Source organism: Microthrixaceae bacterium, assembly GCA_023957975.1.
Lineage (GTDB): Bacteria > Actinomycetota > Acidimicrobiia > Acidimicrobiales > Microtrichaceae > JAMLGM01.
On sequence record JAMLGM010000013.1, the window covers coordinates 1 to 50,425 of the forward strand.

At 64.8% G+C, this 50,425-nt stretch carries 43 protein-coding genes and 1 tRNA gene; 25 read left to right on the top strand and 19 right to left on the bottom strand.

Annotation, left to right across the window (positions count from 1 at the left end; all coding sequences use genetic code 11):
• Positions 1-291 precede the first annotated feature (291 nt).
• A complete protein-coding gene (locus tag M9952_15150; GenBank protein MCO5314259.1) occupies positions 292-1,131 on the bottom strand; it encodes an SDR family oxidoreductase in 840 nt (279 codons plus the stop codon).
• Positions 1,132-1,190: 59 nt separating this feature from the next.
• Here M9952_15150 and M9952_15155 point away from each other — a divergent pair, with 59 nt between their 5' ends.
• Complete coding sequence (locus tag M9952_15155; GenBank protein MCO5314260.1) at positions 1,191-2,378, top strand: hypothetical protein; 1,188 nt, start codon at positions 1,191-1,193, stop codon at positions 2,376-2,378.
• A gap of 36 nt (positions 2,379-2,414) precedes the next feature.
• Here the strand turns inward: M9952_15155 and gdhA are convergent, their stop codons facing one another.
• The 6 genes from gdhA to M9952_15185 form a co-directional block, all read right to left on the bottom strand.
• Complete coding sequence (gene gdhA, locus M9952_15160) at positions 2,415-3,755, bottom strand: NADP-specific glutamate dehydrogenase (protein ID MCO5314261.1); 1,341 nt, start codon at positions 3,753-3,755, stop codon at positions 2,415-2,417.
• 319 nt (positions 3,756-4,074) lie between these two features.
• The gene (locus M9952_15165; GenBank protein MCO5314262.1) at positions 4,075-4,854 is read right to left on the bottom strand and encodes an SDR family NAD(P)-dependent oxidoreductase; all 780 of its coding nucleotides are present in this window, start codon (positions 4,852-4,854) and stop codon (positions 4,075-4,077) included.
• Positions 4,855-5,014: 160 nt separating this feature from the next.
• Entirely contained in the window at positions 5,015-5,425 is a 411-nt protein-coding gene (locus M9952_15170; protein ID MCO5314263.1) for a MerR family transcriptional regulator, read from the bottom strand.
• A gap of 64 nt (positions 5,426-5,489) precedes the next feature.
• Positions 5,490-5,563 (bottom strand) — tRNA-Arg (locus tag M9952_15175).
• A 54-nt stretch (positions 5,564-5,617) separates the two neighbouring features.
• On the bottom strand, positions 5,618-6,118 hold the full coding sequence (locus tag M9952_15180) for a hypothetical protein (protein MCO5314264.1): 501 nt from the start codon (positions 6,116-6,118) through the stop codon (positions 5,618-5,620).
• Between the two features lie 149 nt (positions 6,119-6,267).
• Complete coding sequence (locus M9952_15185) at positions 6,268-7,206, bottom strand: sigma-70 family RNA polymerase sigma factor (protein ID MCO5314265.1); 939 nt, start codon at positions 7,204-7,206, stop codon at positions 6,268-6,270.
• 199 nt (positions 7,207-7,405) lie between these two features.
• Between M9952_15185 and M9952_15190 the strand changes: the two genes are divergently transcribed.
• On the top strand, positions 7,406-8,371 hold the full coding sequence (locus M9952_15190; GenBank protein ID MCO5314266.1) for a DNA integrity scanning protein DisA nucleotide-binding domain protein: 966 nt from the start codon (positions 7,406-7,408) through the stop codon (positions 8,369-8,371).
• Positions 8,372-8,380: 9 nt separating this feature from the next.
• A complete protein-coding gene (locus tag M9952_15195) occupies positions 8,381-10,141 on the top strand; it encodes a CehA/McbA family metallohydrolase (GenBank protein ID MCO5314267.1) in 1,761 nt (586 codons plus the stop codon).
• Here M9952_15195 and M9952_15200 read toward each other — a convergent pair.
• Positions 10,134-12,320 (bottom strand): DUF6351 family protein, encoded by a 2,187-nt coding sequence (locus M9952_15200; protein ID MCO5314268.1) that lies wholly within the window; start codon positions 12,318-12,320, stop codon positions 10,134-10,136. The genes M9952_15195 and M9952_15200 overlap by 8 nt on opposite strands.
• Positions 12,321-12,417: 97 nt before the next feature.
• On the opposite strand from M9952_15200, the gene M9952_15205 reads away from it, so the two are divergent.
• Genes M9952_15205 through M9952_15215 form a run of 3 tightly spaced genes read left to right on the top strand, consistent with a single transcriptional unit; the run spans position 12,418 to position 14,656 of the window.
• Positions 12,418-13,605, top strand: coding sequence for a hypothetical protein (locus tag M9952_15205; protein ID MCO5314269.1), 1,188 nt, complete (start codon positions 12,418-12,420; stop codon positions 13,603-13,605).
• Between the two features lie 48 nt (positions 13,606-13,653).
• Positions 13,654-14,106, top strand: coding sequence for a universal stress protein (locus M9952_15210; GenBank protein MCO5314270.1), 453 nt, complete (start codon positions 13,654-13,656; stop codon positions 14,104-14,106).
• A gap of 19 nt (positions 14,107-14,125) precedes the next feature.
• Positions 14,126-14,656: a methylated-DNA--[protein]-cysteine S-methyltransferase gene (locus tag M9952_15215; GenBank protein ID MCO5314271.1), complete on the top strand. Its 531-nt coding sequence runs from the start codon at positions 14,126-14,128 to the stop codon at positions 14,654-14,656.
• 28 nt (positions 14,657-14,684) lie between these two features.
• Here the strand turns inward: M9952_15215 and M9952_15220 are convergent, their stop codons facing one another.
• The 4 genes from M9952_15220 to M9952_15235 form a co-directional block, all read right to left on the bottom strand.
• Positions 14,685-15,782 carry an acyltransferase gene (locus M9952_15220; protein ID MCO5314272.1) on the bottom strand — a complete coding sequence of 366 codons (1,098 nt, stop codon included), beginning with the start codon at positions 15,780-15,782 and terminating at the stop codon, positions 14,685-14,687.
• Positions 15,782-17,425, bottom strand: a complete 1,644-nt coding sequence (locus tag M9952_15225; protein MCO5314273.1) for a hypothetical protein — start codon at positions 17,423-17,425, stop codon at positions 15,782-15,784. The genes M9952_15220 and M9952_15225 overlap by 1 nt, the downstream gene beginning before the upstream one ends.
• 76 nt (positions 17,426-17,501) lie before the next feature.
• Positions 17,502-18,350: a glycosyltransferase family 2 protein gene (locus M9952_15230; protein ID MCO5314274.1), complete on the bottom strand. Its 849-nt coding sequence runs from the start codon at positions 18,348-18,350 to the stop codon at positions 17,502-17,504.
• On the bottom strand, positions 18,347-19,168 hold the full coding sequence (locus M9952_15235) for a WecB/TagA/CpsF family glycosyltransferase (GenBank protein ID MCO5314275.1): 822 nt from the start codon (positions 19,166-19,168) through the stop codon (positions 18,347-18,349). Before M9952_15235 ends, M9952_15230 begins: the two co-directional genes overlap by 4 nt.
• Positions 19,169-19,360: 192 nt before the next feature.
• Between M9952_15235 and M9952_15240 the strand changes: the two genes are divergently transcribed.
• The 3 genes from M9952_15240 to M9952_15250 are packed head-to-tail and all read left to right on the top strand — an operon-like array spanning position 19,361 to position 22,721.
• Positions 19,361-20,491: a Gfo/Idh/MocA family oxidoreductase gene (locus M9952_15240; protein MCO5314276.1), complete on the top strand. Its 1,131-nt coding sequence runs from the start codon at positions 19,361-19,363 to the stop codon at positions 20,489-20,491.
• Positions 20,488-21,498 (top strand): NAD-dependent epimerase/dehydratase family protein, encoded by a 1,011-nt coding sequence (locus M9952_15245; protein ID MCO5314277.1) that lies wholly within the window; start codon positions 20,488-20,490, stop codon positions 21,496-21,498. Before M9952_15240 ends, M9952_15245 begins: the two co-directional genes overlap by 4 nt.
• A complete protein-coding gene (locus tag M9952_15250; GenBank protein ID MCO5314278.1) occupies positions 21,495-22,721 on the top strand; it encodes a glycosyltransferase family 4 protein in 1,227 nt (408 codons plus the stop codon). The genes M9952_15245 and M9952_15250 overlap by 4 nt, the downstream gene beginning before the upstream one ends.
• A 58-nt stretch (positions 22,722-22,779) precedes the next feature.
• On the opposite strand, the gene M9952_15255 is transcribed toward M9952_15250, so the two are convergent.
• On the bottom strand, positions 22,780-23,154 hold the full coding sequence (locus tag M9952_15255; protein MCO5314279.1) for an FKBP-type peptidyl-prolyl cis-trans isomerase: 375 nt from the start codon (positions 23,152-23,154) through the stop codon (positions 22,780-22,782).
• 45 nt (positions 23,155-23,199) lie between these two features.
• Between M9952_15255 and M9952_15260 the strand changes: the two genes are divergently transcribed.
• Positions 23,200-24,168 carry an AEC family transporter gene (locus tag M9952_15260; GenBank protein MCO5314280.1) on the top strand — a complete coding sequence of 323 codons (969 nt, stop codon included), beginning with the start codon at positions 23,200-23,202 and terminating at the stop codon, positions 24,166-24,168.
• A gap of 228 nt (positions 24,169-24,396) precedes the next feature.
• On the opposite strand, the gene M9952_15265 is transcribed toward M9952_15260, so the two are convergent.
• Positions 24,397-25,662: an MFS transporter gene (locus M9952_15265; protein MCO5314281.1), complete on the bottom strand. Its 1,266-nt coding sequence runs from the start codon at positions 25,660-25,662 to the stop codon at positions 24,397-24,399.
• Positions 25,663-25,735: 73 nt separating this feature from the next.
• Here M9952_15265 and M9952_15270 point away from each other — a divergent pair, with 73 nt between their 5' ends.
• The 9 genes from M9952_15270 (at position 25,736) to M9952_15310 (ending at position 36,011) form a co-directional block, all read left to right on the top strand.
• A complete protein-coding gene (locus tag M9952_15270) occupies positions 25,736-27,715 on the top strand; it encodes an ABC-F family ATP-binding cassette domain-containing protein (protein MCO5314282.1) in 1,980 nt (659 codons plus the stop codon).
• A 132-nt stretch (positions 27,716-27,847) separates the two neighbouring features.
• Positions 27,848-28,615: a glucose-1-phosphate cytidylyltransferase gene (gene rfbF, locus M9952_15275; protein MCO5314283.1), complete on the top strand. Its 768-nt coding sequence runs from the start codon at positions 27,848-27,850 to the stop codon at positions 28,613-28,615.
• Positions 28,616-28,665: 50 nt separating this feature from the next.
• Positions 28,666-29,688, top strand: a complete 1,023-nt coding sequence (locus M9952_15280; GenBank protein MCO5314284.1) for an SDR family oxidoreductase — start codon at positions 28,666-28,668, stop codon at positions 29,686-29,688.
• A 10-nt stretch (positions 29,689-29,698) separates the two neighbouring features.
• Positions 29,699-30,247, top strand: coding sequence for a dTDP-4-dehydrorhamnose 3,5-epimerase family protein (locus M9952_15285; GenBank protein MCO5314285.1), 549 nt, complete (start codon positions 29,699-29,701; stop codon positions 30,245-30,247).
• Positions 30,244-31,539 carry an SAF domain-containing protein gene (locus M9952_15290; protein ID MCO5314286.1) on the top strand — a complete coding sequence of 432 codons (1,296 nt, stop codon included), beginning with the start codon at positions 30,244-30,246 and terminating at the stop codon, positions 31,537-31,539. Before M9952_15285 ends, M9952_15290 begins: the two co-directional genes overlap by 4 nt.
• A gap of 79 nt (positions 31,540-31,618) precedes the next feature.
• Positions 31,619-32,674 carry a glycosyltransferase gene (locus tag M9952_15295; GenBank protein ID MCO5314287.1) on the top strand — a complete coding sequence of 352 codons (1,056 nt, stop codon included), beginning with the start codon at positions 31,619-31,621 and terminating at the stop codon, positions 32,672-32,674.
• Between the two features lie 114 nt (positions 32,675-32,788).
• On the top strand, positions 32,789-33,766 hold the full coding sequence (locus M9952_15300; GenBank protein ID MCO5314288.1) for a glycosyltransferase: 978 nt from the start codon (positions 32,789-32,791) through the stop codon (positions 33,764-33,766).
• A 29-nt stretch (positions 33,767-33,795) separates the two neighbouring features.
• Positions 33,796-34,692, top strand: coding sequence for a glycosyltransferase (locus tag M9952_15305; protein MCO5314289.1), 897 nt, complete (start codon positions 33,796-33,798; stop codon positions 34,690-34,692).
• 5 nt (positions 34,693-34,697) lie between these two features.
• Positions 34,698-36,011, top strand: a complete 1,314-nt coding sequence (locus tag M9952_15310; protein MCO5314290.1) for an O-antigen ligase family protein — start codon at positions 34,698-34,700, stop codon at positions 36,009-36,011.
• Here the strand turns inward: M9952_15310 and M9952_15315 are convergent.
• Both M9952_15315 and M9952_15320 read right to left on the bottom strand, forming a co-directional pair.
• Positions 35,983-38,508, bottom strand: a complete 2,526-nt coding sequence (locus tag M9952_15315) for a glycoside hydrolase family 9 protein (protein ID MCO5314291.1) — start codon at positions 38,506-38,508, stop codon at positions 35,983-35,985. The genes M9952_15310 and M9952_15315 overlap by 29 nt on opposite strands.
• Positions 38,509-38,687: 179 nt before the next feature.
• A complete protein-coding gene (locus M9952_15320) occupies positions 38,688-40,001 on the bottom strand; it encodes a lipopolysaccharide biosynthesis protein (protein ID MCO5314292.1) in 1,314 nt (437 codons plus the stop codon).
• 95 nt (positions 40,002-40,096) lie between these two features.
• Here M9952_15320 and M9952_15325 point away from each other — a divergent pair, with 95 nt between their 5' ends.
• Positions 40,097-43,279 (top strand): glycosyl hydrolase-related protein, encoded by a 3,183-nt coding sequence (locus M9952_15325; protein ID MCO5314293.1) that lies wholly within the window; start codon positions 40,097-40,099, stop codon positions 43,277-43,279.
• Between the two features lie 10 nt (positions 43,280-43,289).
• Here M9952_15325 and M9952_15330 read toward each other — a convergent pair whose 3' ends face one another.
• Positions 43,290-44,609, bottom strand: coding sequence for a hypothetical protein (locus M9952_15330; GenBank protein ID MCO5314294.1), 1,320 nt, complete (start codon positions 44,607-44,609; stop codon positions 43,290-43,292).
• Positions 44,610-44,854: 245 nt separating this feature from the next.
• Between M9952_15330 and arsC the strand changes: the two genes are divergently transcribed.
• The 3 genes from arsC to M9952_15345 all read left to right on the top strand — a co-directional run bounded on the left by arsC (position 44,855) and on the right by M9952_15345 (position 47,162).
• Positions 44,855-45,235: an arsenate reductase (glutaredoxin) gene (arsC, locus tag M9952_15335; GenBank protein ID MCO5314295.1), complete on the top strand. Its 381-nt coding sequence runs from the start codon at positions 44,855-44,857 to the stop codon at positions 45,233-45,235.
• Positions 45,236-45,303: 68 nt separating this feature from the next.
• Positions 45,304-45,891, top strand: coding sequence for a superoxide dismutase (locus tag M9952_15340; protein MCO5314296.1), 588 nt, complete (start codon positions 45,304-45,306; stop codon positions 45,889-45,891).
• A gap of 239 nt (positions 45,892-46,130) precedes the next feature.
• Entirely contained in the window at positions 46,131-47,162 is a 1,032-nt protein-coding gene (locus M9952_15345; GenBank protein MCO5314297.1) for an LLM class F420-dependent oxidoreductase, read from the top strand.
• Between the two features lie 28 nt (positions 47,163-47,190).
• Here the strand turns inward: M9952_15345 and M9952_15350 are convergent, their stop codons facing one another.
• Positions 47,191-48,042 (bottom strand): hypothetical protein, encoded by an 852-nt coding sequence (locus M9952_15350; protein MCO5314298.1) that lies wholly within the window; start codon positions 48,040-48,042, stop codon positions 47,191-47,193.
• A gap of 48 nt (positions 48,043-48,090) precedes the next feature.
• Between M9952_15350 and M9952_15355 the strand changes: the two genes are divergently transcribed.
• A complete protein-coding gene (locus M9952_15355) occupies positions 48,091-48,777 on the top strand; it encodes a dienelactone hydrolase family protein (protein ID MCO5314299.1) in 687 nt (228 codons plus the stop codon).
• Positions 48,778-48,804: 27 nt separating this feature from the next.
• On the opposite strand, the gene M9952_15360 is transcribed toward M9952_15355, so the two are convergent.
• The gene (locus M9952_15360; GenBank protein MCO5314300.1) at positions 48,805-49,617 is read right to left on the bottom strand and encodes a hypothetical protein; all 813 of its coding nucleotides are present in this window, start codon (positions 49,615-49,617) and stop codon (positions 48,805-48,807) included.
• A 68-nt stretch (positions 49,618-49,685) separates the two neighbouring features.
• Here M9952_15360 and M9952_15365 point away from each other — a divergent pair.
• Positions 49,686-50,425: SDR family oxidoreductase (locus tag M9952_15365; GenBank protein ID MCO5314301.1), on the top strand; the 740-nt coding region annotated here is incomplete at its 3' end.

The following is a 50,425-nucleotide window of genomic DNA, read 5'->3' on the forward strand; positions in this document are numbered from 1 at the left end:
AGAAACTCCGGGTTTGTTGGTTAGATCCGGCCGTTGATGCGGTCGGGGTAGTGGATGGTCAGGGTGTTCAAAATGGTTTTCCAGCCTCGGATTTGGCCGGTGAGGTCTTGGCGGTTCGGCCTTCGACGGGTAGCGATCAGGTACAGGACTTTCATCGCGGACGGCTCGTTGGGGAAGTGGCCGCGGTGACGGTGCGGAGGCGGGGAGGATGGTGTCCGAGACTGGGGTGAGGCAACCCGACTCGGCGTCCTCAACTACCTCGGCAAGTGGCGTGGTCTGAGCGTCCCGGGCTTAGGGTTCGACGATGCCGTCCGCCGCGCTGCCGTAGAGCGCCGAGGCGAACTCGTAGTAGTTCGGGCCCTGGCGCAGGTGATTTCCGCCGTCGACCGTGATCGTCTCGCCGGTGATGAACGATGACTCGGGGCCACACAGGAAACGAACCAGCGGCGCGACGTCGTCGACGTTGCCGAATCGGCTGATCGGCATCGCGTCGAGGTAACTCTGCCCGACCGAATTGTCGGGGGTGATCATCGACACGAGATCGGTTTCGATGATGCCGGGGTTGACCGCGTTGGCCCGGACCCCGACCTGGCCCAATTCATCCGCGATCGTCTTCACCAACATGTCGATACCGGCCTTGGCCGCGCTGTAGGGGGCCATGAACGGGTGGGTGATCGACGACGCCAGCGACGAGATCGCGACCAGCGAGCCACCGCCGTTGCGGCCCATGACGGCCCCCGCGTGCTTGAAGGTGAGAAACGTGCCGGTGAGACAGACGTTGAGGACACGGTTCCACTCGTCCAACGACGTGGCGATCACCGGCCCGAGCGTGCCGTCGCCGGCCGCGGCCACCACCATGTCGAGACGTCCCGTGGGCTCGCACGCGGCGGCGACCGCGGCCCTGACATCCTCCTCGTTGCCGACGTCACCGCTGTGCTCGGTGACGGCCGCGCCGTCGACGACGTCCTCGCGAAGGCTCGCTGCGGCGGCCGCCAGCTTTTCGGCGTTGCGGCCCATGATCGTGACCGAGGCTCCATCTCGAACGAGCGCTCGAGCCGAGGCCAATCCAATTCCGCTTCCGCCGCCGGTGACGAGTGCGGACATTCCTTGGAGGGTGTGGGTCTGAGCCATGGGTGGATGTTATGGGCTGCGTAGCTCCGTCGATGACGAAGAATCTACGCTGGCAGGTCATGGATCATCCCCAGTCCTCTCACCATCCCGAGACCCATTCGAGCGATGGCGCCGACGGCTCAATCGATGAGATGACAACCTCGGAGGCGGACGACGGCACCGAGGAGGCCGAATCGCTCGTACACGCCGCCGAAGAGCGTGCCGCTTCGGCCGCCCGCCTTGCTGAGGCGCTGGAAATTCTCGCGGCAGCGGAGCCGGTGGCGTACCACAAGTCCCTGACAGCATTACTTCGCACGGGCCACGACAGCCTGTTGAAGCCGATGCCCTATGACGCGTCGAAGGACTATCACGATCCGAGCTGCGTGGTTGTCGACCCCGTTCCCGAGGGCCTCGACACCATGCGGCTGTACAGCCGATTCGCGTACCGGGATTTCGACCGGGTCCTGGCTGACCCGATCAACGATCCCCGCTACGACCATCTCCTCACCAGCCTCTACCACCTCACGGTCAATGAGGGCTGCAACGTTGCGGTGGTGACCAATCACGGAGAACTCCATGACATCGCACTCGTTCTGTCAGCGTTGGTTCTGGCGTTGTGCGATGAGGACCGGACCTTCGGAGTCCTCGGTGAACACGTGGGACTCGACGAGTTCACCGATCGTTCGAACTTGTTGTTGAGTCGTATGGTGGCGACCACCGAAGTGTTCAACATCGCGACCACTGAGGTGTTGCGGCTCATGTGTCGGACCTTCTACAGCGTCCCTCAGACGGCGAGTCGTCGCCGATCCAAACTCGACCCCGACCTGGCCCGCGCCAACAACCTCGTGATGCGTCACCTGCTCGAGCAACGCCTCGAGGGAGGCGGGCAGATCCTTGCGATGGCCGCGAGCGGGAGTCAGGACATCTCGGTCGCCAGCGGCCTCGCTCGAAAGATCCGGGCGGCATTTCGTGCTCGGCGGGGCGACGTGCGCGAGGACACGCCGAGTCTGCATCTGCAGCCGCTCTACAACGGCACGATGAACCTGATGATGACCTGCGATTACGTGGTGCCGATCGCCATTTCGCTCGACCAGGATCATCCGGCCTGTGAGATCGGTTCGCTCACCAAGGTGCGCACCCAGGACGACTGCCACGAGGTGATGAACTGGATCGCGTCGGCTCACGAGTCGGCGACGGGAATCCCCACGATCTATCACCAACGCGAGGACGACCTGCTGACCCAGGTGCGCGACGCCCTCAGGTCGTGATGCCCTCAGGTCGTGATGCCCACCGGGCGGCTCGGGTCAGATGACGCCGAAGGCCATCATGGCGTCGGCAACCTTCAAGAAGCCAGCGACGTTGGCACCGAGCACGTAGTTGCCTGGGTCGCCGTATTCCTCGGCCGCCTCGATGCACTGTGTGTGGATGCCCTGCATGATCTTTTGCAGCCGCTCCTCGGTGTATTCGAACGTCCACGAATCGCGGCTGGCGTTCTGTTGCATTTCGAGCGCTGAGGTCGCGACGCCGCCGGCATTGGCCGCCTTACCCGGGCCGTAGGCGATCTTCGCCGCCTGGAAGACCTCGATCGCCTCGGGGGTTGAAGGCATGTTCGCACCCTCCGACACAGCGATCACCCCGTTTCGCACGAGCGTCTCGGCGTCCTGGCCCGTCAGCTCGTTCTGGGTCGCGCTTGGAAGGGCAACCTGGCAGGGCACATCCCAGATGCTCCCTCCGGACACGAACTTCGCCGAGCCGCGGCGATCGGCATAGGTGGAAATTCGGCCGCGCTCGACGAGCTTGATCTCCTTCAGCAGGTCGAGGTCGATGCCGTTCTCGTCGTAGATGTACCCGGCCGAGTCGGAGGCTGCGACGACCTTGCCGCCGAGTTGGTGGACCTTTTCGATGGCGTAGATCGCGACGTTGCCCGACCCCGACACCACGGTGGTCTTGTCGTCGAGGGTCTCGCCGCGGGCCTTGAGCATCTCTTCGGCGAAGAAAGTTGCGCCGTAGCCGGTCGCCTCGGTGCGCACGAGCGCGCCACCCCAGGTCAGCCCTTTGCCGGTGAGCACGGCCGACTCGTAACGGTTGGTGATGCGCTTGTACTGCCCGAACAAATAGCCGATCTCGCGTCCACCCACACCGATGTCGCCTGCGGGAACGTCGGTGTACTCGCCGAGATGCCGGTAGAGCTCGGTCATGAAGCTCTGGCAAAACCGCATGATCTCACCGTCGGATTTTCCCTTGGGGTCGAAATCGGAGCCGCCTTTGCCGCCACCGATCGGCATGCCCGTCAAGGCGTTCTTGAACGTCTGTTCGAAACCGAGGAACTTGATGATGCCCACGTTGACCGAGGGGTGGAATCGCAGGCCGCCCTTGAAGGGACCGAGGGCGCTGTTGAACTCGACGCGAAAGCCCCGATTGATCTGGATACACCCCTCGTCGTCGACCCACGGAACCCGGAAGATGATCTGGCGTTCCGGCTCACAGACGCGTTCGATCAGGCGTTGTTCGGCCATCTCCGGGTGCTTTTTCAGCACGACCTCAAGGGTGTCGAGCACCTCTTTGACCGCCTGGTGGAACTCGCTTTCCCCAGGGTTTCGGTGCGCCACCAGGTTGAATGCGTCGGCAAGGTACTGATCGGTCACGGCGGGGTCCCTCTCGTTGTTCGCGGTTGCCCGAACCGACGGGCACCGCAATTCAGCCACCTGCCCGGCTCGCCGGCTCCGTTGGCGGCGCGATGGGTCTCGGTGCAGTGTTGTCGTGGCCCTGATTGCGTCGAGGACACGGTTTGATCGCCCCCGCTGCCTCGTCGATCAGCCGACGCCGTTGTCGGTTGATCGCTCGCGACGATCTGCTGCGCGGCCGGTTGTGCGGTGAACACTACCGAATGTCGTCCCAGAGCGAAAAAGGGCCGCGTGCTCGTCCCGTAGTGAAGCCGATATCGCTGCGGATGTGTGACGCCGGTCAACGGAGTCGTGCCGTGAGGAACGCGAACCCGAACGCTGAGACGTCCCGGAGCGTGTCGCGGTCGGTGATGACGAGCGGGTCGCCGGCCTCGACCGCGTCGAGACACGCACGAGCGACCTCGGACGGATCGCCAAATGTCGATCGGGGTGGGTCGACAGCGCGGCCTTGGTAGTCGGCCTCCGCAGCGAACAGGTTGGTGGCGGTGATGCCGACCAACGCGACGGTCGTCGGGCGCACCGATCCTGCGGAGAGCCCGTAGTTGAGCGCTGCGGCCTTCGTGGCGCCGTACAACGCACCCGGTGCCTCGGGCGCTACGGCAGAGCGACTCGAGATGATCAGGGCGCGACCACTTGGTGTGGTTGGAGCGGTCAGCGTCCGAGCGACGCCGACGAGGTTGATGTCGATGAGGCGTCGCACGGCGTCCTCGGTGAGGGGCCGATGGCGAGTCGAATCGACGACGCCAGCGTTTGCCACGATGAGGTCGATCGGGGCGAGCGAACCGAAGTCGAAGGTTCGAACGTCGCCGTCGAGGTGGGTGATGCCGGCAACGTCACACGTTGGGGGGGTCACGTCCACCGACGTGACCGATGCGCCCCTGGAGACAAGTTCCTTGCACAACTCCGCCCCGATTCCGGATGAACCGCCGGTCACCAAGGCGTGCCGCTCGGCGAGTGAATACCGGCTGTACTTCCGAACGCGTGGGCCGATCGCTCGTGCGTACCGTGCGGTCCTCCACCAGGCGGTGCTCACTCGTGACAGGTTGTGCGCAGCATGCATCGCGGGTCTTCCGTTCAGGTGCTGGCCAAAGGCACGGAGCGAGAATCGGCGACCACTCTACCCTAACGTAAGGGTAGAGTGGTCGCGGCGCTCGCTGTGACCTGGTGGGACATGCTCAGGTCAGCACTGTCCGACGGGAGCGACGAGCGCGCTCGCGGGGTCAGGGGCGAAGCTTGGCGGAGTCGATCTCGGCTCGCATGGTTGCGGTGAGGGCCTTGGCTTCGTCGAGTTGGCGGGCGAGCTTTGCGCACCGCTCCTCGGCCCTCGACAGGCTGGCCGTGAGATAGTCGAGTTCGGCTGGGCTGAGTGCCTCGCCGCGTTCGAGCTGATCGCGGATCCTTAGCAGATCTCCCGATTCTTCGAGGGTGAATCCGAGCGGCTTCATCGCCTTGATGTGTTTCAACCGTGCGACGTCATCGTCGGTGTACAGCCGGAATCCCCCGGGGGAACGCCCAGAGGGGGTGACCAGGCCGACCTCGTCGTAATGGCGAATCGTGCGTTGCGAAAGCCCCACCTGATCCTCCACGGCGCCGATCTGGTGGAGCCGAGCGGTCGTGTCGTGGTGGGTCATCAAGGGTCCTTGCTCCGGGTGAGTCGATCGTAGATGCCTCACGGACGGTCAAGGGTGGAATCGGCGCCCTCGACAGGAATCGAACCTGTGGCCTACCGCTTAGGAGGCGGTCGCTCTATCCAACTGAGCTACGAGGGCGGACGCCGCCGGATGTTACGCGGCGGTCGAACGCGGCTCAATCGGGGCGTTCGATTAGTGAATCTCGCGGAACTCGGAATCGTTGTCGACGCGGCACGAGCGGTGCATGAACGCTGGCTGGCCGTCGACCGGGCGACCTCCGACGGTGCCGAGGATGTGAACGACTCGCACAACCTCTGGGTCACCGGGGGCTGCGGGACGTCGGCAACGAGGACAGAACGCCGCTTGTGAGTGTTCGGCGGTCGCGTCGGCGGGCATGAATCGGTCAAGGTCCCCGAGTCGCTCGAGGAATTCCTCGGCCTCATCGGACGCATCCAGGTCGATGCGTTGCGCCGAAACGAATCGGTCGAGGTCGTCGAGGCGCTCGAGAAAATCGCTGGCCTCGTCGGAACCCGAATCGCCTGAGCTGACGGAATCGCCCAAGTGATCGATGGCGGGGGAGAACGTGGCGTCAGGGGCTCCGACGAACTGATCGAGTTCGCTCAGCCGCTGAAGGAAGTCGTCGGCTTCGTCGGTGTCGTCGTCATCCTGGCGAAGGTCGGTGAAAGAGTTCATCGCTACGTCCTGGCCGAGGTCGCGCACCCTGCGCGACTCGTGAACCTTCTCATTCGGTTGATTGAGGTCGAACCTGAAGGATCCCGAGCGCAGAAAACCCAAACGGCCCACGTCGCAAGACGTGGGCCGTTCGGTATCGCGTAGGTCGATCAGACCGCGAGCAGGTCCTTGGCACCAGTGTCGGAGCTCGGGTGGCGCAGCTTCGACATGGCCCGCGCTTCGATCTGGCGGATGCGTTCACGGGTCAGGTTGAAGTGCTCCCCGACCTCCTCAAGGGTGCGCGGTTCGCCGCGATCGAGCCCGAAACGGAGCTTGAGGATCTGGCGTTCGCGTTCGTCGAGTGGGCCGAGCAGGCGGTTGATCTGCTCGGGCAGCAACGCGACGGCCGCGGCATCGAATGGCGACTCGGCGCCGCGGTCTTCGATCATGTCGCCGAGTTCGGCGTCGCCGTCAGCGCGAAGCGGCTCCGACAACGACAAGGTGTCGGCGGCGTAGCGCATGGCCTCGGTGACCTTGGCGACCGGCATGTCGAGTTCCTCGGCGAGTTCCAGCAGGGTGGCCGGGCGACCGAGGGTGGTTTCGAGCCGGAATCGGGCCTTTTGGAGTCGGCTCAGCACGTCGCCTGCATGCACTGGAAGTCGAATCGTGCGACCGGTGTTCGCGATGCCGCGGGTGATCGCCTGGCGGATCCACCACGTGGCGTAGGTCGAGAACTTGAAACCCTTGCGCCAGTCGAACTTCTCGACGGCGTGAATCAGGCCAAGGTTGCCCTCTTGAATGAGGTCGAGGAGGGGCAACCCGGATGCCTGGTATTTCTTTGCGATGGAGACGACCAGGCGAAGGTTCGACTGAACGAACGCGAGTTCCGCTTCCTCGCCAGTGCGGATGAGGCGGCGAAGTTCGCGTTTGCGGGCTGCGGTGAGCGAGCCGTCGGCTGCCTCCATCTCCGCCTTCGCCGCGGTGCCGGCTTCGATGGCCTTTGCGAGTTCGACCTCCCCGTCCTTGGTGAGGAGCGGATATTGGCCGATGTCGCTCAGGTAGAGGCGAACAAGGTCTTCTTCGTCGCGTTCGGGACGCTGCTTAGCCAAGAGAGCACAACCTTTGAGATCCGTGGATGACCGCCGCGTCGCAACGGCGCGGGGAGTCGCGATCCGTTTGGATCGACAATTGATAGTACGGGTGGCGTCAAGAGGGTTGGCCTCGGTATCTGCACCATGTGTCATGGGTAACACCAGCGATGGAGGGATGCGGGCGAGGGAATTGTGGGCAAGGGGCTATCGTCAGCCCATGGTGAGCTGGAGCGATCCCCCATCGCCGCGGCTGAGGCGGCTGGTCGACGAACTCGACGAGCACGGCGTCGACCTCGACGTCGAGAACCCACTCGACCGCCTCGTTGCCGAGGAGATCGACTACGCACTGCATCCGCTGATCCATGAGCGGCGCGTGCCGACGTACGGAGCGGTGATCGCTCCGACGGTCGACCGGTCTCGTTGGCGCAAGACCACCAACCTTGAGGTGACCTCGCGCTCATTGCGCGACCTGCAGCGCAGCGACGCCCGACGGTTCGCCGATGGCGCCTCGAGTTGGCTCGTGTTGAGCGGCGACGGAGCCCAGAAACTCGCGGTGTTTGACCGTCCGGCAAGTTCGGAACGAGACGTGGTGGTGATGGTCGACGCGTTCGGCGCGGCGATCGTGCAACGCCATTCCTCGGGAACCGTCCGCTATGCGAGCGAGCACGGTGTCATGCGTTGGGACGGGATGAGTTGGCACCGAGAGCCGCTCGTGACGCGGTGGATTTCGGCGATGCGCACCTGGGGTGGAAACGCTCAACACTCCCTGGCCACGCTGCTGGCCTTTGCGGTACACGACCTCGGGGCGCGCGGCATCGGCGCACTGTTGATCATGCAGAACACGCTCACGAGCAGCCCGGCGTTCGAACAGCGGATGGCCGAACCGCCCCCGCTCGACATTGCGGTTCCCGAGGATCTGACGCCGTTACGTCACGTCCTCGCCCAGATCGACGGTGCGGCGGTATTCGACAATTCGGGGATTCTGCGTCAGATCGGCGTTCGTTTGAACCCGAGTGCGGCGGCGGTTGCCGACGTCGACGGGCACCGCGGCATGCGCCACACCTCCGGTCGTCGGTACTCGTTCGACGATCCCGAGTCGATCGTCATCGTCGTGAGTGAGGACGGTCCGGTCACGATGATGCGAAACGGGGTGATCCTGGGGCGAACCGACGCACAGGCATAGGCTGCCCGAGTGGCTCGATTCTTGAAACAATTCGCGGTGATCGGGGCGGCGGTAGCGGCCCTTGGGGCCGGGTTGGCCGGCGGTACGGTCGTTCCGGTCTCCGTGGCCGGGGCGCAGGAGTCGACGGCTCCGACCTGCGCTGCCGACGGTTCGGTGCAGACGATGACCGGAACGGTGAGTGCCGATCAGGCGAAGACCTATCTGCTCCTCCCGTTCGAGGTTCCCGAGGGCGCAACCCGCGTCGAGGTCGGCTACTCGTGGGCCCCGTCGGAGGGCACGACGCTCGATCTTGGGTTGTGGGATGCCTCCGGGACCTCCGGGCCCGATGCGTTTCGCGGCTGGGGTGGCTCGCGTCAGGGTCGGCTCGACAAGGGCATGCCGCGGGCGTGGGTCTCCGCCGAGACGGCCGATCGGGCGTTCACCCCTGGCGATATCGAGCCGGGAACGTGGAACGTGGAACTCGGCTTGGCGGAAATCGCAGCCGAGGGCGCCACGTACACGGTCGAGATCTCGTGCAGCGATGGTCCGGCGGGGCGCGAAACGCCTGCCGACCCCGTCGACGCGGACCATGTCGCCAACCCCGACCCGGGCTGGTACCGCGGCGATTTCCACATGCACTCGTGGAACTCGTTGCCAGAGGCCCCCGACTACGAGGGGACGGTGCAATACGGCCGCGATGCGCAACTCGACATCATGCCGATCACCGAATACGTGGTGACCCGCCACCATCGGGAACTCGGAGCGGTACAGCGGGCGAACCCGGATGTGTTGATCTGGCCGGGCAGGGAGGTCATCACCTATTTCGGACACGCCATCGTGTTGGGAGAGACGCCGAACACGATCGAATACCGGGAGGGGTTCGACGGTGTCACGCTACGCGGCATCCAGCGCGACTCGATCGCCGACGGGGCGTTGTTCGGCGTGGCGCATCCCACGGTGTTCCCCGAAGCGGAGTTCGGCAGCCTGTGTCGCGGGTGTGAGTTTCAACTGAGCGACGACATCGACTGGGATGCGGTGACGACGTTGGAACTCGTGACCAACACGCCGGTCGTGGGTGACGTCGAGAACCCGTTCATCCAGACGGCGATCGACTACTGGCAAGGCCTGTTGGACGCCGGGCACCGGATCACGGCGGTCAGCGGATCCGACGACAAGCGCGGCCCCGCCCTCGGTTCGACCGCAACGATGGTCTATGCGAAGGAGTTGTCGCGAGGAGCGGTGACCGAGGCACTCGAGGCGGGGCACACCTACATCCAGGTTCGAGGCGCCGCCGACTCGCCCACGGTGGAATTCACCGGGGCATCCGGCGGGGCCGAGGCGATGATGGGCGATTCGCTCCGAGCCGACTCTGTGAGTTTCAGCGCCACGGTTCGCGACGGAGACGGCCAGACGCTGCACATCATCCGCAACGGAGCCGAGGTCGAGGCCGTGCCGGTCGTCGGGTCCGAGTTCACCTACACGTGGGATGCCGAGCGGGGCGAGGACGGTGGGGGTCTCGGAACGACGGTGCGCATCGAGGTGAGCGATGCGACCTCCCGCACGGTCATCACCAATCCGATCTTCCTCGTCGACCACGAACCGAGTCCGACCACCGAAGCTGTTTCGCCCACGACCGAGGCGGCCGCGCCCGAGCCCCTCGGGAACGCCGCCGGTGATGACGGCAGCCCGGCCGCCCTCATCGCCGGGATCGCAGTGGCACTGGTCGCGCTCGTGGTCGGCGGCGTTGCCGTGGGTCGCCGCGGTCGAAGCGGCACGTCGGGTGTCAGCTGAAGTCCTGCCAGGGTCCGTCGTTCGGTTCCTGGCCGACGCCCGGCGCAGACCAATCGCAGACCCCATCCGGGAAGACCTCGCCTAGGCGCTTGCGTTGCTCATCGGTGAACTCGACGGCCCAGACGCCAGCCGTCGTCGCGCTGTCGAGGGTCTGAAGGCTGCATTTCACGATGTCTGACCGCAGGGGAGCTCCTGCGACGATCCGACTGTCGCCGAAAGTCTGGAAATCATCACGGCACGGACCCGCGACGTCGTAGATGTCGTCGCCGCTGTCGACCAACGTTGCGTCGGCGGCGAAACAGGAGTTCACCGCCGCGGCCGGACGCGACGCCGCGAGCGCCGCTGCGTCAACCTGCTTCGAGGAGGACTTGAGCGCCGTCGCCCACTCGTCGAGGGTCGAGACGAGTTGAATCCCGAAGCCGATCGACCCCGACAACGACTCGACGAGTCCGGCCCCCGGCGGCACCGATCGGGTCCACAACGCGACGTTCGGTGCCTGGTGGCCGTCGAGTTGAAGTCGCTCATCGATGCTGAACATGCGAAACCGGTCATGGATGTCGCCGGTGGGGTCGGTGTAGATGTTCACCAGGATCGTGGGAACGGCCATCATGTGCGGTTGAAGCGAACCGAGCACGCGGCCGCTGCGGTACGCCACGGCGGCGGTCTCGGCATCGATCGCAGCGCGTGACGCGACGATGTTGCCGTTGATATCGAAACTGCCGACGCCCGAGTTGAGGTCGAGAAACTCGTCGACATCGATCGCGCCCTCATTGAGCGCCGACAACCCGTATTGCACGCCGACGTTGTCCCATGGCCGTCGGGCAAAGCCCGTGTCATCGTCGATCCCGAGTTCGTTGACGTTGCCGTCCTGAAGCGTGCAGCGCACCCCGTCGGGGTTGGAGTCGGCGTTCCAGATCGCCTCGGCAGGTGGCCTCGGAAACTCAGCGTCGCCGAGCCCGGGGATCGCAGCGGCGGCACTGTTGACAATGTCGCCGAAGCCGCAGGTGGTGGGGTTGACCGCAGGGGCGAAGGTCTCCTCCCAGAACGAGCACGTTCCTTCGGTCATGTGTCCGTTGATGGCGGTGTGTTGTTGGGCAGTCAGTTCTGCGCCAGCGCGGCGGTAGTAGTCGTTCAGCAGGGCACAGTCGAGCACTCCGCCGCTGATCGTGACCGCATCCGGGAACGGCATGGTGGGGGCGATCGCGTCGAGAATGCCTGGATAGTTCTGGGTGATCAGGAGTTGTTGGATCGCTCCGCCCGAGCCGCCTTCGCCGATGGTGACCGCGATCTCTCCGTGGGATTCCACGAAGTGCTCTTTCACCATCATCGCCGTCTCGGCGCTGATGACGTCGTTGCAGGTGACCTGGAAGGTGTTGAGGGTGGAGGTGGCGACGGCATAGCCGCGCTCAAAGAGCTCGAGGTCGGGATCGTTGGCCATGATGAACCCTTGGCTGTAGGTGACCCCACAGCCGCCGCCGAACCGGTACACCAGCCGCCCGTTCCATTCGGTGGAGACCGGCGTCATGATCTCGTAGACGCCGCGGTTGATCACGCCGGTTTCCACCTCGACCTCCACCGCGTTGCCACGCTCGTCGCGGTAGGCGTCTGAGGGCACCACCTCGTCGGCTCCAAGGTCGGACAGGGTCCGGTCAGCGGTGAAATAGGCGCGTCGGAGCGAGGGTTCGGCGAAGCAGTCCTCGCCGGTGGCGGGGCCGAGGCCGAAGTCGTCGGTCGTGCAGGTGGGCATCGGGAGATGCGGCCCGGAAAACACCGGTCCGGAGATCGGATGATTCACGATCGTGATCGATTGCGATTCGTCCCCCGCGCGAACCGTGACGTCGTTGTCCCCCTCGTCGAGGCCACTGATCAGATACAGCGTTCGGTTCTCGTCGTCGATCAGCGTTCCGCTGCCCGGGGCGACCACAGACGTGTCGAGCGCAGCGCCGTCGAGTTGGAAGGTCGCGACTTCGGCCGTGCCCTCGACCGCGACCACGACGTCGCCGCCGGTGACGCGGGTCAACGCGGTCGACACGCCGTCGACGCGGAACCCGTGCTCCGACCGCTCGGCGGTAGTCGGAGCCGCTGCGTCGTTGGAGGAACTGCACCCGGTGAACAAGAGGGCGCCCGCCAACACGGCGGCGAGGCCCCGTCGATGTGGTACTGGCAGGTGGATCGTCACGTCGGTTTCTCCAGTTCGGTGGCGCCTGAGCCTATGCACACGAGAGGTCTGAACGGCGAGAGGACGACCGGCGGCGCCGACCGGTACCGTGTTCGCCGTGGTGCATGCCGTCGAGCCATCCAGCCCCCGCCGCTTCATGGCGATCGGAGTCGCGGCCGTGTTAGTCGTGAGTGGATGTGTGGGGGCCACTCGGGTGAGTGTCGAGGCCGGGTCCACCTCTGATGCCGAAACGGTCACCACCCTCCTCGCTGAGGTGCAGCCGGCGGTTGACGTGCCTGCGTGTGTCGGGGAGTTGACCGTCGAACAAAAGGCCGCCGAGATGTTGATGGTGCTTGTGGACACGCCGGGACGTGCCGCTCCACTGGTGTCTCAACGCCTTGTCGGCGGCTACGGGCTGGTGGGTGATCAGGCGGCCGAAGTCGCGGGTCAGGTTGCGATGGTGGGGTCGGTTGCGACGTTTCCCCTCTTGGTTTCCAGCGATGAAGAAGGCGGCACCGTACAGCGATTGAAGGCGGCGCTCGGTGAACTGCCCGCGGCACGCTCGGTTGCGGAGTCGATGTCGGTTGGAGACGCGACGCTGCTGTATCGCAACTTCGCGGCGAAGATGAAGGCGGCCGGGTTCTCCATGAATTTTGCGCCGGTGCTCGACATCGGTACCGGCGCTGAGTTGGGCACGCGAACCTTCGGCAACGACACGACCACGGTCAAGAACTACGGGCTGGCCGCGATGCAGGCAATGACCGCGGCCGGTGTCATTCCGGTCGTCAAACACTGGCCCGGTCTCGGAACCGGGGGAGCCGACCCGCACAAGGCAGCAGTACCGCTGGGGACCTTCGAAGAGTTGCGAACGAACGACCTGGTTCCGTTCGAGCAGGCCATCGCGCTCGATGCGCCGGCGATCATGGTCAGCCACGGCTCCATCTCGCAGTCGACCGGCGGCCTTCCTGCTTCGATCTCCCGCGAGGCGATCACCGAGTTGTTGCGTGGAGATCAAGGGTTCGACGGTCTCGTCATCACCGATTCGCTGGGGATGAGCGCGGTGACCATGCACGTTCCCGAGTCGCAGGCCGCGATGATGGCGATCAGTGCCGGTGCCGACATAGCGCTGGTGTCGAAGCCGGAAGAGGTTCAGCCGGCCCATGATGCGATCACCGGAGCCATCAGCGGCGGGCTCATCGACGCTCAGCAGGTCGATGCTTCCGTTGCCCGCGTCCTTCGAGCGAAGGGTGTGACCGGCGCCTGTCCCGCCTTGGCGGCACCTCCCGCAGGCGATGGTGGGGGATGACTTGTCGGCGAACCTGCGGCGCCGCGGCCGACGTGCGACGATGTGGGCATGACTTCAGTATCGAATGAACAACCGGTGGTGATCGTCGGCGTCGACGGTTCTCCGAACTCGCTTGCGGCGCTTGAGTGGGCGATCAACTTCGCCGCTGGTCAGGGCGGAGGCACGGTCAAGGCCGTGATGAGCTGGACCTACCCCGCGGCCGCGGTCGGCTCGATGGGCATCGGTGGAGTGATGCCTCCGGCGGAGTCGATGCACGAGGCCTCCGCTGAGGCGCTCGATGAGATCCTCGCCGACGTCGTTGCTCCGGATTCGGTCACCGTCCAACCGGTCATCGCCGAGGGCGGAGCCTCGCCGGCGATTCTTGAGCTCGCCGACGACGCCGACCTCATCGTGATCGGAAAGCGCGGCCACGGCGGATTCCTTGGTCTCCTGATCGGCTCGGTCGCAACGCAGATCGTGAATCACGCTCCGTGTCCGGTCGTGGTCGTTCCGGCCGGCTGACCCGTTCAACGCCAACCCCATGACCGCAGCGGTGGCTTCCGACGTCGCCCTCGCCGTTCGCCGGGTGAGTTCCCCGATTGGGGAACTCACCATCGTGGCCAGCGATGCGGGGGTTCGCGCGGTGTTGTTCGCGCAGGAGTCGTTGTCCGCAATCGATATCGGCAACGGAGTTCCATCGCGACAGGCGATTCGGCACGCCCACCGGGCGGCCGAACAGCTGCAGGAGTACTTCGACAAGCAGCGACGCGACTTCGAGGTCGATCTCGATGTGTTGGGCACCGAGTTCCAGCGTCGGGTGTGGTCAGCCTTGTCCGAGATTCCCTATGGCGAGACGATCAGCTACGCAGAGCAGGCGCTGCGGGTCGCCGATCGAGGTGCCGCCCGAGCCGTCGGTGCCGCGAACGGCAGAAACCCGGTGCCGATCATCGTGCCGTGCCACCGGGTGGTCGGGTCGGACGGGACGCTCACCGGGTACGCGGGCGGGACAGATGCAAAGGCCTTCTTGTTGCGTCACGAGCAGTGGCGTCAACCATCGCTGTTCGATCTCTGAGGCCTGGGCCACTGGTCGGCCTGGGGCGCTACCGCACGAAACGGTGCCGAAGCTTCAACGCTGGTTTCTCGATGCCGTAGTACGAGATGAGCACGATGACGGCGGTGGCCGACCATTCGATGAGAGTCAGCGTGACGAGCGGCAGGTCGAATCGGCTCGAACTGACGTACACCCAGATCGGGTTGTGCCACAGGTAGATCGAGTACGACAACTTGCCGATGTACACCGGCAGTGCCATCGCAGCGGCCTTCGACAGCATCGATTCTGGCGCGACCATGATGTGGCCGATGAGCGCAGCCGACGCGATCGAGGTGTAGGCCACATACACCGAGGTCACATCGTGGGTCCACCGGCCTGCGAGAAGGTCGGCGAACAGCACCGCGAGCGCGGCCCACGGCACCCAGGACTGAGCGAGCAGCGACTCCAGACGGGGTGCGCTGCCGTAGTGGAGAGCGAACGCCAGCGCCGCGCCGAGTGCGAAGCCGTCGAAGCTGAACACGGCGATCGAGGCGATGTCGGAGTTGACGAACGGCAGGAAGTAGATGCACAGGCGCACGACGGTGATCGTTGCGGCTGCGATCGTCAGCTTGAGGGGGACCCCCGCCCGAACTCCGAGGCGAGATGCAAACGGCAACAACAACGACACCATCAACAACGGCCAGACCAGGTAGAACTGCTCCTCGACGGCGAGGCTCCACATGTGGCCGAGGTAGCCGAGGAACGGTTCGCCGTCGATCACCGGCTGGTACGGCGCCAACAGCGGGCGCATGTTCATGGTGTAGGTCGCCGACAGCAACAACTCTTTCATCAGGTACGCCCGCGTCTCGACGGTGTCGGTGATGACGTCGCGCAACAAGAACAGCGTGATCAACATGACGGTCGGGGCGGGCAGGATTCGCACCGCCCGACGACCGTAGAAGCCGCCGATCGAGACGCGATCGGTGCGTCCCCATTCCTCGATCATCAGTTTGGTGATCAGGAATCCGCTGAGGACGAAGAACAGAATGACGCCGTTGCCGCCGCCCTCGAAGATGGACAGACCGGTGTGGTTCAACAGGACCAGGCCGATCGCCACCGATCGGATTCCGTCGAGTCCCGGGCGATACCCAAGTTTTCGTTCGGTCATCAGCTGACGTCCGCGAGTTCGTCGGAATCGTCGGAATCGTCCACCGTCGGCAGCGGGGCCTCGCGCACCCGGCGGCGCCCGGGGGCGGTCACCACGGCGAGGACCCGGGAGCGGTCGTCAGGCAACAGTCCGGCGGCTTCGGTGAGTGTGCGTTGATCTTGGCTCTGCAGCGGAACTGCCAAGACCACCACATCGGCCGCTCGGGCGGCGAACACACTCACCGATGATCCGGTGAGCGACCCTCCGTCGAACAACACGACCTGGGCGCGGGAGCGTGCCGCTTCGAGAATCGGGCCGAGCGCGTCGCGCCGCAGCGACGAGTGGGCGTCGATGCTGCCGGTGCCGAGAACCCGGACCTTGTCGAGGTCGGTCGAGGTGAACACCGAGTCGGTGATGGGGCGATTCCTCGCCGTCTGCCTCAGGACGGCCTTGATGCCACCGTTGGGCTCCGCCTCGACAAGGGTTGAGATGGTGCGGGTGTTCAGGTCGCCGTCGATCACGATGACCGAGTAGCCGACCTGGGCGAATCGACGCGCCAGAGCGAGGGTCAGCGTTGTGGTGCCGGAGTCGGGCTGCGTGCCGAGCACGGCAATCGTGAGCGCCTGATCGATCTCGGAGCTGGCCATGGCTTCGGCACGGATGCCGATGCGCTCGATCGTTTCGACCATCTCCGGCGGACTCGTCGTGAGGGCCCGCAGCGGCGATGCGGCGTAGGCGCGGCTGCGTGGCATCGAGTCGACGATGTTGGTTCGCAAGATGTTCTCCGCGACCTGCTCGTCGAGCACCTTCGAGGAGAACTGGGCGATCACGAGTGCTAGCGCGGTGCCGACCAGGCCGCCGAAGATCAAGCCGGCAACGGTGAGGTAGCGGCCGAGACCGGCGGTGGTCCCATCGGGTTCGGTGGCTCGCTCGATGACACTGCTCGTCGCCTCGATGACCGCGCTGAGTTGGATGTCGCTGATCGCCGAGCGAATCCGGTCGCCCTCGACCAGGAGTTGGTCGCGCTGTTGGACGAGTTGGGGGACGATCTGGGAGTCCTGGGGAATGACGTAGCTGGGATTGGACGCATTCGCGATGTAACCCTCCATCGCGTCGGCGATCTGCGGGTTGATACCCACGATGGCTTCGACCCCTTCGGAAGCCGCACGCCCGTTGAGCCTCGCGGTGATGTCGTCGAGTCGCTTTTGCAGCTCGTCGATTGCCGGTTGACGGGCCTCGCGAAGGCGATTGGCGGATTCGGTGATGTAGGTGTCGACGACAGCGTTGGCGACGAGCGCTGCGGTGGATGCATCGCCTGCGGTCGCCGTCACATGAATCAGGTCGGTTTCCGGCTCCTGTTCGACGTTGATCAGCGCGCCGATTCCTGCCCCGGTCCAGTCGCTGCCGAGTGTGGCCGCCGCATCGTCGAGGGTGTCGATGCTCTGCACCACCGACAACTGGCTCAGCACCCACCGGTCGGGTTGGTTGGCTGCGGCTGCGGCACCGTTGCCGGTCGGGGCGGCGACATTGATCGTCGCGGTCGCCTGGTACGAGTCACCGGAGGACACCAGCCCGAGGAACCCGGGCAGTGCTCCGAGGACCGCAAGTGCGATGACCAGTCCGAGGCGTCGTCGCACCGCTGCAGAAATGAATGACCATTCCATTGCTCAGCCTTTCAGGCAGAAGATCGGGGCAATCCAGTGTGCCCAAGGGGAGATGAATGTGGGTGGAAAGAGAGAATCAGGAGCGACGGAGGCGTTCTTGGACGAGCCCGCGGAGTCGTCCCGACGCGATAGCGCCTCGACGCAGTATGTGGATGAATGAGCGTTGTGTCACGCGTTGACTGTTCGCTTGAAAAACCGAGGGAGGCGAAGCGCCGTCGTCGGACGTGGGAGGTCCCTGGCGAATCAGCACCTCGCTCATGCCGATTCCATAGAAATGATGTTGACGAATCATGGTCCACAGACCGGGGCGATGGCGGTAGTGAACGACCGCTCGTTCAGCGAAGCCAAGGTTGATCCCGGCGGATTCGAGCGCCCATCCGAACGCGATGTCCTCGCACCGTGTGAACCCTTCCGGAAATCCGTCGACGGCATCGAAGGCCGAACGGGTCACCGCCATGTTCGCCGACACCGGATACCGGTGCCCGAGAAACGACGGACAGTCGCCTGGAGTAGCGGGGGGACGCCATTTCTCTTGACCAGGAGGGGACAGGCGCTCCTCGTCGAGATGGCCACCCACAGCGTCGTGGTCCGCCATCGCTGCGGTGATCTCGCTCAACCACGTCGGCTCGCAGATGTCGTCAGCATCACAGAAGGCGAGCATCGGGGCGGTCGCGGCCGTCGCTCCGGAGTTGCGCGCGTGTGCCGCACTTCGTATCGCCGAGGAATCGACCATCACCAGCGTGGCGAGCGGGTGAAGAGCATGCTCGCTGATGCGGAGGTCCCGAGCCTGCCCAGGTTGATTCATCGACAGAACGAGTTCCCAGGGACGGTCGTAGGTCTGGGCAGCGAGGGCATCGAGTTGGGCGAACAGGTCGTCGTCGACTCCACCGACCGGGATGATGACCGAGACGGTAGGAGCGCTCAAGGTCGGCTCCGTGTCCGACCGCGTTGCGCCCGCCATTCCGAGGCGACGACCTTGATGAAGCCGACGTCCTCGATGAAGTACCGGCGAAAGAGACGCCGAGGCTCCTGGGCGAACCGATAGAGCCATTCCGCTGACAGCCGCTGGACCCAGCGAGGGGCGCGGCGGCGAACCCCGAGGTACATCTCGGCAGACCCTCCGAGGCACAGCACGTAGGGCAGCGGCCGCCCTCGTGTCCGCAAGGCACCGTGCAGACGAGCGGCGATCAACGAATCCTTGGGATGGCCGAGGCACAAGATGACCACGGTTGCGTCGCTCTCGGTCACCTGATCGGCGAGTTGAACGGCCATGTCGTTGAGTGCGCGGTCGTCGGCGGCGTCGATCATGGGGGCGACCGTGATCGTGGCGCGATCGTGTGTCGCGGCGAGGCCGTCGGCGATAACTTGCGACGACGCCAACACCACGGTTGGCACTCGCTGTTGAACGAGTCGCGGCCAGAGCGCGGCGAACAGGTCGGATCCGCAAAGGCGCGCACGCAACGGTGAGCCGAGCAGGCGACTCGCCCACACGATCGGTTGGCCGTCCGGCAAGATCAGCCAAGCGGAGGAAAAGAACGACCGGAACCCCTCGTCGGGGGTTTGGCGGTACTGCAGCAGGATGTCGGTGTTGGGCGTGACCACGACCGGAGCGACGTCAAGCGTGCCCGGATCATCCTGAAGGATGGTCTCGCACACCGGGTCGATGTTCGCAGCGTTGACAAAGTCGAGGTCGAAAACCCTGACCCGTTCGAACGCGTCGCCACGTGCTTTCAAGGGGGACATTTCCCATGATGCTAACGACCGAATCCCGATTCGCGCCCACATCTCCATCCGAGCGATCGGTCGGCCGCCGCTCGAAACAGCAGGGGCTGACGCTCGCGCAACTTGTTGCGGGTCGAGGGTGGCGAATCGCCGAGACCTCCGTAACATGTCCTGTCGTCGGCACCCCGACGTCGACCACGGCAAGGAGCCCCCTTGACCCTTCCCCCTTCTGCCCAACGACGACTGACCGCGGCCGTACTCGGCACCGGTGGAATTTCCAAGGAGCATCTTGGATTCCTCGCCGCGTCACGCGATATCGACCTCGTCGGCGTCTGCGACCGATCGCCGGCGGCGCTACGCCACGCCGCCGAGACCTATTCGACCACCGGCTTCGCCACCTTCGGTGAGATGCTCGATCAAGCCCAGCCAGATGTGGTCCACGTGCTCACCCCGCCGGCCACTCACTCGGCGTTGTCCGCGGAGGCACTGGAGGCGGGCAGCCATGTGATCTGCGAAAAGCCGATCACTGCGACCGCAGCGGAGTTGCAGGACCTGTTGGCGGTTGCCCGGAGATGTGACCGGGTGCTGACCGAGAACCACAACTACCGGTTCAACCCCGAGGTCGAGGCGCTTGCGGCCCTCACGGGCGACGGGCCGCTCGGCGACGTCGTGGAGGTGGAGGTGCGAATTCATCTCCCAGTGACCGATCCCGCCGGCCGTTTCGGCGACCCGAATCTACCCAGTCCGATCCACGATTTGCCGGCAGGAGTCGTCCACGATTTCATCACGCACTTCACCTATCTGGTGAACTATCTGAGCGGTGGGGCCCGGTGGGAGCGGGTCGCGAGCGAATGGAGCGCCCACTGCGGAGCGGCGCACATCCCCGTCGATGACCTCGATGCGATCCTCGTCGGGTCGGCGCCATGGGGCCCGGTGCACGGACGGATTCGCTTCAGCGCGCTCGCATCCCCCGACGAGTTCGAGGTGACGGTGCGAGGCGCCAACGGGTACGCGCAAGCCGAACTCTTCTCGGGCCGATGGGTGGAGAACCGCCCACGGCGTGTAGGAGACCAGCTCAATTCGATCGCCAACCTGATGATCGGCGGGGTCAACCAGTTCCTCGGCGGTCCCCGTTCGTTCGCCCGCAAGATCATGCAGGCAGGCCCGTACGCAGGCCTCAACCGGTTTTTGGAAGAGACCTATCGTTCGTTGGCCAACGAGACGCCGGTCCCGGTGGGCCCCGAGGAGATGCTCGCAGCGAGCGAGCTGATCGACCGACTCGTCGCCGGCCGCCGCGAGAGCGCCTCCGATCTCACCGAAACGACCCGGGAGGGGCAGCGATGAAGGTGTTCATCACCGGCTCGACCGGGTTCGTTGGAAGTCATGTGGTCGCGGCCGCACTCGGTGCAGGTCACGACGTGGTCGCGCTCGTTCGTCCGGCCTCCTCCGATCCCTTTCCGACGTTGTCCTCCCATCCGAGGCTGACACTGCACCGTGGCGATCTGCGCGACCCCCGTACCATCGCCGGCGCGTTCGACGGCGTCGACGTGGTGGTGCACCTGGCCGCGGCGAAGGCGGGGGACTTCGCGACGCAGTTCGCAGGAACCGTGATCGCGACCGAGAACCTGATCGACGAGTTGGCGCGGAGTCGGGTGAGGCGGCTCGTGGCAATCAGCACCTTTTCGGTCTACGACTTTTCGGCGATCGAAGCGGGATCGCTGATCGATGAGACCTCGCCGATCGACGGGTCGCCGACAGACCGCGATGAGTACGCGCAGACCAAGCTCATCCAGGAGCGGTTGTACCGCGAGGAGATGGCGCACCGCGAGGTGGTCATCCTGCGGCCGGGAATGATCTACGGCCGAGACAACCTGTGGCATCCGCTCCTCGGATCAGAGCTCGGGCCGGTGTTCCTGCGGATCGGTTCCCGGGCGACGATGCCGATGACCTATGTCGAAAACACCGCAGCGGCGATCGTCGCTGCCATCGACGCCGACGGGGTCGGCGGCGAAACGATCAACATCGTCGACGACGATCTTCCGACACAGAAGGACTATGCGCGCGACGTGGAGGCGTATGTGACACCTCCCTCGTCGGTTCCGGTGCCGTGGCCGGTGATGAGCGGAATCGCTCACCTGCTCGACCGAATGAACCGCTCCATGCTCGGTGGACGTGCGAAGTTCCCCGGCGTGCTCGTTCCGGCGAAACTCGACGGGCGTTTCAAACCGTTCCGGTACTCGAATGTCAAGGCCAAGCGCCTGCTCGCATGGACCCCGACCATCTCCCAACGCGACGCGTTCGTGCGTTCGTTGCGTGACGATGTCCTGACCGAGGTCGCGGGGCGGACATGACGACGATCGCCTATCTCACGGGTGAATACCCCCGGGCAACCGATACGTTCATTCAGCGCGAGGTGCGGGCGGTGGAGGCTGCAGGGGTCAAGGTCGAACGATTCGCCGTGCGCGAGCCGGGATCCGAACACCTCGTCGGAACGATGCAACGCGAGGAGCGGGGGGCGACCACCTATCTGCTCGGTCATGGTTCGGCTGCGCTGGTGAGATCCGCCTTGTCGGCGCTGTGGCGTGCCCCGCATCGGTTCGTTCGAGCTGCATCGTTGGCGGCGCGGACGCGGCGAGCCGGACTCGACGGAGTGATGCGCCAGCTGGCGTACTTCGCCGAAGCGGCGGTGTTGGCCGAGGAGATGCGCCGCCGCAAGGTTGAACACCTGCACAACCATTTCGGTGACTCGAGCTGCACGGTTGCGATGCTGGCCTCCGAGCTGAGCGGTATCGGATACAGCTTCACGCTTCACGGACCGGCCATCTTCTTTGAGCCGCATGAGTGGCACCTCGGAACGAAGATCGAACGAGCGCGATTCGTAGCGACCATCTCGAACTTCGCACGCTCCCAAGCGGCGTTGTTCTGCAGCCCCGATGCGTGGGGCCACCTGTACATCGTTCACTGTGGTGTGAGTGAACCCGAAGCGATCGACGCGGACGATTCCGGCTGGCCCCGGTCGGATGGCACCACCGACCTGTTGTTCGTCGGTCGGCTCGACCCGGTCAAGGGCGTCATGGTGTTGTTCGAGACGATCGCTCAGCTCGTCGAGGCGGGCGAGAACGTGCGGCTGGTGCTGGTGGGCGACGGACCGCAGCGCGTCGAACTCGAAGAGCTCACCGCGGATCTCGGTCTGAGCGACCGAGTGCGCTTCACGGGCTATCAGAACCAACAACAGGTGCAGGCGCATCTGGAACGCTGTGATGTATTCGTGCTGCCGAGCTTCGCCGAGGGCGTGCCCGTGTCGCTCATGGAGGCGATGGCCCGTCGTCGACCGGTCATCGCCACGAATGTCGGCGGCGTCACCGAGTTGGTGGAAGACGGCATCAGCGGGCGCGTCGTGCCGCCCGGAGACGACGTCGCGTTGCGCTCCGCGATCGAGGACCTGGCACGCGACCCGCAGTTGCGCGAGAAGATGGGGGCGGCGGGTGCCGCCAAGGTGCACGCTGAGTTCAACTCCTCGACCGAAGCACAGCGCCTCGTGAGCCTGTTCGACCGGGCGATTCTGTCAGGGTGACCTCGTGGAGTGTCGACGAGCGCTGGTCCGACGATGACAGGGCTCAGCCGACCAGGGCTCAGCCGACGTTGAGGAGATCGACGACGAACACGAGGGTCTCGCCGCCCTTGATGACTCCGCCGGCGCCATGTTCGCCGTATCCGAGGTGTGCCGGAATCGTCAGGCGGCGGCGGCCGCCGATACGCATGCCCTGCACTCCCTGGTCCCAACCAGCGATGACCTGACCTCCGGCGAGGCGAAACTCGAAGGTGTCGCCGCGATCCCAGCTCGCGTCGAATTGTTGGCCGGTCGACCAGGCGACCCCCACGTAGTGCACGGACACGACCGCCCCGGCGACCGCCTCGGTGCCGTCGCCGACGATGAGGTCCTCGATGACGAGCTCTGACGGTGCGGCGGTGTCGGGGATGGTGACGCTGGGCTTCTCGTTGGACATGGCGCACACGCTATCGGGTTCCTGTGATGCGCAAGGATGGGCGCGATGATCGCCGCATTCGACATGGCCGCCTTTGGGCACAACGCGGTTCGGCTGTTGGTGTTGGTGGTGCCGACAGCGGCCGGACTACTGCTCGCCCGACGGCGGGTGGTGCCTCCGGAGGACCGGATCATCTTCGGTCTGAACGCGTTCGTCCTCTATGTGTGTTTCCCGGCGCTGATCGCATTGGGAGTGTTGCGGGTCGACCTGCACGCCATCTCCGGTTGGGGGTTCTGGACCGTGATCGGGGTGACGACGCTTGTAGCGGTCGCGGTCGGATGGTTGAGTACCCCCCTGAGCCGTGCCCGGATCGCCGGGACGACGACATTGGTGCTGTTGTTCGGCAACACGGCCTTCATCGGGATCCCGTTCGTCATCGGCGTCTTCGGCGACGACCTGCGGGGACCGGCGACGGTGATCGTCGCGGTCCAGGTCACCATCGCAGTGCTGATCGGGCCGATTCTGTTGCATCGCTGGAGCGGCACGGATCGGTCGTCGAGGGTGTGGAGGCGAGCACTCGCCCAGCCGCTCATGTGGTCGCCCCTGTTCGGCATCGCCATGCGCGTGCTTCCCCCAGCGGTGTCGACCGAGGCGGTCAACGCGCTCGATCCGCTCGCGGTCGCAGCCGCTCCGACGTCGATGTTCGTGCTCGGGGTACACCTGGCTCGGAGCCGCGGCGATGGCGAGGCCACGAACGTGTCGGGCGTCGTGTTCTCGTGCGTCACCCGATTGGTCGTACTTCCGGCGGTGACGTTGGCGTTGTGTGCCCCGATGGTGTCGTCCGGATCCCTCGAGCCAGGCCTGGCCACGGTGTTCGTGGTGCTAGCGGCCTGCCCTGCGGCGGTCTCCACGTTTTCGATCGCTGAGAATGAGGGCGTCGGCGCCGCGACGGTGGCCTCGACGATTCTCTGGAGTGGGGCGCTGTGCCTGGTGAGCCTGCCGCTGTGGGCGATGATCGCTGACGCCATGTGGTGAGAGTTCCGCCGCTGCGTTCCGACCCGGATTGTCGGCGCAAAAACGAACAGACCTCCCACTGAGGGGAGGCCCGTTCTGTGCGTGGGAATTCCACGGGATAGTGGAATTACCACTTGAAACGAGATGCACGCATGGTGGTTCCTCCCTTCCGCATCGCCAAATGCGGGCCTGAACCTATCCGCCGAACATCAGGTGGTCAACTGGTTCTTGGGTAATTCGACCTAGTGCTCACTGGGTCGTCTGGGGCCGGGTCAGGGACTCGAAGTCGGTGACACGAAGGAACAGCCCCAACAGCAGGCCGACTGCGGCGAGGGTGCCGAACGCAATGAACGTCCGCGACGATCCGATCGTGCTCGCGAGCGCCCCGGCGCCCAACACCGCGGGGATGATGCCCATCGCAAAGGCCAGCCGCGTGACCATGGCGACCCGTCCCTGGATTTCCGCGGGAAACGAGGCGTGGCGCATCGCCGCAATGAGGGCCGCTCCCCACGCCAGAACGAAGCCGACGGCTCCGAACACGATGAGCGTGACTACCCAACTGTGGCTCTGCCCAACCGCGATGAGCCCACCTCCCATGACCGCTGGGGCGGCGAGGATCGATCGAGGGGTGATGTTGCGGGCCCGGTCGAGCCAGAGTCCGGCAAGGAACGACCCGGCGCCCATCACGCTCCAGGTGAGTCCGACCTGCCACTGGGAAATCCCCAACTCGAGGTCGGCGAAATTGACGAACTGGCCCATGAAACAGGCGCTCGCGACGTTCGTCAGCGCCATCGTCGTCAACACCCGCCAATAGCGGTTGTCTCGACGCAAGGCGGTGGCGACGACGCGCCACGAAGTTGCGGCTTCAGGAGGGCCCTCGGTGGGGCCATCGGCGACGCCTGATTCGGACCGGTTGACCTGGACGCGGCCCATGGCCACGACCGCAACGGCGGCGAGCGCGTAGGAGGTCGCGTCCACGGCGAATGCGACCACCAGACCGATCGATGCGGCCACCCCGGCCAGAAGTGATCCGGTCATGTGGCCGAAACCATCCGAGATCTGGAACCAGCCGTTCGCCCGGACGAGATCGCGCTCATCGACGACGGAGACCATCATGACCCCCTCGCCGCTGTCGTGGAAGTCGCGCATGGCGCCGAGGACGAACGCGACCGCCACGAGCAGCAACGCCGGTGGAGCCCCGAAAGCGAACGACAACGCGACCGTCAACAATGCGGCACTGCGAACGAGGTCCGAAGTGATCAGGACGCGCCGCGGTGACATGCGGTCGGCGAGGTGTCCGAGATACAACCCGACGACAAGGGTCGATATCAGCTCGGCGGATTCGATGACCCCGATGAAGAAGGGGCTGTCGTTGATCGATAACGCGGCGTACGGCAACGCCAGATTGGTGAACCACTCCCCCGTGAAGGACGCGACGTGGCCGAACCAGTAGGTCCGGAACTGGCGCCACCCTGCCCGGCGGCCGGTGTCATGTTCCACGTCGTGCTCGTCCATCCGGGCACAGACGCTATCGGTCGGCGGGTCCGGGTGCGGCGAGCCGGTGTCGTTGCCATAGCATGGTCCCTTCGTGATCACCGTCTCCGGCATCGCCAAGGCTCATGGCAACCGAACCCTGTTTTCCGATGTCACGTTTCGGCTGCTGCCGGGGCGTCGCATCGCCTTGGTGGGCGGTAACGGTGTTGGAAAGACCACGCTGCTCGAGATCGTCGTAGGCCTCCAGGATGCCGACGGGGGCGAGGTTCACCGAACCAAGGGGTTGCGGGTCGGCTACCTCCCCCAGGAGGTGCTGGCGGAAAACGCCGGGTCCGTGCTTGATGAGGTGTTGTCGGGCGCCGACCACATTCGTGACCTCGAAGCCGAACTCGGCGGGCTGCTCGACACCATCGCCGCGGCGGAGGGATCGGAACGCGACCGGGCGTTGGACTCCTACGGCGAGCTGCAGTCTCGATTCGAACAACTCGGGGGCTACGGGCTCGAGTCGGAGGCTCGGCGCATCCTGTCCGGTCTCGGCTTCGCCGACACCGACGCGGATCGCCCGTTTCGCGAACTCTCGGGCGGATGGAGGATGCGGGCCGCGCTTGCCCGGCTGATGCTGTCGCGTCCCGAGGTGCTCGTACTCGATGAACCGACCAACCACCTCGACACCGACTCCATTGCATGGCTTGAGACTCAACTCGCCGGCTACGAGGGAGCGATCCTGTTCGTGAGCCACGACCGCGACTTCATCGACGCCGTTGCCGAGCGGGTCATCGAGGTGATCGGTGGCGGCGCGACCGAGTACGTCGGTGGGTTTGCGGAATTCGTGGTGCAACGCTCCGAGCGGGTTGCGCAGCTTCGTGCCGCTCAGGCTCAACAACAACGACAGTTCGACCAGGCGAATCGTTTCATCGAACGCTTTCGTTACAAGGCGACCAAGGCCCGAGCGGTGCAGAGCCGGATCAAGGCGCTGGAAAAAATCGAGAAAATCGAACTGCCGGACCATCGCCAGATCGTCGCCAAGTTCTCGTTCCCGGAACCTCGTCGCAGCTCGCGAGTCGTGGCCGAGCTCGCTGGAGTGTCGGTGGGCTACGGCGGCGAGGAGGTGCTCACCGGGGTCGACCTCGTCGTCGAGCGTGGCGAAAAGATCGCCCTCGTCGGCCCGAACGGGGCGGGGAAGTCCACGTTGCTGAAGCTTCTGATGGGCGAGCTCGAGGCGTCCGCCGGCACGCTGCAGATGGGCAACAACGTCGACATCGCCTATTTCGCCCAACACCAGGTCGAATCGCTCGATCTCACGCGTACGGTCGCCATGGAATTCACGGCTCAGGTCGGGAACCAACAGCCCAAGAATCGCAACTTGCGCACGGTGTTGGGGGCCTTCGGATTTCCGGGCGAGTCGGCAGATCGGCTCGTCGGCGACCTGAGCGGAGGTGAACGCACCCGCCTGGCCCTGGCGATCTGCATGACCAACCCGGTGAACCTGCTCATCCTCGACGAGCCGACGAACCACCTCGACCTACCGAGCTGCGACGTGTTGGAGGACGCGCTCAGCGCCTACCCGGGAACGGTGCTGCTGGTCAGCCACGACCGATATCTGATCCGCTCGGTCGCGCAGGATCTGCTCGAGGTGCGCAATGGTTCGGTGCGGCGGCATCACGGCGTCGACGAGGCCGTGTTGACCCCGTCCTTTGCCGGAGGAACCGCCGCGGCGTCGCCGACCAAGAGCGACCCGGCACCATCGAAGCCAACGGCCGTGGCAAAACCGGCCGCTGAGCGGACGCCGGACAAACAGCGGCGGTCATCGGGTTCGAACGAAACCAATCGGGACCATCAGCGGCGCAAAGAGCTACGCAAGACCGTGGCGAGGCTCGAACGCGAACTCCACTCGGCCGAGGCCAAGGTCGCGGAGTTGAACCGAGAACTGAGCGATCCGGCCGTGTACGGCGACCACGAACGTGCCACCGAACTCGCCGAGGTGTTCGGAGCGGCGAAGGACCGCTCCGCCGAGCTGATGGAGAAGTGGGAGCGAGCGGCGTCGGAACTGGAATCGTTGGACCCGGCACGATGAGTTCGTCGACGTCCGGGGAGGTATCGGTGATGTGGGCGACAACAAACGGGCCGAAATCCTCATTGAACCACCGAGTCGATTTCGGCACGTTCTGTGCGTCAAGTGTTCACAGCGCAGCATGAGGAGCGGCGGATGAAGGTAGTCATACTTGCTGGTGGTGTCGGGAGCCGGCTCAGCGAAGAGACCGACGTGCGGCCCAAGCCGATGGTCGAGATCGGACATCGACCGATCCTGTGGCACATCATGAAGCACTACAGCTCGTACGGGTTCAACGACTTCGTGATCTGTCTGGGCTACAAGGGCGAGTACATCAAGCGGTACTTCTCCGATTCGTTGGCGTTGGCCTCGGACATGACCATCGACTTCGGGGAAGGTACGGTCGAGGCCCACGAGACCGTCCGTGACGACTGGCGTGTCACCCTCGTCGACACGGGCCAGCACACCGAAACCGCAGGGCGGATCTCCCAGATCAAGAAGTACGTCGACGACGGACCGTTCCTCATGACCTACGGCGACGGGGTCTCCGACGTCGACCTCGAGGCCCTCGTCAAGTTCCACGAGGCCCACGGCAACCTCGCGACGGTCACCGCCGTGCATCCGACCGCCCGCTTCGGTGCGCTGGCGATCGAGGGCGACCAGGTGGTCCGCTTCGACGAGAAGCCCCAAACCGAGGAGGGTTGGATCAACGGTGGATTCTTCGTGCTCGAGCCCGAGATCTTCGACTACATCCCCGGAGATGTCGACTGGGCCCGCGAGCCGATGGAACGACTTGCGGCCGCCGGAGAATTGAATGCGTACCGCCACGACGGTTTTTGGCAGTGCATGGATACCCTTCGAGACAAGATCTATTTGCAGGGTCTTTGGGACAAGGGCGGAGCGCCCTGGAAAATCTGGAGCTGAGCGGTTCGAACATTCGCGACGACCGCTCGATCGAAAGGCAAGACAAACGAATGAAGGTTCTCCTGACCGGAGCCGAGGGTTATATCGGCGTGCGTATGGGTCACTATCTGCTTGAGCGTGGCCACGACGTCACGGGTATCGACAGCGGATTCCATCGGGTGGGGTGGCTCTACAACACCGATGAGCGGCGTCCCGCCATGCTCACCAAGGACACCCGCGACATCCAACTCGACGACCTGCGTGGTTACGAGGCCGTGGTGCACCTCGCTGAGGTGTCAAACGATCCGGTCGGCGAGCTGAACGGCGACGTCACCTACAAGATCAACCATGAGGGCAGCCTGCGCCTTGCCAAATTGGCGAAGGAAGCCGGTGTTGAGCGCTTCGTCCACATGAGTTCGTGTTCGGTGTACGGCGCTTCTGGCGAACGGCCCTCGAAGGAGGGCGACCCGGTCGGTGGGCTCACGGCTTATGCCAAGTGCAAGGTCCTCATCGAACAGGAGGTGTCGCCACTCGCTGATGACAACTTCTCGCCGACGTTCATGCGAAACGCCACAGCGTATGGTGCCTCTCCGCGCCAACGCTTCGACCTCGTGGTCAACGACCTGGCGGCGAGCGCGTATCTCTACAAAGAGATCCGCATGGCCTCCGACGGCACTCCGTGGCGCCCGTTCGTGCACATCCTCGACATCTCCCACGCCGTGGCCTGCACCCTCGAGGCGCCCCGCGACGTGATCCACAACGAGATCTTCAACGTCGGCAACGACCGTTCGAACTATCAGGTCCGCCAGATCGCCGAAATCATCGGAAGCCTCATTCCCGGGTGCGAGCTGATCTTCGGTGATTCCAGCGCCGACAAGCGAAACTACCGGGCCGACTTCACGAAGATCCACGAACAACTCCCTGGTTTCGAATGCGCGTGGGACGTCGAGCGTGGGGCCAAGGAACTCATCGAGATCTTCGACCGGATCGGCTTCGACGAAGAGATGTACCGATTCCGTGGTCACACCCGAATCAAGCAGATCAAGCATCTGATCGACACGGGTCAGATCGACGACGACTTCTTCTGGCGCTGAGCTCGCTGTCATGAAGTTCACCGAACTCGGCGTCGCCGGCGCCTTTTACATCGAACTCGAACCGAACGTCGACGATCGCGGATCGTTCTCGCGTGCCTGGTGCGCCCAGGAACTGCGCGAGCACGGTGCGGTGGGTGAGATCGCGCAGATGAATCTGTCGACGAATCACCGTCGTGGCACGATTCGCGGGCTGCACGTGCAGAACCCTCCCCACGGTGAGGCGAAGTTCTTCCGCTGCCTCGCCGCAGCGAGCTATCACGTCATCGCCGATGTCCGACCGGACTCGCCGACCTACGGCGCCTGGGCAGGCGTTGAGCTGTCGGCCGAGCGATTCGACGCGCTGTATGTGCCGCCGTATTGCGCGAAGGGCTATCAGGCACTGGCGGACGACACCGCTGTCCTCTACGCCGTGTCGAGTCCCTACACCCCAGGGGCGGAGACGGGACTTCGCTACGACGATCCCGCGTTCGGGATCACATGGCCGATCACCGATGGCGTGATCGTGTCGGACAAGGACCGGGCCTGGCCCGATGTACAGCTCGAACGGAGTAAATCATGATCATCGTCGACACCGCACTGCACAAGCGCCAGGAGGCGGGGGACCCCGTCCGGGTGGGGCTCATCGGATCCGGGTTCGCCGGCCAGGGGTTCGTCGACCAGGTGATGGATCACACCCCTGGTATGACGATCTCGGTGGTGGCGAACCGCACGCTCGCAGGAGCTGCACAGGCGTTCAGCCAGATCGGCATTCACGACGTCGACGTCGTGTCGACACAGGCCGAACTCGACAGCTCGATCGCCGCTCGTCGACCGGCGATCACCGACGATCCGTCGCTCGTGTACGAGAACGGTCAGGTTGAGGCGGTCGTCGAGGCGACCGGCGAAATCGAGTTCGGTGCCCACAACGCGGTGGGAGCGATCGCGAACGGCAAGCACCTCGTGCTCCTCAACGCCGAACTCGACTGCACGCTCGGTCCCATTCTCAAGAAGCGAGCCGACAGCGCTGGGGTCGTGTTCACCGACGCTGACGGCGATCAGCCGGGCGTTTTGATGAACCTTGCCCGCGAGGCCGAGATGATGGGGTTCACCCCGGTCGTCTACGGCAACATCAAGTCGTTGCTCGACCATCGTCGTACCCCCGAGACACAGGCCGGGTTCGCCGCCAACGTCTTCCAACGCCCGAAGCACATCACCAGCTTCGCCGACGGAACCAAGATCGCTGCCGAGATGGCGTGCGTCGCCAACGCGACCGGGTTCGGTGTCAGCGAGCGGGGAATGGAGGGCCCGAGTTGTTCCCGGGTTGAGGAAGCCGTGAACCTGTTCCCGGCAGAGAAGCTCTACGCCGAGGGTACCGGCATCGTCGACTACATTCTCGGCGCTGAACCGAGCTTCGGTGTCTTCGTGCTCGCACACAGCAACTCGTGGCTGCACGAGCGGTACATGAAGATCTACAAGATGGGTGACGGGCCGATCTACACCTTCTACCGCCCGTATCACCTCAGCCCGCTCGAGACCCCGCTGACCGTCGCCCGTGCTGTGCTGTTCAACGATGCGACGATCACGCCGAAGGGTGCTCCGGTCACCGACGTGGTCGCCCTTGCGAAGTTTGACCTTTCCGCCGGTACCGTCCTCGACGGAGTCGGAGGGTTCGCCTCCTACGGGGTCATGGAGAACTCCCCCACCGCACGGTCGCAGAATCTCCTGCCGATGGGCCTGAGCGATGGCGCCGTGCTCAAACGCGACGTCGCTCAGGACACTCCGTTGACCTTCGACGACGTCGACGTGCCAGCGGGCCGGCTGTGCGACGAGTTGTGGCGTGAACAGTGTGAGGCATTTCCCACGATCGCATGAGGTGATCGCCGCGCCTGGAGCGTAAACTCACGGACGTCTCTGTTGGCTGCCCGAGTCCAGGCGATGTGGAGAAATGGCGATGCATGACTTGACGCATCAGCTTGGGTCGCCAGGCGCTGGCTCGCGGTCGCTTCGCCATCGGGTCGTGTTCGTGTGCCGCAATCCGGAACGGTGGCCGGATCTGTTCGACGGGTCATCGTGGCCGGCCACCCTCGACGGGCAGCACGAACGTGTCGTGACCCACGAAGATCTCGCGATCGTGCAGAGCGCGGTGGTCTTGGCGGGCTTGGGCTACGAAGTTGAATTGTGCGCCGAGTTCCAGCCTGATGCGATCAATGTCGTGAGCAGTGTCGACCTGCGGATCTCGGATCGCACCGCCCACGCTTTCGTCGTCGCGTTCCGCGCCGATTGGGCGCGGCCGATTCTTGGCGATCTGACGCTCACCATGAACGAGACCATCGCCACTCGGCCGACCGAGTTCGCTCTACCTCACTGGACGCAAACGGGACTGGTGAGGCGCGATCCCGATCGGCCGAGTCGAGTTGAGAATCTCGTGTTCAAAGGCGATCTCGTGAACCTCGACGCCCGGTTTCGAAGCGACTCGTTCGGCCGGGAACTCGCCCGTCGCGACATCCGGTTCCGCTGCGACGTTTTTGACCATGCCACACAAACGAGCGGCTGGAATGACTACCGAGACGTCGACGCGGTGCTGGCCGTGCGAGACATCCCCCCGACCGAAACCGCTACCAAGCCGGCCAGCAAACTGATCAACTCCTGGGCGGCTGGGGTCGTGGCGATCCTCGGCAACGAGCCTGCCTATCGCGAGCTGCGACGCCATGACCTCGATTATTTCGAGGTTTCCACACCCCAACAGGCGCTCGATGCGTTGGATCGGCTCAACAGAAATCCGAGGTTCTATGACGCTGTCGTTGGCCAAGGCCGCATTCGTGCTGCGGACTACACCAACGAGCGCACTGCCGAGCGTTGGATGGCGTTGCTCAACGGCGTGGTGGCGGATGCGTTCGAGCGGTGGTTGGCTGAAAATCCGTTGCATCGCACGGCGCGGCACGCCGTGCGAGCGGTGGGTCAGCGCGTCGAGAACGCGGTCTTTCGACGGCGTCAGGCGACGCGGTGAGCGACACTAGGTCGAACGGCCGGTGCGGATGAGCCGGACAGCACTTATTTGTCGGCGCTGAACGCCGACAGCATTGGTAGAGCGATTGACCGGAGCCGGAGGAGCGCAGCAACCATGACCCCGAGGGTCACCATCTTCATTCCAACCTATGAACGAGCGGCCTACCTGCGCGACGCTATCGATTCGGCGTTGGCGCAGACGATGCCGGACTTCGAGCTGTTGATCGGCGACAACAGTCGAACCGATGGCACCGAGGAGGTCGTTCGGACCTACGACGACCCGCGGATTCGCTATGTCCGCCACCCGGAGAACCTCGGCCAGCAGGGCAACTGGTTGTGGCTGATCGAGAACGCCTCGGCGCCGTTCGTCGCGTCGCTGCACGACGATGATGTCTGGTGTCCCGACTTTTTGGCGGATCTGTTGCCGGTCATCGAAGCCGATGAGTCCGTTTCCATGGTGTTTTCCGATTATGACCTGATCGACGGTGAGGGTTCAGTGTTGACCGAGGAGACCGCCGAGCTCCGCGAGCGCTCTCACCGAGACCGCTTGCCCGCCGGCCGCCTGGACATCGACCTCGCCGGGGCACTTCGTCTGATTGCGGTGTGGAACGCTCCGCAGCCCGCCTATTGCGCGATCCTGCGCCGGACGGCAGTGCTCGACTGCGAGTTCCCGCCGGAAATCGACCCGGTGTATGACATCTGGCTGTCCTACCAAATCGCCCGACGCAGCGAATCGTTCGCCTACGTCCCCGGGGTTCACACGCTGTACCGGTGGCACGGCGGTTCCTCGACCACCGTCGGTTGGGCCCCTCAGGAGGACGAGATCTTCTCCAGAATCATCGTCGAGAACCATGGGCTCGGTCCGGTGATCGAGGAAATCGAGCGGTACTGGTCGTTCATCCGTTGGGGGCGGGGAGTGCGCATGATGGAAGACCGCTCGCAATGTGCCGAATCCCGGCGCACGCTCCGGGCAGCGGCGCCGCGGCTTGATCCGGCTCGGAAAGTGTTGGCGACCGCCGCGAGCCGTTCCCCGCACATGTGGAACGGTTTGAGCGCATTGCGCTCCCGATCGCGACAGATTCGGTCACGATGATTGGGGCTGTCGAGCCACGGCGAGTCGTGGTGTCGATCTGTACGTACCGGCGTAACGAACCCCTGCGACGGCTCCTCGGTGCGCTCGCCGCACAGGCCAATTCGATCGAGACCATGACCGTCGGTGTGTCGATCATCGACGACAGCCCCGAAGCGGGCGCTCGAAGCGTCGTGTCGCAATTCGAGGGGCGATTCTCCGGAGGGATCGGTTACACCTCGACGGCTTCGGGCAATATCTCCACGGCGAGGAACGCAGCGATCGCCACCGCGCTCGACATGGATGCCGACTGGGTGATGTTCATCGACGATGACTGTCTTCCCCACGAACGCTGGATCGAGATCATGGCGTCGACACAGCAGCGAACCGGTGCCGACCTGGTCACCGGGCCCGTGGAAGATATCGCTCCCCCGAACGCCCCGGCATGGCTGACGCAACAACCGTTTCTCAACCTCATCGCGCAGTACACCGATGGCGAGGAGCCGCCTTACGGGACGACGGCCAACGTGTTCATCTCGGCAGCGTGGTTGCGAGCCCATCCCGACGTGCGGTTTCGCTCGCAACTCGGAGAACTCGGTGGCGAGGACATGGTGTGGTTCGACACGGCGCGATCGGCGGGGATCGTTCACCGCTACAGCCTGCATGCACCGGTGTACGAACAGGTCCCGCTCGAGCGGTGTCGTTTCGGATACCAACTGCGCAACAAGCTGTGGTTCGGCAACACGATGTACGTCACGTCGTCGCATCGCGGAGAGGCGCCGAATCGCCTGCTGTTACGCGGCATCAAGTATCTGGTGAACGGTTTTGCCATGCCGTTGCGTCGCATCGTCCGACGTGAGGACCCCCACCTTCGCTATTCCCTGGCAACCATCTGCATCGGCGTCGGGCTGGTCGGCGGGCGGTTCGGCCTACGGGTGAAACACCACTGATGCCGATGACCGCTGCGCCCGTCATCACCAGATCCAGATATCGGGGACGCTCGTGGGACCCGTTGATACGTCCCTTGGCGGTCGCTGCGCTCGCATTGTGCCTCCTGTTCAACAGTCGCGCCGTTCTGGCGATCGACGGCGTCTTGATTCCCAACACGGTGCCGCTGTTGCTCGGCCTCGGGGCGATCGCGATGGCGATCACCGTTCCCCGACCCGAGACCGTCATCATTCCGATCGCTCCGACGTTGTTGATGCTCTTGTTGATCGCATCGGTCGGATGGTCGGCCGATCCGGACAACGCGATCCTGTGGCTGCGTTCCGACATGATTGTCGCGGTTGGGGTGGCGGCGTTGGTGCTGGCGTTGCCGAACCGTGACGTGATCGCCGGATTGAAGCTGTTCGTGGGAGTTGCGCTTGCGGTGACCCTGTTGGCGGTCGTGGTGGATCCGCTCGCGCGGATGCACATCGATCCGACTGGCGAGGCGCCGGACCTCACCGGCTGGCACGGGTGGTTCATCCACAAGAACACCATGGCCGGGTTCATGGTCGTCGCGCTTCCGACGGTCATGGCCTTCTACCGCACCCGTTGGGCACGGTGGACGGGTTACGCCGTGATTGTGGTGCTGATGATCGGATCGGACTCAACCACCGGCAGGTCGGCGTTGGTCGTGGTGGCAGCAGTGAGGGTCTGGGTGGCGTTCAACCGTCGACTTTCGAGCCGAGGTTCGGTCACGTTCCTGGTGTCCACGATCGCGCTCGTCGCGCTTGCCATCATCGCCGCGGTGAGTTCGTTGGCCACACTCGCCGACGCGGCCGGCAAGGACCTGACGTTCACCGGGCGAACGCAGATCTGGTCGGCCGTGTTGAACGCGTGGGCCGAGCGCCCGATCCTCGGGTACGGAATCAAGGGCCTGTTCGCCGTACCGCTGAGTTCGATGAGCCTCCAACTCATGCGCGAGATCGGTTTCAAGGCCGGCCACGCCCACAGCGGTCCCCTCGACGTAGGGCTGCAACTCGGTTTGGTCGGACTGATCGCGGTTATCGGCGTGTTGGTGGGGATCTACCGGGCGTCGATCCGTGAGCTCCGCCGGTCGTTGTCGGTTCCGATGTTCTGCCTCACGGTGATCGTCGGGATCACGATCATGTCGGTCGGGGAGTCAGCGTTGCTCGGCCCCAATATCGCGGTGTTCTTCATCCTGCGTGCGATGCTGCTCAAGACCGCGAGGGCCAACGATCTCGCCGAGGTAGCCCGCCTTGACGAGTTGAGGCGCGGTCCGCAGGTCGTCGACGCTACCGTCGGGCCTGGTCCAGCACGCTGAACGCCCAGATGGCGGGAGCCTGGGATTGCCAGATGGTGAACTCGTTCATCGCCGCTACGTCGGGCAGGTCGAACCACGAGCGCAGCAACGGCAAGGTCGCGGCGGCGACATTTGAGCCGGCGGGTTTCAGACGGTACTCGGCCACCCATGCCAGGTCATCGAGGGGATGGGTGCCGTAGACCGGTATACCCGGCCAAACCGGAAGCCCCCCGAACGAGGCGTCGGTGATCAGCGGGTGGCGAACAGGGTTGGTTCCCACCCCGGTGACAAACGAGTTGTTCAGCGGGTTCATGCCCAGCGACACGGCGCTGCAGCGTTCCGCAAGCTCCAGGAGGCGTGGGTCCTGACTGATCAGCCACGCTCGCAACAGGGTCGCAACGTGTGGGTTGCCACCGACTCCCATGCCCCAGACCATCGGAACCCCCGGATCTTCGAGGCACCACCCGTATCGGGTCGTGTCCGATGCGTCGGCGATCGCGGATGCCACGGAAGCGAAGCTGGCTTCGATGTTTGCCCGCAGAGTGGCGTCGGTGCGTGCCTGGTCGATCAGGAGGTATCTCCACCCGGCGTCACACCATTCGAAGCTGTGACAGCTGAGCGTGCTGGCGGGCAGGTCGCGAAAGGGGACGTCCGCGGCGAACGATTGGACGAAGCGATCTTCGCCGGTGAGGTCGTACAACGCCGCCGCAGCGACGGCTCGCTGTGAGAGGACCTTGGCGTTGGCCGGGTCGCCGTCGGTGGTCGGCACCGGCTGGGTCGCTGCCCACTCCCAAGCTCGTACGGCGCTCGACGCGTACTCCACGGAGCGTTGGTCGTCGATGCCGGCCAACAACATCGAGGCGTCGGCCGCCACCGAGGCGTAAACCCATGAGGACCACGGGTCCGGTGCGAAGGCGTAGCGGGTGATGGTGTCTTGCCACGAGGCGATGCCGGCATCGGGGAACCGCTCGCTCTCAATGCCGCCGCGCACGGCGCCGTCTTCGCGCTGCAGTCGACGGAAAAGGTCCACGGTCCACAGCGCCTCGTCGACGAGGTCGCTGATGCCGTTGCCCGACTCGGGCAGGTTCAGGCTGCCGTCCGGAAACGCCTCGGGGTATCTGCGAGCGAGATCGAACAGCGTGCGGACCATGAAGAGGTGCTGTGTGCGCCGGTCCCAGTCTCCGGCGTCAAAGTGACCACCCCACGCATCCGCGACCGGGGTGGTCGTTGCCTCGGCGGTGATGGAATCGAAGAGGGTCTCGTCGGTTTGTTCGGATGCGTCGAATCCGGTCAGGTTGGTTTCGAGGACGGTCGTGTAGTCATCGGGGTGGTTCGTCCGCGGCCGGCTGAACGACCCGTAGGGCTGGTTCAGTTCGATACCGCTTCGTTGGTAATACAGCGAGTGGGCGACGGTTGCAGCCAGGCGACTCCAGATCGCGTCGTCGACGGCGAAGCCCGGTGAGCAGCCGACCTCGTCGACACAGACCCGGTACCGCCCGGCGGTCGCCACCTCATCGAAACGAAGCCTCCAGACAGCGGCGTCGGTCAGGTCGCCTTTGCCGGCCTCGCTGCCGGACGGCGCCGCAACTCCGGTTCCGCGGAAGTGTTCGCGCCCCTCGGAATCGACGATCGCGAACTCGACGGCGGTCGGTGAACTGGTTGAGCCGAGCGCGTTGGGTATTGCGTAGGTGGCGATCTTGGTTCCCGTCGACGTGTAGCCGGCTTGGTTGACCGACACCGCGGGACTGTGCGCGAGGTGGTCATCGGCGACGAGTTCGATCGTGGAGCCCACCGGAGAGGTGACGGTGTACGTGGCGCCTGGTTCAAGTGGTGCCGACAACCCGAGGCGAACCTCGTGGCGCACCGCGAACAGTTTCATGTCTCCGGTGGCGTCACGTCCGCCGTCGGTGGGAGTAGAGATGCGGTCGACGAAGCTGAGCGTCGGGGCGTTCGGGCCGCTGATCTTCCATCCGGAATCGAACCTGGTCGGCTCGACGGTGGCTCCGGTGTAGGTGTCGCCGTCGTTGCTGATGCCACGGTCGATCCGGCCGATCTCGACGACGACGTCCAGGATCTGGGGGGTGATCAGGCCGATCGAGCGGGGAACCGGTGGGTCGGCGGTAGCGGCCTCATAGCCGGAGTCGATGGTGATGCCGGCAACCGTGAAGTCGGTCGGAGAGGCTCCGCTGCCACTGGCGGTGCTGTCGCGGAAGCGGGCGAACACTTCCTGGTAGCCCTCTGAGGCGTCGAGGGTGACCGTGGTCGCCAAATCGCGCCATTCCCCCAGTCCAACCGAGGGATCGAGGCCGATCTGCATCTGATCGACCCCATCCGGCGGGGTGATCGTGGCGGTGATCCGGGTGCCGAATGGGTCGGCGTGTGAGTCGAGCTCGAGCTGGGCCACCGTCGTGACCTGCGATGCGGTGGGCTCGGGCCCGCTCCGGTCGGGCGTGGTACCCCCGTCGTCGTCGTTGCCGCTGCGGACGATTGTGACGGTGACCGCTAGGGCAGCGATCACTACGACCGCTCCTGCTACCAGCCAGTTCCGTCGGGAGGTCGATCGCTTGTGGTCCGATTCGTGGTCACTCATAGGCGCCATGAGTTCATAGTCGACGCGCGGGCGCATTCACAGTCGAGCAGCGCCGCTGAGCGCGTGACCCGACGGCTGCGCCTCGGTGAGTCAGCCGCTGGGTTGAGTCAATCGACGAGCGTCCGGTTGTGCTGACGTTGGTAGTGCAACAGCAACGTCCAGCCGAGGATGACCAACAGGAGTTCGCCGAGAATCGTGCCGAGCACTGCTCCCTTCCACGGTTCATGGAACCGTGGAATGAAGAGGATGTAACACGTCAGGCTCGTCAGCGCTCCGGCGCCGTAGACCGCTGCTCGAGGAAGGAACTTCCCAAGTCCGAGGAGCCCATTCGAAGGGGCATTGGAAATGGCGGTGAGCGGCAGGAACGGTAACAACCAAGGGATCATCGCTTCGGCCTCGGCGAAATCCTGACCGATGAGGAAGTCGAGCAACGGTGCGCAGATGTAGATGCCGATACCGATGATGATGCTTCCGGTCAGCGACAGCACCGAAAAGCGCCAGGCGCGTCGGGTGTGTTGGTTCCGACTGCTTTCGTCGTGGGGGAGGAATCGTTGAAACGCCGCAGCCTCGAGGGCGCGCAACGGCATCAATCCCATCGAAACGACGCGAAAGGCCGCGCCGTACAGCCCTGCATCGTGTTGAAAGTTGTAGGCGTTCAAAACCGCCTTATCGCCGTCTTGCTGCAGCACGCCCGCTGCGATGGGTAGCGAGATCGACCCGGTCACGCGCAGAATGCCGTTGCTGGGTCGGGCGAGCTGAACGCGAATTCCGAACGCGGGAAGAACCGTGCGCACCAGGAGTGCCGTGTACAGGAAGAACCCGATGGTGAATCCGACGGCCAGATGCCCGATGGTGAGCGAATCGACGGCGACAAGTGCGATCAGCACGCTCACGCGGATGAACAACACGACCATCTTCAGGCGCGTCGCAGATGCGAATCCATGTTCGGCCTGCACCATCGACAACGAGACCTGGTTGAACGCGTTCGCGACCAGTTCGGCGGTCATCACCGCCAGAATCGTCGTGACCGCCAACCCGCTGATGATTTGGCTGCCGATGAGGGTGCCGAGCGAGGTGGCGAACACGCCGAGCACGATCGCAAGCAGGAAAAAGTCGCGGGCGGTCTTGTTGATCGAGTCGCGCTCCCCGAGCCGACGTTGGAGGACCGCCAAGGTAACGCCGGACCAGGTCAGACCGCCGATCGGACCGACGATGCCGTAGACCCCGACGTAGCGTCCATAGTCTTCCACGCCGAGTTTGCGTCCCAGCAGAAGAAACGAGGCGGTCTGCACGAACAGTTGCGTCAGGTCGTGAAGCGAGCCCCAGGCGGCATCGTTGCCGAGCCCACCCTTGCGAAAATGGCGAAAGACCCCTTCGAAACGGGCCTCTTCATTTTCTGCTTCGTTATCGACGTCGCTCATGGGAATGTGTATCGCCCGATGTCGAGCGATGTCGTCAGGGTACCGACGATGCTGTTGAATGCAACAGTTGAAGCCGGTGTGATTCGGGAGGGGACATGCACGACGATCGTGAACGGGTCGAGGCGCGTCTGCGCCGAATGGTGCTCGAACGCGTCGAACCGGCCAGGATCTGTGCTCGCGTCCCGTTGGAGGTGGCCCGGTGGGAGGTGCCGGGCGAGCCGGTCGGCGTGGCGGAGGCGATGGCGGCGAGGTTTGGGCCGATGGAGGTTGGCTCGTCGTTCGGCAAACCATGGGGCACGACCTGGTTCACGCTCGCGGGGGCGGTTCCGAACGAGTGGGCCGGCGGCGTCGTGCGAGCGGCGATCGACCTCGGGTTCAGTAACCGGCCGGGGTTCCAGAGCGAGGGCCTGTTCTGGACACGAACCGCCGAAGGATGGCAGCCGCTTCGCGGACTCAACCCGCTCAATCATGAGTTGCCGATCACCGACGCCGCCTCTGGTGGGGAGTCGGTGGAACTGGCCCTCGAGGCTGCATCGAATCCCGACCTCTCGGTAGCGGTTCCCAACCCGGCGTCGTATCTCGCCACCGCAGGGTCGGCGTCGCTGTATCGACTGAGTCGGGCCGAACTCGTGCTCGTCGATCCGCAGGTCGAGGCGTTGCGCCACGACGTGCGGGCGTTGAACGGGTTGATGAAGCAGCTCGATTGGGGCGACCCGCGACGCCACGAGATTCTTCGCGCGCTCGAAACGATGCTGGACCGTCTCGACCTCGCCGACGCAGCGTCGATTGCCCGAACGGCGCCGGCGGGTCGAGCGGAGTTGGCCGCGGTGCTGTCGGCGCCGGCGACGGCGAGTGCACATCGGATCACCGCGATCGGCCATGCTCACATCGACACAGCGTGGCTCTGGCCGCTGCGCGAGACGCGTCGCAAGTGCGCCCGGACCTTCACCAATCAACTGGCGTTGATCGAGCGGTACCCACAGCACCGGTTCGCGTGCAGCCAGGCGCTCCACTACGACTGGATGCGCGAGCACTACCCGACCGTGTTCCGCGACATCGGCGCCGCAGTCGCCGAGGGCACGTGGATTCCGGTGGGAGGGATGTGGGTGGAGGCCGATGCCAACCTCAGCGGCGGTGAGGCGCTCATTCGCCAGTTCACCCATGGACAGCGGTTCTTCGAGGAGCACTTCGGGGTCGAATGCACCGAAGGGTGGCTGCCCGACGTGTTCGGGTACAACGCGAACCTGCCGCAGATTTTGCGTCACGTGGGCATCGAACGGTTCGTCACCCAGAAGCTGTCGTGGAACACGACCAATCGCTTTCCGCATCATTCGTTCTGGTGGGAGGGCATCGACGGCTCGACGGTGTTTACCCACTTCCCGCCGGTGGAGACCTATAACGCGAACTTCTCGGGACACGAGCTTGCACACGCGGTGAGAACCTTCGCCGACAAGGGTCGATCCACCCGTTCGCTCATGCCGTTCGGCCACGGCGACGGAGGTGGCGGCCCCACCGCAGACATGTTGGAGCAGTTCCTGCGGGTCCGCGACCTCGAGGGATCGCCCCTGGTCGAAATCGGCGCACCGTCATCGATGCTCGACGCGGCGATCGAGGAGTACCGCGACGCCCCGCGGTGGGTGGGGGAGCTCTATCTCGAAATGCATCGAGGCACCTACACCTCCCAGGCAGCTACCAAAGCGGGAAACCGCCGGTGCGAGGCGCTGCTGCGAGAGGCCGAAGTGTGGAGCGTCGCAGCGTACGGGGGCGACGCTGGCCGCGGCTACCCGGCGGTAGCACTCGATCGGTTGTGGAAGTCGTTGCTCACGCTTCAGTTCCACGACATCTTGCCGGGGTCCTCCATCGGGTGGGTGCATCGTGAGGCGCAGGAGTCCTACTCCTCGATCGAGTTGGAGGCGACCGAATTGATCCACACCGCGCTCACGCGCCTGGCCCCGGTTGCCAGCGAAGCCATCGTGGCGAATCCGACCCCATTTGCTGTGCACGCAGTGGTGCCGGTTCGACGGCGTGCGGGGACGGTCGAAGAGTGGCCGCTCAGTCTCGAGCCCCACGGCGTGAGCACTCGCAGCCAGGCGATGATCGACCTTGAGGAGGTCCGAGCCACCGTCGAGGGCAGCTCGATCGAGTTGGACAACGCCGTCGTGGCGGTGCGGATCGATGCCGAGGGCCACGTGTCGTCGATGGTGCATCACGAGACTGGCCGTGAGGTCGTGGCTCCTGGCTCGGTCGCCAACGTGCTGCAAACCTTCGAGGATCTACCCACCCACTTCGATGCCTGGGAGATCGAGGACTACACGCTGCGACGGCCGCGCGAGCAACGTGAGGTCGACAGCATCGAGGTGCTCGAAGCGGGACCGCTCGTCGTCCGGGTCGAGGTGCGACGGTCGTTTGGCTCTTCGAAGGTCGTGCAGCGGTATGTCCTTCGGGCGGGTTCACCTCGTCTCGATATCGAATGTGAGGTCGACTGGCACGAACGCGAAACGTTGTTGAAGGTGGCGTTCCCGATCGATGTGCACTCGACCTCGCTCACTCGCGAGGTGCAACTCGGGGAGTGCTCGACCCCGATCCACACCAACACCAGCTGGGACGCCGCACGTTTCGAGGTGTGCGCGTTGCGCTGGGTGGATTGCAGCGAGCCGGGTTTCGGTGTGGCACTGCTGAACGACTCCAAACACGGACACGATGCGACCCGGATCGTGCCTGACGGTGGAGATCGTCCAGCGGTGCAACTGCGGCTGTCGTTGCTGCGAAGCTCCAGGTATCCCGACACCGAACAGGACCAGGGAGCGCATCGATTCACCTACTCGTTGATGCCACACGACGGTGATCGCCATGGCGCCGGCGTGGCGGCCCAGGCGTGGTTGCTCAACAACACCATCCGTGAGTTCGGAGGCGAGGGAGGCGACCCCGGCCAGGCCGACGCCGATCCGTTCGTCGCCAACGGCGTCGCCATCGCGTCCTCGTCGTCGTGCGCGGTCGTGATCGAGGCGGTCAAGGCCGCCGACGACGGCAGCGGTGACGTCGTGGTTCGTTGCCATGAATCCACTGGCGCGAGAGGCCCGGTGGAACTGTGCGTCGGGTTCGTTGCCAGCGCGGTGCAGATGGTCGACGGGCGGGAGCGCTGCGCTTCGGTGTCGCGGCATGTTCGCAGCGACGAGTCCTCGCTGCGATGGGAGTCGAACGGGATCACCACCTCGGTGACCTTCTCGATCCTCCCATTCGAGATCGTCACCCTGCGCCTGAGGCCTCGCCCGACATGAGCCCGACGAGTCAGTCGCCGAACGGTGACGCCAACGCTGGAGGACGGCTTGGTGCTACAGGTGGCTCGGCCACGGGTGCGGGCATCACCACCTGTGATCCGGTGGGCTCGCCGACCTTGACCTGTTTGGCGAAGTACAGCTCGAGTACCCGATCGATGAGTTCGGGCGTGACGACAGGGCTGAGATTTTCATAGCGGATGATCGCCTCAGCCAGCTTGCACACGACCCCGGGCAGATACGCGCGCAGCTCGCCGTCGCCCCGTGAGCGTGTGACATCGCGCAGCCGGCGCGCTGCCGGTTCGGTGAACTGCAACCGTTTTGCTCGCGCAACGCGGTCGAGCACGTAGCCGAACTGTTCGTTGTCGAGACAGCCGATGTACACCTTGTTGTGGATCCGGCGAAAGAACGCCTCGTCTCCCAAGCTCTCCGGGTCGAGGTTCGTCGACAAGATGACCTTGACCTCGAACGGAACCTGGAACTTCCGGCCGCCGAGGGTCAGGTAGTCGACCTGGCGGTCGAGGGGGACGATCCAACGGTTGAGCAGCTCTTCCGGAGTCATGTTCTGACGCCCGAAGTCGTCGATGACCAAGATCCCGTTGTTGGCCTTGAACTGCAGTGGCGCCAGGTAGATGCCGGTCTCGCGATCGAGACTGAGATCCAACATGCCGGCGTGCATCTCGCCACCCGCGATGATCGCTGGCCGTTGGCACAGCACCCAACGGGGGTCGAGCTCATCGGGCTGCTGATCGAGCGGCTCGTGGAGCACAGGGTCGAACACCGAGATGATCTGACCTTGGACTTCGACGCAGTAGGGGACCAGAACGGAGTCGCCATACGCTCGGATCAAACGTTCGGCGATCGACGACTTGCCGGTTCCTGGCGGCCCGTACAGGAAGATCGCTCCGTCGCCGCAGATCGCAGGACCGAGTTGGTCGATCAGACTCGGAGACAGTACGAGGTCGGAAAACGCCCGGGTGAGCTGCTCGTGGTTCAACGAGAGTTCCGGGGTCTGGGCACGAACGACCCGAGAGTAGAGATCGAGGGGAACCGGAATGGGTCCGACGTATTTGCATTCCTCGCTGCGGACCCGGGACTGGGAGCGGCCTTGCTCGGTGACCGACAGCACGTAGGTCCGACCCTGCATGCCCTCGTATTCGATCAGGCGACGGTCTCGCAGCGAGGTTGCGATCGACTCGATCATGCCGGTGGCGCAGTGCATGCGCTGGGCCACTCCGACCATCGTCGGACGGCCTTCAGCGATGATGATCCGCAACATGATGTCTTCGATGAGCGATGACGACAGCCCGGTGAGTTCGACGCTCGTGGGCATCCGTAGATCGTTTGCGCTCAGCGCTGGGTCAACCGCCATGTGTCCTCGGTCCTCTAGCCGGCCAGCGTCGGCCGCGAAGTTGTGCCTGTTCGTCATCGGCAGGTGCCGCCGGTGCTTCCTTGTCTTCATCGGCATGGTCCCGACGAGCTTGAGGAATTCGGCCCATGCAGCGTCCGCTCCTGCGCGAATCGCTCGTGGCTTCGTTGCGGCTGGCGAGGTCGAGCTGTCACTGCAACGCTGGTTCCATGGCAGACGTCACCGTGTATCACAACCCCAACTGCAACTCGTCCAAGACGGCGTTGAAGATCGCCGCGGACGCAGGCATCGAGGTCGATGTGGTCCAGTACCTCAAGACCAAGCCGGATGCAGCCGAACTGCAAGGCATCGTCGACAAGCTGCAGAACCCGGTCACCGAACTGGTTCGACGCGATGCGAACTTCAAGGACCTCGGCCTCGCCGAGGAGGACGTTCAGACCGCGCAGCAGGTGGTACCGCTGCTGGCTGCTCACCCCAAGTTGTTGCAGCGCCCGATCGTCGTCGTCGGCGACCGAGCGGTCGTTGGCCGCCCGAAGGAGCGGATCTTTGAACTCCTGGGGCTCGATGGCGACTCGTCCGACGAGTCCTGACCGACGTGGACCATCGGGTAGTTTGCACATGTTGAGCTCCCGAACAAGCTCTCGACAAAGGAAGAATCATGGCTTTTGAACTCCCGGCTCTGCCGTACGCGATCGATGCGCTCGCTCCTCACATTTCTCAGGAGACGCTCGAGTTCCATCACGGCAAGCACCACAACGCGTACGTCACGACCTTGAACAACCTCATCGCAGGGACCGCGCAGGAGAACGCGTCGCTCGAGGAAATCATCCTCGCCGCCGACGCCGGTCCGCTCTTCAACAATGCCGCTCAGGTGTGGAATCACACCTTCTACTGGAACTCCATGTCGCCGAACGGCGGCGGTGCTCCCACCGGCGACCTCGCTGCGAAAATCGACGCGGCGTTCGGTTCGCTCGACGGATTCAAAGAGCAGTTCACCCAGGCGGGCATGACCCAGTTCGGTTCGGGGTGGGCGTGGCTTATCGTGAACGGCTCGGGCGACCTCGAGATCACGAAGACCCCGAACGCCGACCTTCCGCTCAAGCACGGCCAAAAGGCCCTGTTGACGATGGACGTGTGGGAGCACGCGTATTACATCGACTTCCGCAACGCCCGCCCCAGCTACATCGAGACGTTCCTGTCGCATCTCATCAACTGGGACTTCGCGGCGCAGAATCTCGCGTCGTAACCACGGTCGGGTCGATCCTCCCGTGTCGTCGACGGAGCGCCCTTGACGCCCGAACGGCCCGGGAGGATGACTCGCGGCGGCGTATTCACGAACCGCGTGCTGCGAACGCTGGGTGTGCAGCGGGATGGGGCAGTTCGGCGGGCGCTCGATTCGGTCGAACGGGTACGGTCGTGCGAGGCCGTTCAGCGGCCGTCCCCCGGCGACCCTCGTCGGCCGGAGTAGACCGAGGAGGTCGAGCCGTGAAGGTTGCACTCGTCACGGGATACTGGTCATCGGGGCCGCCGCAAGGGGCGTTTGAGGCGGTCCTTGAGGCAGAACGCCTGGGATTCGACTCGGTATGGACGGCCGAGGCCTACGGCAGCGACGCGTTCACGCCGCTTGCGTGGTGGGGGTCGCACACCTCCACGATCAAGCTCGGCACCTCCATCGTGCAGATGGCGGCGCGCACCCCGGCCGCCACGGCGATGCACGCATTGACACTCGACCACCTCAGCGGCGGACGGCTCATGTTGGGCCTCGGTGCCTCGGGGCCACAGGTGGTTGAGGGCTGGTACGGACAGCCCTACCCGCGCCCGCTCGAGCGCACCCGTGAGTTCTTCGACATCTTCCGGGCGATTCTGCGGCGGGAGGGGCCGGTTTCCTACTCGGGGCGTCACTACACGCTGCCCTATGACGGCGGTGCCGGATTGGGTAAGGCGTTGAAGTCGACCGTGCACCCGATCCGCAACGAAATTCCGTTGCTGCTGGCCGCTGAGGGCCCCAAGAACGTCGCACTCGCTGCAGAGATTGCGGACGGCTGGATTCCGTTCTGGTTCGGCCCGAGCCAGGACGCCCACTACCGTGCCGCGCTCGGCGAGGGATTCGCACGCGAGGACGCCCGTCATGGTGGCCTCGGTGACGGGTTCGAGGTGGTGTCGCCGCTGCCGATCATTCCGAACGATGACGTCGAGGCAGCCGCCGATCTCCTTCGGCCGATGTTGGCGCTCTACATCGGGGGCATGGGAGCGAAGGGTGCGAACTTCCACTTCGATGTCTTCGCCCGCATGGGTTTCGAGGCCGAGTGCGTGCGGATCCAGGACCTGTACCTCGACGGTCACAAGTCCGACGCGATCGCGGCGGTGCCCCTGCGGTTGGTGGAGGAGGTGGCGCTCATCGGACCCTTCGACAAGATCCTCGCGGAGCTGCCGGCGTGGAAGGAAACGGTGATTACCACCGCCCAGATCAACGCACCCGTCGAGATGCTCGAGGCGGTTGCGTCGGTGCTGGCGTAGGGGTTCGTCGCCGCCGTGCGTCGGCCGTTCAGGCCGCGACGAGGCGGGCGGCGATGTCGGCTGCCAGCGCGGTCGGGTTGTCGAGAGCCTCGGATGCGTTGACCTCGATGAGGCGCGGGTCCATCGCGGTGCGAAAGCCCATCAGCTGAGCGTTGCTCGTGTCGCGCATGGCAGCGAGGCGAAATGCCCAGTACCGCTCGACTTTGTTGCGCTCGACGTTCGCGCAGAACTGAGCGCGACGCCGACAGGCTTCGTTCGCTGCAGCCGAGTCGTCGCCGCCGTGGAGGACGACGATCACGGCGCGAGGTGCCGCCGCTCGGATCTGTGTCAGGTGTTCGAGATGCCCGAACGCAGCCCACAGGTGGGTGGCGAGGTTGGCGACGGTTGCGTTGTTGGACGCGAACCGGTTGCGCTGTGCCGCGCTGGAGTACTGCGCGGCGAGGGGGTCGGTGGCCTGCCATTCGGCGAAATGAGGGAGGTGGAAGTCGAGTTCCCACTCCAGCCCACAGAATTCGGTCATCATCGGATCGTTGGCGGCCGTTGCGCCGTAGTGGCGCGCCAGGGTGGCGATAGCGATGGGATCGGTTCCGGCGAGCACGACGGTTCGCGTTTCGGAGGAGGGTTCGGCTCCCGACGCGGGTGCCTCCACCCCGGTTCGTCCGCCGACAGCGCGGTCCAAGAGGAGGTCGAGCAGTCGTTGGCGCACGATCGGCCGCGCCTCGTCGGTGAGGCCCGCCTCGTGCTGGAGGTCGCGGGTCAGCCATTCGAGCGGCTCCGACCAGGACATCGACTGGAGGTCCTCGGTCTTCCATGTGCGAATCGTGGTGGTGACGAGGTCGTGGGAGGTGATCTGTTGCGGGCGCTGCCAGAACTTGCGCATGGCGGCGACGCTACCGGCGCCGGTTCGACGGCGTGGAACAATGGGCGGGTGACGAGTGACGACGACCTGTTGCGGTTTCCGGTTCGTGCGCCGAAGGGTGCGGGTTCCGCGTATCTGGTACGACCCGGCGACGATGGCGCCGGGCGGGGTCACGGGGTGTTGGTGCTGCATTCATGGTGGGGCCTCAACCGGGCGGTGAAAGATTTCTGCAACCGGCTGTGCGACGAGGGCTTTGTCGTGTTGGCTCCGGACCTGTTCGGTGGTCGATGCCCGGCGACGGCACACGAAGCTCAGCAGGCGCTCGACGACATGGATCCCAATGCTGCGGCGAATCTGGTGCTGTCGAGCGCCGTCGCGCTGCGGTCGGCCAGCGACGATCCGAGCGGACCGATCTCGGTGGTCGGGTTCTCGATGGGGGCGTCGTTGGCGTTGTGGGCGGCGGCCCGTCAGCCGGAGTCCTTCGACCGGGTGGTCATCTACTACGGCACATCGTCGCTCGACTTCTCGGCGATGACCGCGCGGGTGCTCGGGCATTTCGTCGACGATGACGTCATGGTCTCCGACGACGACGTGACCCTGCTGTCGGCCGAGCTGTTCGAGGCGGGTTCGGAACCCGTCCTGTGGCACTACCCCGACGCCGTGCACTGGTTTGCCGAGCCGGGTGAGCACGGCTGCTATGACGAGGCGGCCGCGGAGCTCGCGTGGCAACGAACCCTGGACTTCCTCAAGAACTGAACGGGACGCTGCCTCGCCCCCGATCGGCTACCAGAGCTGATCGGTGTAGGTGTCGGTGCCGGGAATCGTCGGGAGAAACGGGGCCGCCAACACGACCCGGGCGATTCCCGAGGCCTCGACCGCCTCCGCATAGGCGTGGAACCGATCCCAGTGGCCCGCAGGCGCCTCGTCGGAAAAGAACAGCTGCATCGACCGTTGGGTGGTGCCCGGCCCAGACCCCAACTTCATCGGAGCCGCTCCCTCGCCTTCCTTGGGGATAACGGGTCGCCACGACGCCGCGATGGCAACCGGTGAGGTCTCGTCGAGAAGCCCGATGCGGCCGCTGTCTTCGAACCAGGCCTCGAGATCGCGGTGCGAGACGCCCTCGGCCCGGTCGAGGTGCACCGAGGTCAACCCGGCGAATCGGTGATCGAGCGCGAGCTCGACGGGCACGCCATCGGAGTCGCGGTAGGCGGCGGTGGTGTGGGAGTAGAGCACGGTGTGGGCGTGTTCGCGCTCGTCGAAACCTCGCCCCGCCTCGTAGAGCTTGAAGACCTCGGGCGTGGCCCATCCGAAGTGCTCGGCCTCGTGGCCCTTCTGGACGAAGTAGGTGGCGAGGTAACTGCCGGCGTCGATCGGCGCGGCGACGGGGGAGTCGAACTCGCCGGCGCCGGTGAAGCGAAGGTTCTTGTAGTCGCGGGTCGCCACCCAACGCGATCCGGCGAGAATGCCGGGTCCGATCATGCATCCGCCGTAGAAGTGATCGCGTTCGTACCAGCGGTTGTACGCCACCTCGCTGCCTCGGTGGGGGTCGACGAGGGTGAACAACATCATGCCGAGCTTTACGGGATAGTCCTGCATAGCGCTACCGTACCTGACGAACCGTCAGAAAGCGGCTGCCGTGGAGCGCTGCTCAGGGAGGAGTTTCCATGCGATTCGAAGGACGTACCGCCATCATCACCGGCGCAGCTTCGGGGCTCGGACGAGCCGTGGCACGTCGTCTTGCCTCCGAGGGGGCGCGGGTTTTCGGCGTCGACATGAACGAGGCGGGCCTCATCGAGACTCAAGGGTTGATCACCGAGGCTGGCGGCTCGATGTCGTTCGGAACGGGTGACATCAGCGACCGGATGACCGCACACGGTCTGGTCTCGGTAGCGATGGATGATCTCGGGCAGATCGACACGCTGGTGAACTGCGCCGGTGTCATGCGGGCGGGTCATATGACCGACGTCGACGAGTCGACCTTCGATCTGATCTACAACGTCAACGTCAAGGGGACCTTCTGGATGATTCAGGCGGCGTTCCCGCATCTGCTCGACCGCAACGGCAGCGTCGTCAACATCGCCTCGAACTCGGCGCTGATGGGAGCCCCGTACAACACGGTGTATTCATCTTCGAAGGCGGCGGTGGTCGCGCTGACCAGGTCGATCGCTGCGGAGTACATCAAGACCGGCGTGCGGGTGAACGCCGTCGCCCCCGGCGGCATCAACACGCCGATGATGGTCGCCGACACCTTCCCGCCGGACACGGACTGGAAGCTCATGCAGACGATGATCGGCTACCGCGGTGCCTCCGAACCCGAGGAGGTCGCAGCGGTGGTGTGCTTCTTGGCGTCGGATGAAGCGCGGTCGGTGCACGGATCGATCTACAGCGCCGACCTCGGTTTGAC

Coding starts and splice junctions, on each gene's coding strand:
- M9952_15150 (MCO5314259.1), bottom strand. CDS start 1,131: ATGGCTCAGACCCACACCCTCCAAGGAATGTCCGCACTCGTCACCGGC.
- M9952_15155 (MCO5314260.1), top strand. CDS start 1,191: ATGGATCATCCCCAGTCCTCTCACCATCCCGAGACCCATTCGAGCGAT.
- M9952_15165 (MCO5314262.1), bottom strand. CDS start 4,854: ATGCATGCTGCGCACAACCTGTCACGAGTGAGCACCGCCTGGTGGAGG.
- M9952_15170 (MCO5314263.1), bottom strand. CDS start 5,425: ATGACCCACCACGACACGACCGCTCGGCTCCACCAGATCGGCGCCGTG.
- M9952_15180 (MCO5314264.1), bottom strand. CDS start 6,118: ATGAACTCTTTCACCGACCTTCGCCAGGATGACGACGACACCGACGAA.
- M9952_15190 (MCO5314266.1), top strand. CDS start 7,406: ATGGTGAGCTGGAGCGATCCCCCATCGCCGCGGCTGAGGCGGCTGGTC.
- M9952_15210 (MCO5314270.1), top strand. CDS start 13,654: ATGACTTCAGTATCGAATGAACAACCGGTGGTGATCGTCGGCGTCGAC.
- M9952_15215 (MCO5314271.1), top strand. CDS start 14,126: ATGACCGCAGCGGTGGCTTCCGACGTCGCCCTCGCCGTTCGCCGGGTG.
- M9952_15220 (MCO5314272.1), bottom strand. CDS start 15,782: ATGACCGAACGAAAACTTGGGTATCGCCCGGGACTCGACGGAATCCGA.
- M9952_15225 (MCO5314273.1), bottom strand. CDS start 17,425: ATGGAATGGTCATTCATTTCTGCAGCGGTGCGACGACGCCTCGGACTG.
- M9952_15235 (MCO5314275.1), bottom strand. CDS start 19,168: ATGTCCCCCTTGAAAGCACGTGGCGACGCGTTCGAACGGGTCAGGGTT.
- M9952_15245 (MCO5314277.1), top strand. CDS start 20,488: ATGAAGGTGTTCATCACCGGCTCGACCGGGTTCGTTGGAAGTCATGTG.
- M9952_15250 (MCO5314278.1), top strand. CDS start 21,495: ATGACGACGATCGCCTATCTCACGGGTGAATACCCCCGGGCAACCGAT.
- M9952_15255 (MCO5314279.1), bottom strand. CDS start 23,154: ATGTCCAACGAGAAGCCCAGCGTCACCATCCCCGACACCGCCGCACCG.
- M9952_15260 (MCO5314280.1), top strand. CDS start 23,200: ATGATCGCCGCATTCGACATGGCCGCCTTTGGGCACAACGCGGTTCGG.
- M9952_15265 (MCO5314281.1), bottom strand. CDS start 25,662: ATGGACGAGCACGACGTGGAACATGACACCGGCCGCCGGGCAGGGTGG.
- rfbF (MCO5314283.1), top strand. CDS start 27,848: ATGAAGGTAGTCATACTTGCTGGTGGTGTCGGGAGCCGGCTCAGCGAA.
- M9952_15280 (MCO5314284.1), top strand. CDS start 28,666: ATGAAGGTTCTCCTGACCGGAGCCGAGGGTTATATCGGCGTGCGTATG.
- M9952_15285 (MCO5314285.1), top strand. CDS start 29,699: ATGAAGTTCACCGAACTCGGCGTCGCCGGCGCCTTTTACATCGAACTC.
- M9952_15290 (MCO5314286.1), top strand. CDS start 30,244: ATGATCATCGTCGACACCGCACTGCACAAGCGCCAGGAGGCGGGGGAC.
- M9952_15295 (MCO5314287.1), top strand. CDS start 31,619: ATGCATGACTTGACGCATCAGCTTGGGTCGCCAGGCGCTGGCTCGCGG.
- M9952_15300 (MCO5314288.1), top strand. CDS start 32,789: ATGACCCCGAGGGTCACCATCTTCATTCCAACCTATGAACGAGCGGCC.
- M9952_15310 (MCO5314290.1), top strand. CDS start 34,698: ATGACCGCTGCGCCCGTCATCACCAGATCCAGATATCGGGGACGCTCG.
- M9952_15320 (MCO5314292.1), bottom strand. CDS start 40,001: ATGAGCGACGTCGATAACGAAGCAGAAAATGAAGAGGCCCGTTTCGAA.
- M9952_15325 (MCO5314293.1), top strand. CDS start 40,097: ATGCACGACGATCGTGAACGGGTCGAGGCGCGTCTGCGCCGAATGGTG.
- M9952_15330 (MCO5314294.1), bottom strand. CDS start 44,609: ATGCCCACGAGCGTCGAACTCACCGGGCTGTCGTCATCGCTCATCGAA.
- arsC (MCO5314295.1), top strand. CDS start 44,855: ATGGCAGACGTCACCGTGTATCACAACCCCAACTGCAACTCGTCCAAG.
- M9952_15340 (MCO5314296.1), top strand. CDS start 45,304: ATGGCTTTTGAACTCCCGGCTCTGCCGTACGCGATCGATGCGCTCGCT.
- M9952_15350 (MCO5314298.1), bottom strand. CDS start 48,042: ATGCGCAAGTTCTGGCAGCGCCCGCAACAGATCACCTCCCACGACCTC.
- M9952_15360 (MCO5314300.1), bottom strand. CDS start 49,617: ATGCAGGACTATCCCGTAAAGCTCGGCATGATGTTGTTCACCCTCGTC.